The sequence below is a fragment of the Streptomyces similanensis genome (genome assembly GCF_039543625.1).
GTDB classification, from domain to species: domain Bacteria; phylum Actinomycetota; class Actinomycetes; order Streptomycetales; family Streptomycetaceae; genus Streptomyces; species Streptomyces similanensis.
In genome coordinates, this window is the sequence record NZ_BAABKC010000037.1 from 1 (window position 1) to 55,718 (window position 55,718).

The window sequence follows — 55,718 nt, forward strand, 5'->3', positions numbered from 1 at the left end:
TGAGGTGGCCGGCCGGGCGGCGGGCGCGGCGGCGCAGCCCTCCGGGTCCCCGGCCGCCTCGCCGCGCGCCGTCGCGTACGCCGGGCAGATGCTGACCGAGAAGAACTCGCTGGTGTTCAAGGAGCCGGGCACCCGCGCGGACCGCAAGGGCGACATCCGTCTGGTCTGCGGCCAGAGCTGTGCGCTGGAGAGCGACACCAGCGTGATGACCCTCGTCTACGGCAAGCCGGGCGCCACCCTCGACACGTGTCGCATCCTCGCCCGCGGCGACAGCCACCGCCTGTACCTGGCCGCGGCGGCGAGCGGCAGCGAGATCTGCGTCAAACGCTCCTCCGGTGACCTGGCGCTGCTGGTGATCCAGGTGAAGTCGACCGTGCTGCCGGGGAGCGGGGGCAACTTCGTCACCGCGGACATGACGGTCTGGCCGGCCGCCTGAACCGGCGGGCTTCAAATCCTCACCGAAGGCCGGAGGCCGGGGTCTCCTCGCGTGCGCTCAGCTCGTTCGCGCGGTCGACCTCGGCCATGTGCTCCTCGGCCCAGGCCCGCACCACCGCGAGCGCGGCCTCCAGGGACAGGCCGAGACCGGTGAGCCGGTAGTGCACCTGCGGCGGCACCGTCGGCTCGACCCGGCGCGCGACCAGACCGTCCCGCGTCAGACTGCGCAGGGTCACCGAGAGCATCTTCTGCGAGACCCCGGGCATCCGGCGCAGCAGCTCGCTGAAGCGCACCTCCGCCGGAGCGGCCTCCGCCAGCACCTTGACCGCCATGGACGTCCACTTCGTCCCGATCCGGTCCAGCAGCCGGCGCGTCGGGCACGCGGGATCGAACAGGTCGCCGCGCGCCCCGCCGGCGTCGGACGCGCCCGCTGCCTGGGAGGTCACCCGAAGCTCACCACCTGAACGGAAAGTGCGGTCTTGGCCGCCCCATCCTAGTTCCCTACCGTTCCCTTGTCACCATTGGTTACTCAAGGAGCAGAGGAGCGGGCCGCCATGACCGCGACCACCACCACCGTCCCCGTGCCCGACGGCCCCGACCGCGTCGAAGTGGCGCTGCGCGCCCTCACGGTCGACGGCGTCGAACTCAACGTGGCGACGGCCGGAGCGGGCCCGGCCGTCCTGCTGCTGCACGGCTTCCCGCACACCTGGCGGTTGTGGAGCCGGGTGATCGGCGAGCTGGCGCGGCGGTACCGCGTGATCGCACCCGATCTGCGCGGCTTCGGCGACAGCGCCCGCCCGGCCGGCGGCTACGACGCGGGCACCCTCGCGGCCGACGCCGAGGGACTGCTCGCGGCGCTGGGCGAGACCTCCGCCGCCGTGGTGGGCATCGACATCGGCGCCCCGCCCGCGTTCCTGCTGGCCATGCGCCGCCCCGACCTCGTCCGCCGACTGGTGCTGATGGAATCGCTGCTGGGCACGCTGCCCGGCGCCGAGGACTTTCTCGCCGGCGGCCCGCCGTGGTGGTTCGGCTTCCACGCCGAACCCGGCCTCGCGGAGTCCGTCCTCGTCGGCCACGAGGAGCGCTACGTCGAGTGGTTCCTCGACCGCGGCACACTCGGGCGCGGCGTACGGGACGACGACGTGCGCGACCGCATCGTCCGGACCTACACCGGAACCGAGGCGCTGCGCGGCGCCTTCGGCCCGTACCGTGCGCTGGCGGAGACCGGCCGGCAGATCGCGGCGGCCCTGGACCGGGGCCGCCTGACCGTCCCCACGCTCACGATCGGCGCCCACCCGGTGGGCCGCGCACTCGAACGCCAACTCGGCCCGTACGCCGACGACTTGACGGGCCATGTCATACCGGACTGCGGTCACATCATCCCCCTGGACCGCCCCGCGGCCCTGCTGGCCCTCCTCGGACCCCACCTCACCGAGAAACACGAGGTGTGACCCTGCCACCGCCGCCGCTCACACCCGGCCCACCGGTCAGAACGGCGCGCCGTACTCGTCGTCGGCCTCCCCGTCGGCCGCCGCGGTCATCGACACGTGTGCGCGGGCCCGGCCCTCCCGGTCCAGCAGCCGGCCCATCCGCTTCGCGGTGTGCAGCGTGATGCTCCGCTCGCCGATCCGCAGGCCGGGATGGCGGCGCAGGATCCGCTCCTCCAAGGCCACGCAGTCGCCGGCGGAGCGCAGCCACACCGACAGCAGCAGGTTGTCCGTTCCCGTCACGGACGAGCACAGCCGCGTCTCGGGCAGCCCCGCCAGTGCCTTCGCCACGGTCTCCGCACCAGGGCCGGGCACCGCGACGCGGAAGGTGGCCACGACCGGCCAGCCGGCCAGCCGCTGGGTCAGATCGCACCGGAAGTGGATCTCGCCCCCGTCGATCATCCGGCGCAGCCGCCGGCGGACCGTCGTCTCGCTGAGTCCGCACTCGCGCGCCAGTTCGGCGTGGCCGCGCCGGGCGTCGGCGCCGAGCGCCAGCAGCAGCCTGCGATCGCCATCGGCGTACGGCCCGGTCGCCGGCCGGCGGCGGCCCGGCCGCTCCGCTTCCCTGAGGTCCGCGCGCTGGCGTTCGTTGAGGGTGTGCACCAGCCATCCGCTGCCCTCCCGGTGCACCGCGGTGCACACACTCAGCCGGACCGCGCGCACCCCGCTCAGCGAGCCCAGCCGCCGGGTGGCGAAGTCGTCCAGGGCCGGCAGGTCGCGGGCGGCCACGCCCAGGAACAACTGGTGGTCGCCGGTGGTGCGTTCGATGCTGAACACCGGGCCCCAGGACAGCAGGCGCCGGGTCAGGGGCTCCACCGCGGCGGGCGCGCAGGCGAGGTCCACATAGCCCACCACCGAGGCACGGTGCGTCGGGTAGGCCGTCATCCAGGCCGTTCCGCTGCCGGTCAGGCGACGCCAGCGGCGCGCCGCCGTGGTGGCGTCGATGCCGATGACGGTGCCGATCCGGGACCAGGGCGCTCTCGGGTGCAACTGGAGGGCCTCGACCAACGCCAGGTCGGTCTCGGTCAGTTCGGCGACCTCGGCCACGGCTCCACCGGGCGGGACGGAGACAGCCCCCGACGCGACGGGCGAGCGGACAGGGGTGTCGGCAGACGAGTGGACAGGGGCGTCGGCGGGGGAGCGGACAGGGGCGTCGGCGGGCGGCGCGGTGGCGGGGTCGATGGGCGGCACGCGCCTCATCCTGGCACCGCGCACGGCCTTGCCGGCAGCCCGCCCCGCACCTGGCCCCTGCCCCGGCCGCCGACGGCCCGTATCGAGCCGTTGGCGGTGCCGTGGTGGCGGTTTCCGGCGACAGGAAGGGTCGTCCGCCGGTTTCCTGCGATGCGCGGGTCGTGAACGGCGGGCGGTGCAGGGTGTGCGCCAAGCGTCACCTCGCCGAGCGGGAGGCCCCCTGTGCTCAGAACCACCCGGACCACCGCGGTCCTGCTCTTCGTCGCCTGGGCCGTGGACTACATCGACCGGCAGGTCATCAACCTGGCCCTGCCGTCCATCGGTGAGACGTTCGGCCTCACACACGGCGAGCGGGGCCTGCTGCTGTCGGCGTTCTTCGTCACCTACGCGCTCACCCAGATCCCGGGCGGACTGGTCGCCGCCCGCTTCGGCGGGGTCCGGATGATCTGTGTGGCCCTCGTGCTGTGGTCGGTGTTCACCGGTCTCACGGCGGCCGCCTGGTCCTTCGCCGCGCTGCTGGTCCTGCGCTGCCTGTTCGGCGTGGCCCAGGGGCTGTTCCCGGCGGCCGCCATCGACACCCTCAGCCGCCGCAGCGTGCCCGAACAGCGACTCACCGCCAACGGCTGGATCCAGAGCTCCAACGCGGTCGGCGGACTCCTGGCCGCCGTGCTCGGCGGACTGCTGCTCGCACACGGCGGCTGGCGCGTGATGTTCACCGCCACCTCCGTGCTGGGCCTGCTGGTGGTGGCCGCGGTCCGGCGCTGGATGCCGGCGCCGCTGCCCGCCGAGCGGACCGGCCCGCCCCTCCAGCGGACCGGGCGGGCCACGGCCACGCTGCTGAAGTCCCCCGCGATCTGGGGCTTCGCGGTGATGTTCTTCGCCTACGACACGGTCGTGTGGGGCCTCAATAGCTGGAGCGCCTCCTATCTGATGGAGGAGCGCGGCCTGCGGGTGGGCGACGCGGGTCTGGTGTCCCTGGGGCCGACCCTCCTCGCCGCGGTCACCGCCGTCGTCGGCGGCCGGCTGTCCGACCGGTTCGAGGGCAGGCCGCGGCTGATCGTGGTCCCCGCGATGTGCGCCGCCGCCGCCCTGCTGGTCTGGCTGCCCCTGACCACCTCGCTGACCGGCTTCGTCGTGGTCGCCACCCTCATCAGCGCGGTGCTCGGCCTGTGTTACATGCCCTGCTTCTCGGTTCCCCTGCGCAGCCTCCCGCCGGATCTGACGGGCGCGGCCTCCGGCATCGTCCTGTTCGGCGGACAGCTCGCCGGGATCGTGGTGCCGACGCTGTTCGGTCACGTCGTCGACGCCCACTCCTACCGGGCCGCCTTCTGGTCGCTGGTGCTCGGCCCCGCCCTGGCCGTCATCGCCGTGCTGTGCGTGCCCCAGACCTCGTCCCGTTTCCTCGCGCGCCTGCGCGCCGCAGTCAGCGACACCCTCACGAAGGAGGACGACAACGATGCGTCCACAGCTCCCCACTCCACCTGAGACCCCCCTGACCGCCGGTCTCGCGGCGCACCTCCCGCACTGGGAGGACGTCTACCGCGACCTGCACGCCCACCCCGAACTCGCCTTCGCGGAACACCGCACCGCCGCGGCCGTGGTCCGCGAACTGACCGCCGTCGGCGGCTGGGAGGTCGCCGAGAAGGTCGGCGGGACCGGCGTGGTGGCGGTCCTGCGCAACGGCACCGGGCCCGTCGTATGGCTCAGGGCGGACCTGGACGCCCTGCCCGTGCGGGAGGAGACCGGCCTGCCCTACGCCTCCGTGGAGGCGGGCCTCATGCACGCCTGCGGCCACGACGTGCACGTGGCCGCCCTGCTCGGCGCCTGCGGGCAGCTCGCCGCACACCCCGACGCCTGGCGGGGCACCGCGGTGGCCGTCTTCCAGCCCGCCGAGGAGGTGGGCCGCGGCGCGCGGGCCATGCTCGACGACGGCGTCCTCGACCGCTTCCCGCGCCCCGACGTGGTGCTGGGCCAGCACGTGGGCCCGCTCCCCGCCGGAGTGGTGATCACCCGGCCGGGTCCCGTCATGGCGGCGGCGGACAGCGTCCGCGTCACCCTCCACGGGGCCGGCGCGCACGCCTCCGCCCCGCACCTCGCCGTCGACCCCGTGGTGATGGCCGCGTGTGTGATCCTGCGCCTCCAGACGCTCTCCGCCCGGCTCGCGCCGCTGACCCCGTCCCCGCTGCTCACGGTCGGCGCGATGCACGCCGGTACGGTCCCGAACGTCATCCCGCACACCGCCGAACTGCTGTGCAGCCTGCGGACGTTCGACGAGGCGACCCGGCAGCAGGTGCTCACCGACCTGCGGCGCGTCGTCCGCGCGGAGGCCGACGCCCAGGGCGCGCCCCGCACACCCGATGTCGAGACCTACGACTCCTTCCCCCTGACCGTCAACGACCCGGACGCCACCGGACGGGTCCTCGCGGCCCTGGCGGACGCGGGCACGATCGGCCGCGCCCTGCCCGCCCCGCTGCCGGCCAGCGAGGACTTCGGCCGGTTCGCGACCGCCGCCGGCTGCCCCTCGGTCATGTACCACTTCGGCGGCGCCGACCCCACGGACTTCGACGCCGAGGCCGTCGCCGCCCTGGACCGCGGCGCCCTGCCGCCCGGCACCGTCATGAACCACTCCCCGCGCTACGCCCCCTCCGACCGGCACGCCGTCGACGCCGGCGTGCGCCACTTCCTCACCACCGCCGGGTCGTGGCTGTCGCCCGACGACGGCGGGGCGGGCGACACGGCCACGACCTGAGACCGGCCACGCCAACCGCCCGCTCCACGCTTCCGGTTGATCAATCACCGCGTCTCCGGACCCGATTGATCCACCACCCCATCCACGCACCCGGTTGAGCAACCCTCCCTCTCCGAACCCGGTTGAGCACACCGGATCCGACCGATGCCGTAAGGACAGGCCCTTGAGGTACTGGAAGCCCCTCCTCCTCGCCGTCGCTCTCGCCCTCTCGACGGCCGCACCCGCGACCGCCGCGCAGACCGGCTTCGCGCACCCGGCGGACCCCTCCCACTCGCCGACGTCCTCGTCCTCCTCGAAACCCGCGACGCCCGACTGCGCCTGGCACCCCCTGGGCTACCGGACGTCGAACGTCGCCTACCCGGACACCAACTCCCAGTACTGGCTGCTGCACTACACCACGCAGCCCGGCCTCACCATCAGTCTCGACGGCCGCTACCCGGACGCCCGCTACGCGTCGTTCGCCTCCTACGACGCCGCGAACAGCAGCTTCACCGGACCCGACGGCGCGCCCTCGGTCCTGACCGACCACCGGATCGTCCCGGACCGGGGCAGCCGCAACCCCTACCGGCAACCCGCCCGCCCCGGCAGCAGGTTCACCGTCACGGTCACCGGACGAGCGGCCGACAGGGCCAACTCCCTGCCGCTCGCACCCGCGGGCGCCGCCGAAGGCGCCGGAGGAACGGTGATCTACCGCGTCTACCTGCCGCACGGGACGGTACAGCTGCCCGACGTCACCTTCCTGCGCGGCGGCCACCGCGTCCGTGTGGCGACCTGCGCCGACGCCCGCACCGTACCGGCCCCGGCCGACGCGCCGACCGCACCCGCACCCGCACCCGCGCTCACACCCGCACCCGCGCTCACACCCGCACCCGCGCTCACACCCGCACCCGCGCTCACACCCGCACCCGCGCTCACACCCGCACCCGCGCTCACACCCGCGCCCGCGCTCGCATCCACGCCCATCGGTGTCCCGGAGCGGCCGGCCTTCGCCCGGCAGGGCGGTGCGGGGCTCTACCCCAACCCGGACAACGCCTACCTGGCCGCCGGCTTCGACGCCCCGCCCGCCGGTCAGGTCCTCGTCGTGCGCGGCAGGGCGCCCGTCGCCACCGCCGGCGACCGTGCCCGGCCGTGGCCCGACCGCACGGCGCAGGTACGGTACTGGTCGATGTGCGACAACCTGTGGTGGGGACCGGGCGAAGTCGTCGCCAACCCGCTGCCCGACGGCACGGTGGACCCGGGCTGCCGCGCGGACTTCGACACCCGGCTCGGCGCCGACGGCGCCTACACCTACGTCATCGGCACGGAGGAGCAGCGCGCGACCGTCGAGCGCGTCCCCGGCGTCACCTTCCTCCCCCTGTCGTCGGCGACGCCGACCGCCAAGCACCTGCTCATCCTGCGCGACATGCTGACCAGCCCCCGCTTCGCCGAGGCGATCCAGAACGTGCCCGCCGGAAGCGACCCGGCCCGCACCGCGGCGGTGATGGGCGCCTACTACCCGAGGACGGCCTACTGCGACCTGACCGCGCTGACCGCGTCCGGACCGTCCGCCTGCCCGGTGTCCTGAGCCGAAATCCCCCCGGACAGCCGATACTTGTCCGATGGCGACACCGAAACACCTGTGGGTCACCACCACACACGACTGGTCCGCCGCCGTCGACGCGGACCACCCGGACGCCGAACGGCTCCCCGACGGCCGCCCGCGTCGCGGCATGTCCGCCGTGGCGGCCCTGAGCGCGTGGCTCGTCCACACCAAGCCGCGGCTGGACGTGCGGGTGGAGGGCCGACGGGCATGAGGCACGAGGAGCGGGCCGTCGGGGCGGTCGTCGGCTCGGCGGTGGGCGACGCGCTGGGGGCGCCCTTCGAGTTCGGACCGGAAGGCGTGTTCTCCGCCCGCTTCCCGAGCCCGGGCGGCGGCGGGGAGATGTGCGGCGGCGGTGGCTGGGACCCGGGCGAGGCCACGGACGACACCCAGATGGCCGTACTCGTCGCGGAGTCGCTGCTGCGGCACGGCGGACTCGACCTGCCGGACGTCTTCGCCCGCTTCCAGCGGTGGGCGGCGGCCGACCCCAAGGACATCGGTCTCCAGACCGAGGACGTCCTGACCAACGGTCTGCCCTGGGACCGGGCCGCCGCGGAGCACTTCCGGGTCAACCGGCGGGCGGCCGGCAACGGTTCGCTGATGCGGGCGACGCCGTCCGCCGTCTACTTCGCCCGGGCCGGACAGACGGCCACGACGGACGCCGCCCGGCGGATCGCGGCCCTCACCCACGGCGACCGCGCCGCCTGGGAGGGCACCGCCGTCTTCCACGAACTCCTCCGCCGCGCCCTGGCCGGCGCCGACCCCCTCGACGCCCTCCCCGACGTCGTCGCACTCGTCAGCCCCGAGCACCGGCGGCGCTACGCGACCGTCCTCGCCGCCGACTGGCATCCCGGCCTGGCGACCGAGTTCAACGGCGCGGTCTGGCCCTGCCTGGGATCGGCGGTCTGGGCGCTACGGAGCACCGCCGACTTCGAGGGCGCCCTGCGCGCGGCGATCGACCTCGGCGGCGACACGGACACCGTCGCCGCGGTCACCGGCGGCCTCGCGGGCGCCTACTACGGGCCGGACGCGATCCCCGCCCGCTGGATCGAGCCCCTGCACCTGCCCCTGCCGGGATTCGGCGGACGCGTGCTGCGGCCGGCCGACCTGACCGGCCTCGCCCACCGCCTGGCTACCGCCGTATCTGTCAGGCTGGGTTGACACGCCTCGCTTGTCAATCCAAACTGACAGACATGGAAACGCGAGAGCTCTCCGAACGCCTCAGGTCGCACGACCCCGCGGTGGGGCTGCGGGCCGTGGGCGCGCTGCGCAGGCTGGCCGAGCAGGTCGAGGCGGCGGCGGTCGAGCGCGCCCGGGAGCAGGGCTGGTCCTGGGAGCAGATCGGGGACGCCCTCGGCGTCTCCCGGCAGTCCGTGCACGCCAAATACGGGAAGTGAGACGACCATGTTCGAACAGTTCGCGGCCGGCGCCCGCGCCGCCGTCGCGTCGGCGGTCGACGAGGCCGCCCTGCGCGGCGACCGCCGCATCGGCACCGAGCACCTGCTCCTCGGCGTGCTCCACCAGCCCGGCGCGGTCCGCGCCCTCGGCGCCGGCCTGGACAGCGCGCGGGCCGCGCTGGACGACCTCGACCGGACCGCGCTGGCCGCGGTCGGCGTCGACGCCCAGGGAGTCGAGCGGGCGCCGCTCCCCGTCTCCTGCAAGCGCGCGCCCTTCACCTCCGGCGCCCGCGCCGTCCTGCCCCGTGCGCTGGTGGAGACGAGGCGGGCCGGCAGCCGGCGCATCGCGCCGGAACACCTTCTGCTCGCCCTGCTGGACTGCGAGCGGCCGGACCCCGTGGCCGAAGTGATGACACGGCTCGGCACCGACCGCGCGGCCGTCCGCGCACACCTGCGGCGAACGGAGTCCTGAGCCGCGCGTACGGCGGCCCGGCGCGGGCCGCCGGGCCGGGACAGGACACGGCGGGACACGGCGGGACGCGGCGGACCGGCTACCGCCTGCCGAACACCCCCGCGGCCCGCCCGAGCAGTCCCCCGGCGCGCCCACCGCCGGCCGCCGGGGCCGTGTGGACGCGGGTACGGCGGAGGAAGGCGGCCAGCGCGACGAGGGACAGGGCGGCCAGCCAGGCGAGGCTGTTGGCCAGCGGAGCGAGGGTCAGGCGGTCGGTGAAGCCGGCCTGCAACGCGGTCTGCAAGGACCCGTAGCTGGGCAGCCAGGCGATCAGGGGGCTGTTGGCGGTGGTCGCCGCGATGGGGTTCTGCGGGGCGAGGTCGATGATGCTGGTCATGATGATGGCGACCATGCCCTCGACCTCGCCGGGCAGGAACAGCGACAGGAACAGCCCCATCGCGCCGTAGATCAGGGACGCGGCCAGCACGGCGAGGACGAGCAGGCCGGGCTGGCGCGGCCGCCAGTACAGCAGCATCCAGGCGACCGCGTAGGCGCTGACCAGCGCGGCGGTGGCCAGCAGGGCGGTGAGTTTGGCGGCCAGCAGCGCGCCGCGCGGATAGCCGGCCGCGGTCAGGCGCCGGTCGAAGTCGCCGGTGCGGCGCGCGGCGCTGAACATCCAGAACCCGACCAGCAGGGACACCGCGTTCAGGGACCCGCTGATCATCGTGATGTTGTCGCCGCCCGCGTGCAGCACCTGCCCGGTGGCCCGCAGCCGGAACGGGAACAGCTCCGGGGTGGCCACCGTCTTGGCGACCGTGATCCACAGCGGCACGAAGACGGCGAGCAGGATCAGGGCGAGCCGGTTCTTCGCCAGCGCCAGCAGTCCGTACCCGGTGGCGACCCGGTAGGCGGTCATCCAGGTCGCCCCCGCCGCTCTCGCCGTGCCCGTCGTCTCCCTCCGCGCGCTCGACCCGGTCACCCGTGTGCCCCGGTGGTCGGCGCCCGGTGCAGACGGCCGTCGCTGAGGCGGTACAGGGCGTCCAGCCGCTGGGTGTCGTAGGCGAGGTGGGAGACGATCAGCACCGTGCGGCCCGCCGTCCTCAGCTCCTGGGCGATGTCCCAGAACCGCAGATAGGTGTCCCAGTCAAAGCCCTGGTACGGCTCGTCCAGGAGCAGCACCGCCGGGTCGTGCAGCAGGGCCAGGACGAGGTTGAGCTTCTGCCGGGTGCCGCCGCTGAGCGTCCGCACCGGCTGCCGGTCGTAGGCGTCCAGGCCGAGCGCCCGCAGCAGGCTCTCGGCCCGGTCGAGGCCGGGCAGCCGGTGGGCGATCTGGAAGAGCCGCAGGTGCTGACGGGTGGTCAGCTCCTCGTCGAGCACCGGGTACTGCGGGCAGTAGCCCAGCGTCCCGTCCAGCCGTACGGTGCCCGCGTCCGGGCGCAGATCGCCGCTCAGGACACGCAGCAGGGTGGTCTTGCCGGCGCCGTTCTCGCCCACGACGCCGACCAGCTGCCCGCGGCCGGCGCGCAGGCTCGCGTCCCGCAGCACGGGTCGCGAGCCGTACCTCTTGGCGACGTGCTCCACCAACAGGACCATGGCCACGGACCTCCGTAGGGGTGGGCGGAGCGACCGCGCCGTGCGCGCCGGCCGGCCCGCCGCGCGGACACCGCGAAGAGCGGACTCCACAAAGATCCGCCATCACGGCGCCCACCGCTCACGGACACGCGGTCATCCCCCCTCGCGCAACGCGTCAGGGGCAGGACGCCCGCCCGTGGGGCGGCCGGGCCGGCGGCCGCGGCCCGCGCCGACGGGGATGGCCCGCGCCGACGGCGATGGCCCGCGCCGCCCGCGCGCCGATGCGCGTACCGCATCAGAATGGACGAAACGTCCGGCGAGACCAGCGGAGGCTCGGTGATGCGTGACAGCGCCGAGGACGATGAGGGCCCCTTCGAGGAGCACGACGTGCGCGACGGCGGACCCGACGCCGCCGAGGAGACCGGCGCGTACGCCGGGCCGGGGGCGTACGACGAGGAGGAACCGGAGGACGACGAGGGCTCCGAGGGCTACGAGGAGACCCTCGTCCCGGAGGAGGAGGCGGTCACCGGGGCGAGGGCGGCCGACGCGGAGCCCGACGTGTATCTCGATGTCCCGTTGCTCAAGGTCGACGAGATCGACCTGGACGTCGAGAACCTGCGGGCGCACGTCTCGCTCCAGGCCGAGGTGCTGGACCTGCTCAAGCTGAACGTCGGCGCCGACGTCGCGCTGGGCCGGGTGCACCTGGGCATCTCGGGCGTGGAGGCGCAGGCCCAGCTCAAGGTGCGTCTCGACAACGTGGCGCTGATCATCAACCGGGTGCTCACCACGCTCGACCGCAACCCGCAGATCCTGGAGGACCTGACCCGCGGGGTCGGGCTGGCCGTGCAGGACATCGGGGGCGGGGCGCGGCAGGCCGTCGGGGAGCTGGGCGCGGGAACGGGACGGGCGGTCGGCGACATCGGCCAGGGCGCCGGCTCCGCCGTGCGGGACGTGGGACGCGGCGCGGGCGCGGGGGTGCGGGACGTGGGGCGCGGGGTCGGCCGCGGGGTCGAGGGCGTGGGACGCGGTGCCGGTCAGGCGGTGGAGGGCGTGGGACACGGTGCCGGTCAGGCGGTGGAGGGGATGGGGCGTGGTGCCGAGGCGGCGGTGGGGGAGGTCGGACGGGGCGCCGGGGATGCCGTGGGCGAGGTGGGCCGGGACGCGGGGCGCACGGTGGAGGGCGCCGCGGGCGCGGTAGGCGGGGTCGCGGCGGACGCCGGCGAGGTGACCGGCGGCGTTGCCGCGGCGCCCGGCGGCGAGGTGGTGGAGGGTGCGGCGGACCGGGGGGCCGCAGCCGTCGAGGACGTACCGGAGGTTACGGAGGTCACGGACGTGCCCGGCGTCGCAGAGGCCGCGAGGGCGTCTGATGCGCCGGACGCGGTGGACGCGGCGGGCGGCGCCGTGCGCCGGACCGCGCGGCCCGCACGGGGCACGGCGCGAGGACGCGGGGACGAACCCCGGGACCCGGCCACCGCCAGGAGCCGCAGCGCCGCCCGCGCCCGCCGGGTCCGCGGCGAGGACGGGAAGCCGCCGCCCCGGCCCCGCCGCCGCGCGGCCGAGGAGCGGGACGAGCCGCCCTGAACGGCCGCCGAACCCCCGCGGGACCCGCCGGAGCGGGCACCGGAACCGAGCCCGCGCCCGAACCCGCACCCGGCGGAGCAGGCACCGGAACCGCATCCTCGCCGGCCGGCGCGGGCACCGCACCCGCACCCCGACATCGAGTTCCGCGCGACGGTCCGGTCCGACCGGCTCCGCTTCAGGGAGGACCCGCGGACAGCCGTCCGCTTCCCCGGCGCCGGCAGCCGGACGTCGACCTCCCGCAGTGAGCGCACGAACCTCCCGGACGAGGTCGTCGCCGGTGAGGAGTACCGGGACGCCACGGTCGCCTACCGCCTCGCGACCCGGCTCACCGGACGCACCGAGGACGTCCCGGACGGCGGGGGAGGCACGGCCGCGCCCGGCCCGCCGGCACCGGACGGATCACCGTGACCGACCGGCCGCCCGCCCGTCCGCTCCCGCTGCACACCCGTCCGCTCACACCAGTCCGCCCCCGTCTCACACCCGGTGCACGATCGTGCCGCCCGTCATCGTCAACACGACGGGCGCCGAGCCCAGTTCGTCGGCGGGCGCGGTGACGGGGTCGACGGCGAACGCCGTGAGGTCGGCGCGGAAACCCGGCGCGATCCGCCCCGCCACGTCCTGCTCGCCCACCGCGCGCGCCGAGTGCGAGGTGTAGCCCTCCAGGGCCATCAGGCCGGTCAGGGCCTGCCCGGCCGCGACCGGCTCCACCTCCGGCCGTCCGGGCAGCCGGCGCAGCCGGGCGGTGGCGAGCACCTCGCGCGGGTCGTAGTGCGCGATCGGCCAGTCCGAGCCGAGGACCAGGGTCGCGCCCGCGTCCCGCAGATCACGGCAGCGCCAGGCGCGGTCGGCGCGTTCCCCGCCCAGGCGCCGGGACCATTCGTCGCCGTGGTCGGCGCGGGTGTAGGCGAGGTGGGTGGGCTGCATGGAGGCGGCGACCCCGAGCCGGGCGAACCGGGGCAGCTGGGCGTCCGGCACGGTCTCGATGTGCTCGATCCGGTGCAGGGCGCGCTCGTGGGGGTCGGTGAGGAGTTCGACCGTGTCGAGCACGTGCCGTACCGCCGCGTCGCCGATGGCGTGCGTGACCGTGCGCACTCCGGCGCGGGCGAGCCGGTGGACCGCGCGGGTGTAGGCGGCGGGGTCCGGCCAGAACGCCTCGGTGCCCTGACCGTGGCAGTCGGCGTGCTCCAGCCAGGCGGTGCCGCCCTCGACGGTGCCGTCCATGAAGAACTTCACGCCGCCGACCCGCCAGCGCCGCCCGTGCGAGCGCTGCGCCTCGATCAGGTGGTCGAGGCCCGCCTCGTCCGTGCCGGGCATGCACCAGGGGGCGATCCGCAGCCGCATCGGCAGCTCGCCGTCCTCCTCGATACCGGCCAGCAGGCCGAGGACGTCGGGTTCCTGGAGGTCCATGACATGGGCGCCGGTGAGCCCGGTGGCCGCCATGGCGCGCAGCAGGGCGAGCAGGCGCTCCCGGCGCACGGCCGCGCTCTCCCGCGGCAGGACGGGGTCCATCAGGCTCATCGCGGCGAACTCCACGAGGTGCCCGGTGGGCCGTCCGGCTGCGTCGCAGACGACCTGCGCCCGCTGTTCGAAACGGCGCGGCCCGTCGATGCCCGCCGCCGCCAGGGCGGGTCCGCTGGCCAGGCCGGAATGGCCGTCGTAGAGCCGGATGAAGGCCGGTACGCCGCCGAGGGCCGGGTCGATCAGGTCGTGGTGGACAGGGCCGCCGGAGAAGACGTTGTGGTCGAGCCCGTGGGCCAGCACCCAGTCGCCGGGGCCGGCCGCACGGGCCGCCGCGGCCAGCGCGGCCCGCAGCGCCTCCAGGTCGTCGCAGCCGGAGAGGTCGAGCCCGGCGGCCGTGAGCACCCCCAGGTAGGGATGGCTGTGGCCGTCGACCAGTCCGGGTGTGAGGGTGGCGCCCGCCAGGTCGACGACCTCGGTGCGCGCACCGCGCCAGTCGGACACGTGCGCGTCGTCCCCGACGGCGACGATACGGCCGTCCTTGACCGCGACCGCGTGTGCGGACGGCCGGTCCGGATCGAGGGTGCGGACCCGGGCGCCGGTCAGGATCGTGTCGGCGGCATAGGAGGAGGCGGCAGAGGAGGAGGCGGCAGAGAGGGAGGTGGCGGGGTGTGACACGGGCGGGGTTCCTTGCGGTGGGCGCGGACGGGAGGGGAGAGATACGTGTGAGCGGGGCCGGGTGTGCGCCGGCCCCGGGAGCGGAGCGGACCGGCGGCCGCCGGACGCGGGCCGGACTCGGCCGGCGACGGCCGCCGGCCGAGGACAAGGGTCAGCGCGCGGCCGTGTCGGGCCCGCCCGACGCGCCCGCCCCGGAGCCCTCGCCACCCGCCCCGGAGCCCGCGCCGCCCGCGCCGAGGTCGTCGGCCTCGTCCGGTTCGGCGGCGAAACCGGCGTACACCTCGGGCCGGGTGCGGCGGACGCGCAGCGAGAACAGGGTGCCGAGGGCGAAGGCGGCGGGGACCAGCAGCACGAGGACGGTGTCGGTGGTGAACGACGCTCCGGTCATCAGGCCGATCTTGCTGATGACCAGCCACATCGCACCGGCCATCAGCACGGCGGCGGCCAGCGGGGCGATCACGCCGCGCCAGCGGCCCTCCTGGTGCCGGGTGCGGCGGAAGTAGCGGAACACGGCGACGGCGGTGACCGCCTGGAGCGCCAGCAGACCGAGGCTGCCAGGAGTGTTGACCCAGAGCAGGAGTTGCCGGTAGGGGTCGGCGCCGGCCACGGCGAAGCCCGTGACGACCACCAGCGCGAGGACGCTCTGCGCGGCGCCGGCGACGTACGGCGAACGGTGCTCGGGATGGACCCGGCCCAGCGCCCCGGGCAGCACGCCCTCCTGGGCGAGGGAGAGCCCGTAGCGGTTGATCGCGTTGTGGAAGGCCAACTGCGAGGCGAGGATGCTGGTGACGATGAAGAGGTGCATGAGGTCGGTCGCCCAGCCGCCGACGTAGTGCGTGGTCGCGGTGAAGAACAGGCCGGTCGGGTCGGCGGCGACGGCCTGCGCGATCCGCGAGCCGCCGAAGGCCTGGATGACGATCCAGACGCTGAACGCGTAGAACAGGCCGAGGAAGGCGACGGCGATGTAGGTGGCCCGGGGGATGGTGCGGCGGGGGTCGCGGGCCTCGCGGCGGTAGATGGCGGTGGACTCGAAGCCGGTGAAGGCGGCGAACGCGAAGGTGAGCACGGCGCCGGTGCCCGGCACCAGCACGTTGCCCGGCGTGAAGGAGTCCAGCGCGAGCCCTTCGGCGCCGCCGTCGAGGAGTACTCCGCCCGCCAGCAGGACGAGGATGCCGGTCTCCGCGACCAGCAGCACACCGAGGACCTTCGCACCGAACTCGATGCTGCGGTGGCCGAGGAACCAGATGACGAAGACACCCGCCACCGCGATCGCCGGCCAGGGCACCCGGACGCCCCACAGGGCCTGGAGGGTGTCCTGCGTGCTGGTGGCGAGCAGTCCGTAGACACCGATCTGCATGCCGTTGTAGGCGAGCAGGGCGAGGGCGGCGGCGCCGAATCCGGCGGGCCGGCCCAGGCCCCGGGTGATGAAGGCGTAGAAGCCGCCGCCGTGGCGGACGTGCCGGGTCATCGCGGTGAATCCGGCGGCGAAGAGGGCGAGTGTGGCGCCGGCGAGGAGGTATCCGACGGGGGCGCCGACGCCGCCGATGCCGATGGCCAGCGGTGCCACACCGGCCATGACGGTCAGCGGCGCGGCGGCGGAGACCACGAAGAACGCGATGTCGGCGACGCCGAGACTGGCCCGGCGCAGTCCCGGCGAGCCGTCCGAGCCGTGCCTGCCGTCTTCGGCCCCTGTGCTCCGGCGCTGCGGCGCGGCGCCCTCCGGTACTCCCTCGCGGGATGCTGACTCAACGGCCATGACGCGCTCGGCCCTTCTGAACAGAGGATCGGGACAGCGGCGGCCCGGAGCGTCCGGAGAGAGGTGTGGTGCCGGCGGGGCCGCGGCGAAAACTAAACCGTGTCGGTTTAGGTAATGTAGACGGCCGCCTACGATCGGGGAAGACCTCACGTCAGGAGAACGAAATATGGGGCGGCCGCGAAAGGCTCTGCTCGACCGGGGGCGCATCGGTCGTACGGCCCTCGAACTCGTCGACGAGACGGGCGACTTCACCGTCCCCGAGATCGCGCGCAGGCTCGGGGTGCAGACCGCGTCCGTGTATCACCACGTGGAGGGCCGGGCCGGGGTGATCGAGCTGCTGCGGGAGCGGGTGGTCGACGACCTGGACCCCGCCGCGCTCGGCGTGCGCCCCTGGGACGCCGCCCTTGAGGCCTGGGCGCACTCCTACCGCTCGGCCTTCGCCGCCCACCCGCGGGCCGTCTCCATGCTGATGACCTCGCCGGTGCGGGCGCCGCGGGTGATCGAGCAGTACGAGCGGGTGGCCGGCCTGCTGCTGGAGGCGGGGTTCGCTCCGGAGACGGTCATGCCGGTCATCACCGGGCTGGACAACATCGTCCTCGGCTCGGCCCTGGACATGTCGGCCCCCGAGGTGATGTGGGTGGTGGGGGAGGAGTCCCAGGCCCCGCGACTCGCCCTGGCGCAGGCCGCCACGGGGCCGGCCCGGGCCGACCGCGCCTTCGAACTGACCCTGGCGGGCTTCCTGGCCCACTGTCGGGGCCTCCTGGGCGCCTGATCCCGGGCGCCTCGGCACGAGCCAGGCGTCCGGTCAGCCGGCCTCCGGATCTCCGGCCGCCCGGCGCAGGAGGTCCAGGAACTGCTCGCGTTCCCCGGGGGTGAACGGGGCGAGCATGTGCTCGCTCACCTCCGCGACCGCGGGGGCGAGGCGGTGGACCAGCTCCGCGCCCTCCTCGGTGACGCGCACCAGCTTGCGCCTGCGGTCGCTCTCGTCCCGGGCGATCTCCAACAGCCCCCGGCGGCGCAGCCGTTCGAGCAGGGGCGCGGCGGTCGACTTGTCGAGCCGGGCCCGTGCGCCGAGGGTGCCCTGGTCCATGTCGCCATGGGCGTCCAGCAGGCTCAGCACGGTGAACTGCGGCCCGGTGAGGTCCTGGTGGACCCGCTCGTACCAGAGCCGGTTGTGCGTCTGGTTCAACTGCCTTGCCAGCGGGCCGACTCCGGCCAGCGCGTCCAGGGGAGTGGGCCGGGCCGCCTTCTCGCGCGCCATCGTCTCCGCCTCCGCCTCGGTTGATCAGGACGTACACGTACTATAACGTGCGGCATATAGGACGCGTACGTCATAACTGTGTGTGACTTCGCTCCGGCACGACGGTTCCGCGCCCGGCCGCGCGGTCCGCCCCTCGCCCACCGGAAAGGCACCGCCATGACCCAACGCGGCAGCGCGCTCAACTTCCGCGACTTCGTCACCGAGCTGCTCGCCACCGGTGACGCGGTCGACATCCGGGTGCCGGTCAGCCCCACCCTGGAGGTCGGAGCCGTCACCAGGCGGGTCTACGACACCAGGGACCCCGCCCCGCTCTTCGGCGACCTGACCGAGGGCGCACCCGGGCTCCGGATCCTCGGCGCCCCCGCCGGACTGAGCGGGGTGCCGGGGGAGCCCTACGGCCGGCTCGCCGCGCACTTCGGCCTCCCGCGCGACACCACACCGCGCGACCTGCTGGAAAAGCTCGTCTCCGCCATGAAGGCCCGCCCCGTGCCGCCGCGGATCGTGCCGACCGGCCCCTGCAAGGAGAACGTCCTCACCGGCGCCGACGTCGACCTGACGCGGTTCCCGGTGCCGCTGCTGCACGAGCAGGACGGCGGGCGCTACTTCGGGACGTACGGCTTCCACGTGGTGCGCACCCCGGACGGGCGCTGGACGAGCTGGTCGGTCAGCCGCACCATGCTGCACGGCCGCGACACGCTGGTCGGCCCGGCCATGCCGCAGCAGCACCTCGGCATGATCCACCGCATGTGGGCCGACCGGGGCGAGCGCACCCCCTGGGCCATGGTCCTGGGCGCCCCGCCGGCCGCCCTGGCCGCCGCCGGGATGCCGCTGCCCGCCGAGGTCGACGAGAGCGGCTACGTCGGCGCCCTGACCGGCAGCCCGGTCGACGTGGTCCGCACCGAGACCAACGGCCTGTACGTGCCCGCCAACTCCGAGATCGTGCTGGAGGGGTACATCAGCCCCGACGAGACCGCGCCCGAGGGGCCGATGGGGGAGTACCACGGGTACGCCTTCGCGGAGAGCAAGCCGCAGCCCGTCTTCCACGTCGAGGCCGTGACGCACCGCGACCGGGCCGTCCTGCCCGTCTGCGTGGCCGGTCTGCCGCCGGAGGAGAACCACACCATCTGGGGCACGATGATCTCCGCCACCGGCCTGGACCTGCTGCGCTCCAGCGGCCTGCCCGTCTCGTTCGCCTGGTGCTCCTACGAGGCCGCCACCTGCTGGATGGTGGTGGCCGTCGACATCCGGCGGCTGGCGCGCACACGGATGACGGAACGGGAACTGGCCGACGCGGTCGCCGAGGTGCTCTTCGGCTCGCACACCGGGTGGCTGGTGCCCAAGGTCCTGCTGGTGGCCGACGACATCGACATCACCGACATCGACCAGGTGGTGTGGGCCATGGCCACCCGCAGCCACCCCGTCACCGGCCACCACGTCTACCCGGACGCCCCCGGCATCCCGATGGTCCCCTACCTCACCGAGGAGGAGGTGCGCGCCGGCCGCGGCGGGAAGTGTGTCGTCAGCTGTCTGCTGCCCGAGCAGTTCGACGGCGTGACCCGGGGCGTCACGGCGTCGTTCGACAACTCCTTCCCCGAGGACGTACGCCGGCACGTCACCGCGCACTGGGCCGACTACGGCTTCCCGGCGGCGGACCGGCGCGGTCACCGGCCCTGAGGCGGCCGTCCGGCTTCAGCGGTCCTGAGGGGGCCGTCCGGTTTCACCGGTCCTGAGGCGGCCGTCCGGCTGCCTCGGCGTCCGGTCCGTACAGCGCGGCGATGTCCTCGGACCCCGGCCACCGGCTGTAGGTGGGGGACTGCGGCCACCCCTCGGGCACCTCCTGCCACTCCTCCTGCCGTCCGTAGGGCAGCAGGTCGATGAGCGCGAAGGTGTGGGTGAGCTGCTCGATGCCCCGGCCGCCGGTGTGCCAGGTGCGGTACACGGTGTCCCCGTCGCGCAGGAACACGTTCATCCCGAACACTCCCCCGGGCGGTGCGCCGACGTCGGCCCCGAAGGAGCTGCCGGCGGTGGAGCACCAGGGCAGCCGGTTGCCGACCCGCCGCCGGTAGGCGAGCGCCTCGTCGATCGGGCCCTGGGTGACGACGACGAAACGCGCGTCGTAGGCGTCCAGGAAGTCCGGCCGGGTGAACTGCGCGGTGAAGCCCGTGCACCCCGGGCACTGCCACTCCTCGCCGGGGAACCACATGTGGTGGTAGACGATCAGCTGCCTCTTGCCGTCGAAGACGTCCACCAGCCGGATCGGGCCGTCCTCGCCTTCGAGGGTGTAGTCGGGCAGCTCCACCATCGGCAGGCGACGGCGCTCGGCGGCGATGGCGTCCAGCTCCCGGGTCGCGGCCTTCTCCCGGGCGCGCAGTTCCTGGAGCCGGCGCTCCCAGGTGGCGGTGTCGACGACGGGTGGCAGTGCGTGGCTGGTCATGATCGCCTCACGGAGTTCGGGCGCGGCTGTCACGGACACGGGGGTGGACCCGGCCGGGCCCCGGAACTCATCATTCACCGATCCGCGGCGGCCCGCCGCGCGGCGGCGGCAGGGGCGGCCGGCGCGCCCTCCCCGGTCCTGGGCGGCTCGCGCAGGACGGCCGCGGCGACCACCGCGGCCGCGAGGACGAAGCAGGCGCCGACCCGGAAGGCGAGCCGGTAGCCGTCGGTGAGGGCGTCGGCCCGGGCGGCCCCGCCGCCCGGCAGGGCGCCGGTGTGCGACGCGGCCAGGGTGCTCAGCACCGCGAGACCGAGCGAGGCGCCGACCTGCTGCACCGTGTTGAACATGCCGGACGCCAGCCCCGAGTCCCGCGGTGTGGCGCCCGACATGGCCAGTCCGGCCAGGGCCGGCATCGCCAGACCGAAGCCGACGCCGAGCAGCACGGTCGCCGGGAAGACGTCGGTGAGGTAGGCGCCGTCCGCCGAGACCAGACCGAGCAGGCCGAGCCCGCCGGCGATGAGGAGGAGAGCCGCCAGCAGCACCGAGCGGGAACCGGACCTCGCGACGAGCCGGGGCGCGAGGAACAGCGACATCGCGCCGATGAGCAGGGAGACGGGAAGCACGCCCAGACCGGTGCGCACCTCGTCGAAGCCGAGCACCTTCCGCAGGTACAGCACGACCAGGAACTGGAAGCCGAACATGCCGGCGACCAGCAGGGCGTGCGTGGCGAGGGCGCCGGAGACGTTGCGGAAGCGGAACATCCGGGGCGGCAGCAGCGGATCGGCCGCCCTGGCCTGGCGCACCCCGAACGCCGCGAGCAGCACGAGGGCGCCGAGGCCGCAGCCGAGGGTGTGCGCGGAGCCGAGACCGTGGTCCGACACCGAGACCACGGTGTAGACGGCCAGCATGAGCGCGGCCGTGATCAGACCGGCGCCGGGCACGTCGGTGCTCCTGCCCCGGCCCGTGCCCCGCTCCGGACGCAGCCCGCGCCGGGCCGCGAGGACGGCCGCGGCGCCGATCGGCACGTTGACGAAGAAGATCCAGTGCCAGCTGAGGGCCTGCGTCAGCACCCCGCCCAGCAGCAGGCCGAGCGTGCCGCCCGCGGACTGCACGAAGCTGTAGACGCCGATCGCCTTCGCCCGCTCGACCGGCTCGGTGAACAGGGTGACGGCCATGGCGAGGGTGACGGAGGACGTCACCGCGCCGCCCGCGCCCTGCACGAAGCGGGCGACGAGCAGCGTGCCCGCGTCCGGAGCCAGGCCGCACAGCAGGGAGGCGGCGGTGAAGACGGCCAGACCGGTGACGAAGACGCGCTTGCGGCCGAGGAGATCACCGAACCGGCCCGCGAGCAGCAGCAGTCCGCCGAACGGGATCAGATACGCGTTGACCACCCAGCCGAGCCCGGCCGGGGAGAAGCCCAGACTCTCCTGAACGGCCGGCAGCGCGACGTTCACGACGGTGCCGTCCAGGATCACCATCAGCTGGCCGACGCAGAGGATGGCCAGCGCGCGCCAGCGGGACGCCTGACCTGCCGGGGGATACACGGCGTGAGCGGACATGGAAGTGCCTTCCTTGAGGGGCCGCTTTGTTACGGAGTCCATCGTGTGTAACCATGCCGACGCGCGGAAGGAGGCACTTTTATGTCTCGCAGTCACACGGATGTGACCGACCAGGTGGAGAACCCGGCGTGTCCGGTCAGCGAGGTCCTGGACCGGGTGGCGGGGAAGTGGGCCATCGGCATCCTCGTCGCCGCGGCGAAGGGCCCGGTGCGCTTCAGCGAGCTGGAGCGCACCATCGACGGCATCAGCCGCCGGATGCTCACCCTGAACCTGCGCAAACTGGAGCGCGAGGGCCTGCTGACGCGGACCGTCTACCCGACGGTGCCGCCCAAGGTCGAGTACGCGTGCACCGAGATGGCGCTCGAACTCTACGAAACCCTCCTCTCCCTGGTCGACTGGGCCACCCGCCACAGCGGCGACATCGCCCGCGCCCATGCGGTCTACGACACCGCGCACACCGTCGCCCCGGCACCCTGACCCGGGGACTCGCCCCCGTCGCCGCGGACGCGAGTTGACCCTCCCCCCGCGTCAGGCCCGAGGCTGGAGGCCGACGGAAGGACGGGAGATGAACTACTCCGTGGGGCAGGTCTCGGCGTTCGCCGGGGTGACGGTGCGCACCCTGCATCACTACGACAAGGCGGGACTGCTCTCGCCCAGCGGGCGCAGCGACGCCGGCTACCGGCTCTACGACGACGCCGACCTGGTCCGGCTCCAGCAGATCCTCTTCTACCGCGAACTCGGCTTCCCGCTCGACGAGATCGCCGCGATCCTCAGCGACCCGCAGGCCAACGCGGTGGATCACCTGCGGGCCCGGCAACGGCAGTTGAGCGAGGAGATCGCCAGGCTGCGACGGCTGGCCGAGGTGGCGCAGCGGGCGATCGAGGTCCAGCAGACCGGGGTGTCACTGACCCCCGAAGAACGCTTCGAGGTGTTCGGCGAGATCACCTTCGACCTGAGCTACGCCACCGAGGCCGAGCTGAAGTGGGCGCACTCGCACGGGCAGCGCCAGGCGATGGCGCGCGCCGCCGCCCACACCAAGGAGGACTGGGCGCACCTCATGCGCGAGGCCGGCGCCTGGCGGGCGGAGCTGCTCGCGGCCTGGGACGAGGGCGAACCGAGCGACGGCGAACGGGCCATGGACCTGGCCGAGGAGCACCGGCTGCACATCTCCCGCTGGTTCACCTCCTGCCCGCCCGACATGCACCGGCGCATCGCGGACGACTTCGCCGCCGACCCGCGCGCCTTCGCCCTGGTCGTACCGCCCTCGCAGCAACGGCCGGGCCTGGCCGCCTACTTGTGCAAGGCGGTCCACGCCAACGCCGCCCGCCGCGCAGACGGCCGTACCCCCCTGGAGGGGGACCGATGAGGATCCTGATCGCCGCGGCCGGATCGCGCGGCGACATCGCGCCGTACACGGGCCTGGGCGCCGCACTGCACCGGGCCGGACACGACGTCGCCCTCGCCACCACCGACGCCTTCGCGCCCCTGGTGCGCGCGGCGGGACTGGAGTTCCGCGCGCTGCCCGCCGACCCCGCGGTGCGCGGCGGCGGCACCGGCCGGCGGGAACTGATGCGCGACGCCGCCGCGTTCGTCACCGAGCTGGGCCAGGGGTTCGCCGACGCGATGGCCGACGGCACGGATCTGCTCCTGCTCTCGGCCACCACGGCCCCGCTCGGCTGGCACCTCGCCGAGGCCACCGGCACGCCCAGCCTCGGCGTCTACCTCCAGCCCACCGCCCCGACCGGCGACTTCCCGCCCGTCGTCACGGGCGCCCGCTCCCTGGGCCGCCCCGCCAACCGCCTGGCCGGCCGCTTCGCGCTGCGCATGGCCGACCGCCTCTACACCCAGGCGGTGGCGGAGCTGCGCCACCGCCTGCGCCTGCCCCCGCTCTCCCCGGCCGCGACGCGCCGCCGGCAGGAGCGGGCCGACTGGCCGGTCCTGCACGGCTTCAGCACGGCACTGGTGCCGCGCCCCGCCGACTGGCGTCCCGGCCTGGACGTGGTGGGCAACTGGTGGCCCCACCACGATCCGGCCGCGCGACTGCCCGCCCGCCTGGAGGACTTCCTGCGCGCCGGCCCCCGGCCCGTCCTGATCACCTTCGGCAGCATGGCGGCCGGGGACGGCGAACGGCTGAGCGGGATCGCCGTGGCGGCCCTGCGCCGCGCCGGGCTGCGCGGCGTCCTCCAGGCCGGCCGCGCCCAACTCGCCGCCGACGGCGACGACGTCCTCACCCTCGGGGACGTACCGCACGCCGTGCTCTTCCCCCGGCTGGCCGCGGTGGTCCACCACGCCGGGGCCGGCACCTCGGCCGCCGCGCTGCGCGCCGGGGTGCCCGCGGTCACCGTGCCGGTCACCGCCGACCAGCCGTTCTGGGCACGCCGCCTGGCAGCGATCGGCGCGGCGCCGGACCCGATCCCCTTCGCGTCGCTCACCGCCCGGCGGCTGGCCGACGCACTCGGGGAGACCGTGCGGCAGTCGGCGTACACCCGGGCCGCCGCGCACGGCGCCCGGCACATGGCGACCGAGGACGCGGCCGGTCACACCCTCAAGGCCATCGCGCGACTGGGGGGCGGATGAGGCCGGTGCGGTGCGGCGTCGCCGGCGGAGTTCACCGGGCGGTCGCGGCGCGGACCAGGGCCGCGACCGCCGTCGAGCGGCTGTGCGGGGGCCAGGCGATGACCGTGGTGACGCGAGGTGCGTCGAGGACCGGTACGGCGGTGAGGTCGTCGCCCAGCCCGACGCGGCCCGCCTCCGGGACGACCGCGCAGGCGCGGCCGAGCGCGATGAGCTGGAAGAGCTGGGTGTGGTCGCGCACCTGCGGGCCGGGACCGTGCGGGAAGGTGCCGTCGGGGCGCGGCCAGCGGGGCAGCGGCAGGTCGGGCAGGCCGGTGACCTCGGCGAGCAGCAGGTGCGGACGGGTGCTGAGCGGGTGGCCGGCCGGGAGGACGGCGACCTGGCCCTCGGTGTGCAGGTCCTCGGTGTCGAAGCCGGCCGTGTCGTCGAAGGGCCGGTGCAGCAGCGCAACGTCGGCCCGGCCGTCGCGCAGCACCGGCGCCTGCTCGCCCGGCCCGCACAGCACGACGTCCACGGCGACCGCGTCGGGCTCGGCGGCGTAGGCGGCGAGGAGTTTCGCCAGCAGTTCGCTGGAGGCGCCCGCCTTCGCCGCCAGGACCAGGGCGGGCCGGCCGGCCGCGGCGAGCGCGGCCCGGCGGGTGCGCCGCTCGGCCGCCTCGACGGCGTCCAGCGCGGCCCGCGCCTCCCGCAGCAGCACCGCCCCGGCCCCGGTCAGGGCGATGCCCCGGCCGCCGCGCTCCAGGAGGGCGGCGTCCAGACGCCGCTCAAGACCGGCGATCGCCCGCGACAGCGGGGGCTGGGCGATCCCGAGCCGCCGGGCGGCCCGGCCGAAGTGCAACTCCTCGGCGACCGCGACGAAGTACCGCAGCTCACGTGTCTCCACCCGGCCAGCGTAACCCCGCCGATCAGCGGCGATACCCGGCCGGTATCGTCGCCCACCCGATCGGTCTTGGACGCGCTGCCGGGCGCGGGGGAACCATCGGGTCCATGAGCGAAACGAACGACGTGAGCGAACCGAAGGTCGCGCTGGTGACCGGGGCCAACAAGGGCATCGGCTACGAGATCGCCGCCGGGCTCGGCGCCCTCGGCTGGACCGTCGCGGTCGGCGCGCGCGACGAGGAACGGCGCGAGGCCGCCGTGGCGAAGCTGCGCGCGGCCGGGGCCGACGCCTTCGGGGTGCCGCTGGACGTGACCGACGACACGAGCGTGACCGCGGCGGCCCGCCTGGTCGAGGAGCGGGCCGGGCGCCTCGACGCGCTCGTCAACAACGCGGGGATCACCGGCGGCGGCCCCCAGGAGCCCACCGTGGTCGACCCGGACCGGGTGCGGGCGGCGGTGGAGACCAACGTCATCGGCGTCATCCGGGTCACCAACGCCCTGCTGCCGCTGCTGCGCCGCGCGCCGTCCCCGCGGATCGTGAACGTCTCCAGCAGCGTCGGCTCCCTCACCCTCCAGACCACCCCCGGCGCCGAGACGGGCCCGATCTCCGCCGCCTACTCGCCGTCGAAGACGTTCCTCAACGCCGTCACCGTGCAGTACGCCAAGGAACTGGCCGGCACGAACATCCTGATCAACGCCGTCTGCCCCGGCTTCACGGCCACCGACCTCAACGAGTTCCGCGGGACGCGCACCCCGCGGCAGGGCGCGGTCTCCGCGATCCGGCTGGCCACCGTGCCGGACGACGGACCGACGGGCCGCTTCTTCTCCGACGAGGGGGAGATCCCCTGGTGAGGCCCCGTGTCAGACGTGGCCGCCCTGCCGGGCCCGGTCCGGCAGGGCGGCCTCGATCCCGGTCAGGATGAGGTCGATGCCGGCGAGGAACTGCTCGCGGTCGTCGTGGTCGGCGAGCCGGCCCGCGAGCCGGCGCACGAACGGGTACCGCGCGGCGTCGAGCCGCTCCCACTGCTCGGCGATCGCCCCGAGGAAGGCCGCCCGGTCGGTTCCCGGCCCGTGCAGGCGGGCGTTGGCGGCGTTCTGCCCGGCGACGCCGAGGACGTAGTTCACCAGCGCGGAGGTCGAGTCGAACCACGCCTCCTCGGGCACGCCGAGCGCCTGGAGCCGGCTGCCGATGCCCTCGAAGATCCGCGGCATCGCGGTCAGCCACGGCGCGCGCGAGAGCTGCGCGCCCACCCAGGGATGGACGTCGATCGCGTCGAACATGCCGAGGGCGATGGCCCGGACGGCCTCCCGCGGTCCGGTGCCGTCGCCCGCGTCCGTCATGACGCGGGCGATGACGTCGTCGGTGGCCGCCGCCAGCAGCTCGTCCTTGTTGGCCACGTGCCAGTAGATCGCCCCGCTCCCCGTGGCCAGGCGCGCGGCCAGCGCGCGGAAGGTCAGCGCGCGCTCCCCCTCCGCGTCGAGGATCGCGATCGCGGCCTCCACGATCCGCCGCTTCGAGAGCGCGTCCGCGCGTCGCTCGCCCCGCTGTGTCCCGCTCGCCATGCGCACCAGTTTGACATGACTGGAACGGTGTTCCAACATGACCGACTGGAACGCCGTTCCAGATCTGATGTGGAACGGCGTTCCAGACAGGTCACGTACGAAAGGGAACACAACGATGACGACACCGGTCACGATCGTCGGCGCGGGCCTCGGCGGTCTCACCCTCGCCCGCGTCCTGCACGTCCACGGCATCCCCGCCACGGTCTACGAGGCCGACCCCTCGGCCGAGTCCCGCACCCAGGGCGGCCAGCTCGACATCCACGAGAACGACGGGCAGCGCGCGCTCGCCGACGCCGGCCTCACCGACGCGTTCCGCGCGATCATCCACGAGGGCGCCGAGGCGCTGCGCATGCTCGACCCGCACGGCACGGCGCTGCTGGAGGTCCCCGACGACGGCACGGCCCGGCGCCCCGAGGTGCTCCGCGGCGCGCTGCGCCGGATCCTGCTCGACTCGCTGCCCGACGGCACGGTCCGCTGGGGACACAAGGTCGCCGGGGTGCGCTCCCTCGGCGGCGGCCGGCACGAGCTGACCTTCGCCGACGGCTCGACCGTGACCAGCGACCTCCTCGTCGGCGCGGACGGCGCCTGGTCCAGAATCAGGCCGCTGCTCTCCGACGCCACACCCGAGTACATCGGCACGACGTTCGTGGAGACCTACCTGTACGACGTCGACGCCCGCCACCCCGCGACGGCCGAGGCGGTCGGCGCGGGCGCCATGTACGCGCTCACCCCCGGAAAGGGCATCGTCGCCCACCGCGAGGCCGGCGGCATCCTGCACACGTATGTCGAACTGAACCGCTCCGCCGAGTGGTTCGCGGCCGTCGACTTCACCGACCCGGCCGCCGCGAGCGCCCGGGTCGCGGCCGAGTTCAAGGGCTGGGCGCCGCACCTCACCGCGCTGATCACCGACGGCGAGACCCCTCCGGTCGCCCGCATGATCCACACGCTCCCGGACGGCCACCGCTGGGAGCGGGTGCCCGGGGTGACGCTCATCGGCGACGCCGCGCACCTGATGCCGCCGTCCGGCGACGGAGCCAACCTGGCGATGTTCGACGGCGCCGAACTCGCCAAGGCCATCGCCGCGCACCCCGGCGACGCCGAAGCGGCCCTCACCGCCTACGAGGAGGCGCTGTTCCCGCGCACCGAGGGCTTCTACGCCGACGCGCGAGAGATCCTGGACCTCTGCCTCGGCGACAGCGCGCCGCACGGCTTCATCGACTTCTTCCGCGGCGCCGCGCAGGAGTAGCGGGCGACGCGGGGGACGAACTCCCTCGCGCGGGCGGCGCGTCGGCGTCGCGGTCAGCGCAGCAGGGGGAGGAAGACCGTGTCGACGATCTCTTCGAGGACGTGGTCGGGCACGGGGGCATAGGTCGTGAGGATCTCGTGGCGCAGCAGGTCGAAGGGGAGGGACTTGACGCGCTCGGTGAGGCGCCGCGGGTCGATCTCGCCGCGCTCGACGGCACGGTCGAAGAGCACGTCGCCGGTGTCCTCGCCCCCCGTCGTGAACAGGTCGCCCAGGCTGTTGCCGGTCTCCTGGTAGTAGCCGGCCAGGTGCACGTTCATGACGGTGATGAACCGGACCCGGGTGGCGTTGATCTCCCGCATGAGGGTGAGGACGTCCTCCCGCAGGCTGCCCGTGTCGGGCGTGGGGACGCGCTGCTCCTCCAGGGCGTGGACGATGGCCGCCCGGACGAGTTCGTCGCGGTCGGACCAGCGGCGGTAGAGGACGGGAGGGCTGGTGCCCGCGCGCCGGCCGACGGCGTCCATGGTGAATCTCGCGTAGCCGCCCGCGGCGAGTTCCTCCCAGGCCGCGTCGAGGAGCGCCTTCTCCAGTGCCGCCCCGCGGCGCCGCTCGGCCATGTGCGTCTCCCTTGGATAGACTTGCCTATCTTATCTTAGCGCCCTACGCTGACCGCCGTAAGATAGACCTCTGTATCTTAAGGTGGCCGTCCATGAACACCCCCAGCGGATCCGCACCAGCCCTGTCCGATCCCGCCCGGGCCGCCCCGTCCTCCGGCCCGCCCCAGTCGCTGCGCGAAGCCTGGGTGGCCCTGGCCGGACTCTCCGCGGTGTTCCTCTTCGAGATGCTGGACAACTCGATCCTGAACGTCGCACTGCCCACCCTCGGACGGGAGTTGCACGCGTCCGCCGTCGCGCTCCAGTGGGTGACGGGCGCGTACGCGGTCGTCTTCGGCGGGCTGATGCTCCTGTTCGGCGCGGTGGCCGACCGGTTCGGCCGGCGCCGGGTCATGCTCGTCGGCCTCGCGCTGCTCGGCGCCTCCAGCCTGGCGACCGCCTTCGTCACCAGCGCGGAACAGCTGATCGCGGTTCGCGCGGTGACGGGCGTCGCGGCCGCCATGACGACCCCGGGGTCGATGGCGCTGGCCTTCCGGCTGTTCGACGACGACGCGCTGCGCGTCCGCGCGAGCACCCTCATCTCGACCGTGGGCCTGATCGGCCTCGCGATCGGCCCGACGGCGGGCGGCTTCGTGCTCGCGATCGCCCCCTGGCAGGTCCTGCTGCTGGTCAACGTGCCGATCGCCGCACTGGCCGCCCTCGGGATACGCAGGGGCATCGCCGAGGACGAGGCGGCCGACCTGCACCGCGATCCGGTGGACATCGCCGGCGCGGTGCTGGCCACCGCGACGATCGTGCCGGCGCTCGCCGCGCCCACCCTGTTCCTGGACCGGGGCGCCGGGTCATGGCTGCCGTGGCTGGTCACGGCGGCGGCCGGCGCGGGGGCGGTCCTCTTCGTCCTCCGTGAGCGTGCGGCCCGCCATCCGCTGCTCGACCTGCGGCTCGTCGCGCACCCGCTCGTCGCCGCCGGCCTGGCCTACAAGGCGGCCGCCGGACTGGCCACCGCCGGGCTCGGCTACCTGGTGACGCTCCAACTCCAGCTGGACTGGGGGTGGTCGCCCGCGCTCGCCGCCGTCGGGATGCTGCCCCAGGTCGTCGTCCTCGTCGCGGGCGGCGCGCTCATCGGCCCGTTCGTGCGACGGGCCGGACTCGACCGGGCCGCCTGGCTCAGCGCCGCGGCGGTCGTGTCCGGGCTCGCCGTCTACGCCTCGCTGGGCCGGTTCGGATACGGGTGGGTCGCGCTCGCCCTCGTGCTCGTGGCCGCCGGGATGCGCGTGGTCGGCGTCGTCGCCGGGGTCAACGTGCTGCGCGGTCTGCCGGAGAACCGGACCACCATCGGCGCGGCGCTCACCGACACCGCGACCGAGGTCGCCTCCGGCGCCGGCCTCGCCGTCACCGGCACCGTGCTGGCCGGGCTGTTCACCGGTGACATCGCCGCGGCGCACTGGAGCGCGCGGCAGACGGCGCGGTTCCACGAGGCGGCCACCCTCTCCGGCCTCGCGCTCACCGTCGTGGCCGCGGCACTGGTCGGCTGGGCGATCCGGCACACCCGCGGCGCGGCGAACGGCCGGCCGGACACACCCGGCGCCGACGCGCCCGGAGGTTCACCGGAGAAACCCGCGCCGTCCGCCAGCATCTAGGGAGCGCGGGTGCGCGCCCGCCCACCCGCGCGCCCACCGCACTCCCCGGCCGCCCGAAGGACACCGATGGCGCAGAAGCCGTACACCAACCGGAATCCCTACGAGCCGCGGCTCGGGGGAAGCCGAGGAGGAGACCGGCCGTACGACACCCACCGCCCGTACGTCCCGCGTGACCCGCACGACACCTACGCCCCCGGAGGCGTCCCGCCGCACCCGGGACTGGCCGGCGGACCGGTCTACCTCGACTACAACGCCACCACCCCGGTCGACCCGCGCGTCGCCGAGGCGATGGCGCCGTACCTCACCGCGTTCTTCGGCAACCCGTCCAGCGGCCACTCCTACGCCGAGGTCCCGCGCCGGGCCCTCGCCGGGGCCCGTGCCGAGGTGGCCGGTCTGATCGGCGCGCGGGCCGACGAGATCGTGTTCACCGCCTCCGGCTCCGAGGCCGACCTCCTCGCCCTGCGCGGCGCGGTCCTCGCGTCGGACCGCCGGCGCCCGCATCTGATCACGCAGGCCACCGAGCACCCGGCCGTGCTGGAGACCGCCCGCGCGCTGGAGCGGCTGCACGGCACGCGTGTGACGGTCCTGCCCGTCGACGGCGCCGGACGCGTGGACCCGGCCGCCCTGGCCGCCGCCTGCACCGAGGACACCGTCCTGGTGTCGGTGATGGCGGCGAACAACGAGACCGGCGCTCTCCAGCCGGTCGCCGAACTCGCCGCCCTCGCGCACGCGCACGGAGCGCTGTTCCACTGCGACGCCGCGCAGGCCGCGGGACGGATCCCGCTCGACGTCCGCGCCCTGGGCGCCGACCTGGTCACCGTCGTGGGGCACAAGATGTACGCGCCGAAGGGCACGGCCGCCCTGTACGTACGCGACGGGGTGCGGCTGGAGCCGGTCGTCCACGGCGGTGGCCAGGAGCGCGGCCTGCGCGCCGGGACCGAGAACGTCGCCCTGGCCGTCGCGCTCGGCGCCGCCGCCCGGATCGCGGCCGCCGAACTCGCCGACGGAACCCCGGCCCGGACCGCGGCCCTGCGCGACGACCTCCACCGGCGGCTCGCCGAGGGACTGCCCGGCCGGGTACGCCTGCACGGCCCGCGCGAGGACCGCCTGCCCAACACCCTCAACGTCGGCGTCGAGGGCGCCCTCGGCCACGAACTCCTCGCCGCCGCCGGCCGGGTCGCGGCCGCCACCGGATCGGCCTGCCACAGTGGCGCCCACACCCCCTCGCCCGTGCTGAGCGCCATGGGCGTCGAACCGGCCCGAGCCCTCGGCGCGCTGCGGCTGTCCCTGGGCCGCTGGACCACACCCGCGGACGTCGGGACGGCGGCCACGGCCCTCGTCGCGGCGGCCGCCCCACGCTGACCGGACCGGTGCGCGGGCAGTTTTGGGACATGCTTTACACGACGCGTGCAACTCGATTCCCGGTCGAACCGTCTGACAGGAAGTCGGGCTCGCCGAGGGCGACGCGTGGAGAAAGTGGGGCAGGTCATGGGACGGCGCAAGGGCGGCATAGGGATCGCACTGGTGACGGTGACGATGCTGATGGGCTCGAGTGCCTGCGGCGGGGGCGGCAGCGGCAGCGGCAGTTCGGGCGGGGACGACGCGAAGGCGCCGGGCAAGCCGAGCGCCAGCGCCTCCCCGTCCCCGACGAAGCCCGCGGGCCCGCCCATGCTGCTGGAGACGATCACCCCGCAGTCGGGCACCACGGTCGGCGTGGCCATGCCGATCTCGGTGGTCTTCACCAACCCGGTGGCGGCCAAGGCACGGGCCACCGTGGAGAAGCACATGAAGGTCAGCGCCTCGCAGCCGGTGGCCGGCGCCTGGCACTGGTTCGGCGACAAACGCGCCGACTGGCGGCCGAAGGAGTACTGGCCCTCCGGCACGAAGGTGAAGGTCGACGTCGACGTGCGGGGGGTGAGCAACGGCAACGGGCGCTACGGCGTACGCGCGTACACGCACTCCTTCCAGGTCGGCGACGACGTGCGCGCGGACGTCTCGGTGACCGGCCACACCATGAAGGTGACCCGCGACGGCAAGCCGGTGCGCACCCTGTCCATCAACGCGGGCAGCTCCCAGTACCCGACGTGGAACGGCACGATGGCCGTCATCGACAAGGAGAAGGAGGTCCACATGACCTCCTGCAGCGTCGGCATCAGCTGCACCAAGGGCGACCCGAACTACTACGACCTGAAGCTGCCCTGGGACGTCCACCTCACCCAGTCCGGCACCTACGTGCACTACTCGACCGGCGACCCGAACCCGGGCAGCGGCAGCGCCCGCGGCTCCCACGGCTGCGTCCACCTGTCCAAGCCGGACGCCGAGTGGTTCTACGGCCAGGTCAAGCAGGGCGACCCGGTCACCATCACCGGATCGCCCCGCGCCAAGGCCCCGGCCGACAACGGCTACGCCTCCTTCAACCTGAGCTGGTCGCAGTGGCTCGCGGGCAGCTCCACCGGGGAGTCCACGACCGCCGCGCTGTAGTCAGCCGAGGCCGGCGATCCAGGCGTCGACCGCGGTGACCTCGCCCTGGTGCGGGAAGACCTTCTCGGTCAGCACCCGGTGCACCTCCGCGTCGCGGTCGGCGCAGCCGTCGGCCAGGACGGTGAGGCGGTAGTCGAGGTCGGCCGCCTGGCGCACCGTGGACAGCACGACGCCGCTGGTGGCCAGGCCGGCCAGGACCAGGTGGTCGACGCCCTCGCCGCGCAGCACGAGTTCGAGGTCGCTGCCGGCGAAGGCGCTGACCCGCTTCTTGGTGACGACGGCCTCGCCGGGGCGGGGCGCGACATCGGGGTGGATCTCCGCGCCGGGGTCGCCGTCGGTGAACGCGCCTTCGGGCAGGGCGCCGAAGAGCGGGCTGGACTTGGCCTCGGGGCGGCCCGGCCGGAAACCGACGACGACGTGCACCACGGGCACTCCCGCGGTCCGGGCCGCGGCGACGGCACGGGCGAGACGGGGAGTGAAGTCGGCGTCGAGACCGGGAACGCGGCCCACGATGGCCTGCTGGAGGTCCATCACGAGCAGGGCGGTGCGGGTCACGTTCGTTCCTTGCCGGTGTCGGCGGGTTTGTCGGTGTCCGGGGTGTTCTCGGGGTCGTCTGCGTTGTCTGGGTTGTCGCGGATGCGCCGCAGCGAGCGGTCGGTGACGGTCACCGCCAGGAACAGCACGCTGGCGGCGAGCATGAACCAGGCCAGGTGGTGCAGGCCGCCGGTGTCGGCGCGCTGCCCGAAGAAGGCGCCGTCGGCGGCGGAGGCGGTGATGGCGCCGAGGTAGCCGAAGGTCCGCAGCAGTCCGGCGGAGGAGCCGATGCGGTCGGCGTCGGCCTGGTGGTAGACGGCGTTCTGCAGGGCGAGGCCGTTGAGGCCCTGCGGAACCCCGAGGACGACCACGACCGCCAGCAGCATCCATACGGGACTGTCGGCGTGCAGCGGGAGCAGCAGCGCGCACGCGAGGATCTGCCCGACCGCGCCGGCCAGCAGCTTGCCGCGCACGGCCTGGCGCCGTCCGGTGAGGGCGGAGACGACGATCGCCGTGGCGAACAGCGGCAGTTGGACCAGTCCGGCCTGCGAGGCGGACAGTCCGCGGCCCTCCTCGGTCCACTGCGTGTAGCCGTACAGGAAGGCGTAGGTGACGACGTAGCAGAGCAGGGCCCTGCCGTAGGTGGCGACGAGCGGCAGGTTGCCGCCGAGGACGCGTACGTCGATGAAGGGCTGCCGGGCGCGCAGTTCGCGCCGGATGAATCCGGCGCCCGTCGCGAGGGTCAGCACCGGCAGGTACCAGGCGCCGCCGCCGAGGTCCATCAGGAACAGCAGCAGGCACACCAGCGCCACGGCGAACAGGCCCATCCCCGGCAGGTCCAGGTCCCGCACCGGATGGCGGCCGTCCGTACGGCGCGGTACCGGGGTCGCCGGCAGGCGGCGGAGGCCGAGATACAGGCCGAAGAGCGCGAGCGGGATGTTGACGGCCAGGGTGGCGCGCCAGCCGCCGACGGCGATCAGCAGACCGCCGAGGCTCGGACCGACGACGGCGATGGTCTGGGTGGTGACGGCCAGCGCGGTCAGCACCCCGGCCGGACTCTCCCGGCCGGTGCGCCGGGCCTCGCTGCGGATGAGGTACATGGCGGCCGGATAGCCGGAGCAGGTGCCGAAGCCGAGCAGCACCCGGGCGGCGATGAGCACGCCGAGGTTCGGGGCGAGCATGCCGACGACGCCGGCGACGCCGGTCAGCGCCGTGCCGGTCAGGAACAGGCGGCGCGGCCCGAAGAGGTCGATCAGCCGGCCCATGACCGGCTGGCCTATGGCGGTGGCCAGGTACAGGGCGGAGATGAGCCACGCCGTCCGGGCGGGCGGGGCGCCGAAGGCGGCGCCGATGGGGACCAGGGAGACGGAGATGATGGAGGAGTTGACCGGATTGAGGGCGGCGCCCGTCATCATCGGGGCCAGCAGCCGCCGGTCGAAGCCGTCCGCCGGCCTCCCGCCCCGCCCGGGACGCCACCGCTGGAGGACGCGGGTGAGGCTCGCGCTCACGACCGGACGATCCGTTCCAGCACGGCCGCGGCCGCCAGCAGGGTACGGCGCTCCTCCTCCGTGCACTGGTCCTGCACGGCGCGGGCGAGCCAGCCCTCCCCGGCGCGCCGGCGGTCCTCCAGGAAGGTGTGTCCGCCGTCGGTGACGAACACCAGCTGGCGGCGGCCGTCCTCGGGGTCCGGTCGGCGGGCGACCAGGCCGCGTTCGACGAGGATGCCGACGATGCTGGCCACCGACTGGTGGCGGACGCCCTCGGCGGCGGCCAGATCGCTGACCGACGCCTCGCCGTCCTTGTCGAGCCGGCTGAGGACGGAGGTCTGGGAGGGGGTGAGGTCGCCGCGGTCGTAGGTCTCCCGCAGCCGGCGGCGCAGCCGGCTGTACACCACGCGGACCTCGTGGGCCGCGCGCGCGGCCGTCTCGGAGACGCCCTCCGCGGGCTGCTCGATCTCGTTCATATGCGCAGACTAATCTGCGCAGTCTTACCTGCGCAATACGGCTTGTGGACATACCCGTGCCGTGCCGGGGCCCGCCGGCGCCGCCCGTACGCCCTCCGATGGGGTGACGTGGGGGCGCTCCGAGGCGTGCCGCGCCGCCGCGGCCCGGACCGGCTTCTTTACTTGCCGATCGGATCATCTTCCCGCCGTCCACCGCAGCCTTCGAGGACACGCATGACTGACGACTTCATCGTTGACGTGAGCAGGATTCGTGCCGACGCCCGGGCCAAGATGGAGGGCGGCCCGGTCACGGAGACGTACGGGGCGGACCGGGACCGGGTCGTGGCCGTCCTGAACGACGTCGTGGCCACCGAGGTGGTGTGCTGGATGCGGTACACCCGGCATGCCATCTCCGCCACCGGCATCGACCGCGCCCAGGTCTCGGCGGAGTTCAGCGAACACGCGAAAGAGGAGTGGGACCACGCGCTGCGCGCCGCTGAGCGCATCTCCCAGCTGGGCGGGGACCCGGACTTCGACCCGGCCACGATCGTCGAGCGCTCGCACACCGAGTACACGGCGATCCCGGACAACGAACTGAAGCAGATGCTGCGCAGCAACCTGGAGGCCGAGCGCATCGTCATCGGCGTCTACCAGGAGATCATCCGCTGGCTGGGCGACAAGGACCCGACCACCCGGCGCCTCATGGAGAGCATCCTGGAGGAAGAGGAGGAGCACGCCGACGACCTGCTCGACCTGCTCGGAGACTGAACCGACCCGGCCTGATCCGTCCAGATACGGACTGATCCGTTCTGATCTGTCGTGCTCCGTCCCGTCCCGGCCCGGAGCCCGGCGTCGGGTCCCGCGGCCGGCCGGCCGGTGTCGCTGTCGGCGCGAGAGGAGTCGAGGCGCGGTGACGCTTCCCCTGGTGGTCGGCGCGGACGGGTCCGAGGCGAGTCTGGAGGCGGTGGACTGGGCCGCCGCCGAGGCGGTGCGGCGCGGCGCTCCGCTGCACGTCCTGCACGCGGCGGCCGGTGACCGGGAGGCGTCCGGCGTGCTCCGCGCCGCGGTGGAACGGGCCGGAGCGGCGGCCCCCGCCGTACGGCTGTCGAGCGAGGTCGTGCACGAGGACGCGATCTCCGCACTGGTCGCGGGGGACCGCGCCGCGCTCGCGCTGGTGCTCGGCTCCCGGGGACTCGGCGGGGAGCTGCCCGGCCTCCTGCTGGGCTCGGTCGCCCTGGCCGTGGCGGCCCGGTTGCACTGCCCGGTCGTCGTGGTGCGCGGCGAGGCACGGCACCGGGGGACCCGTTTCGGGAGCGTCGTCGTCGGCGTCGAGGCGGGGGAGGGCAGTGACACGGCCGTGGAGTTCGCGTTCCGCGAGGCCCGGGCGCGGCGCTGCCGCCTGGTGGCCGTGCACGCCTGGAACCCGCGGTTCGGCGGCCCTGCCGCTCCCGGGATCCCGCCGTGGTACGTCGCGGAAGCACACCGGCGGCCGCCGGCGCAGGTGCTCGACGACGAGCTGGGCGCACCGGCGGAGCGGTACCGCGACGTGCCGGCGCACCGCTCGGTGATCGACGGGCCGGCCCGGCAGGCGCTGGTCGCGGCCGCGTCGGAGGCGGACCTCCTGGTCGTCGGCGCGCGCCGGCGCCAGGCGGTCGTCGGCCTCCAACTGGGCCTGATCAACCACGCGTTGCTGCACCACGCCCCGTGCCCCGTCGCGGTCGTCCCCCGGGCGTGACGCCGGGCGGCGCCGGACGACAGCGGACGGTGCCGGGCGACACCGGACGGTGCCGGGCGCGTGGCGGGTCGTCGCCGTGTCCTTCCGGCTCATTGCGGTGACCGGTACGGCGAATCAATCATGGCGGTCATGGACCGACCGAGTGAGACCATCGCGTGCGGGGACGTCGTCCTGCGGCGCTGGCGTGAACAGAGCGACTTCGCAGCGGCGTTGCGGCTGATCGAGGAGTCCCGGGAACATCTGCGCCCCTGGATGCCGTGGTTCGAGGGGCCCGCCGAGGAACGCACCCGGGACTTCCTGGCGAAGGCCGAGGCGAGGTGGGCGAGCGGCGAGGTGTTCAACTACGCCGTGGTCGAGGGCGGCACACTCGTCGGCATGTGCCAGGCCTACCGCGGAGCCGTGCCCCGGGGCTGGGGAATGGGGTACTGGCTGCACCCGGCGGCCGTCGGCCGGGGCATCGCCACGAGGGCGACGGCGGCCCTGGCCGACGAGATGTTCGCCCTGCCGGAGGTGGCGTACCTGGAGATCACCCACGACCTGGCCAACACCGCCAGCAGCGCCGTACCGCGCCGCCTGGGCTTCACCGAGGTCGGACGCGAGCGGGCGGAACCGCCCACGCCGCCCTCCTGCGTCGGCACCGACGCGGTCTGGCGCCTGCACCGCCCGACACCGCCGGCCGCCCACCGCCGACGCGTCAAGTCCGTTACGGACGGCAGACCTTGACGCCCGGCTGCCCGTCCGGCCCGGCCGGCCCGCCGCCGGAACGGCGGACCTCGGCGTTCCGGCCGCTCAGCCGCCCGAGCGGCCCAGGGCGACCACGAGCAGGGTACGGGCGGCGGTGGCGCCGACGAGGCGGCAGCGGTGCGGTACGTCGCCGCGGTGATGGGCGCTCTGGCCCGCCCGGAGCCGGATGGTCTCCTCGCCGCGCAGTTCGAGGGCGACCTCGCCCTCCAGCACGTGGATGAAATCCTCCCCGGTGTGCTCGAACCAGCCGCGCTCGCCCTGCCCGGGTGTGAAGTGCTGCTCGTACGCCTCCATGACGTCGCTCTGACCACCGGGGATCAGCACGTGGGCGAACTGCCCGGTGCCTTCGGTGACCCGGATGACCTGCGGGTCCGCCTCGTGCGCGACCGTCTCTGAGGTGCTGGCCGGACGCAGGAAGATGCCCGGCGGCAGCGCCAGCGCGTCGGCGATCTTGTAGATGGAGGCGAGGCTCGGCGTCGTCAGGCCGCGTTCCAGCTGGCTGAGGAACGGCTGGGACAGGCCCGAGCGGGAGGCGAGTTCGGCCATCGGGACACCGAGTCGTCGTCGGTGCCCCCGGATCACGGATCCGACGGCCAGGGCCTCGGGGGAGGGATCGGGTCGGCGCACGTGCTCGACGGTAGCGCACCCCGCAAGCGCGCGGACGGCGGCCGCAGAACCGGGGACATGGTCCGGATGAAGCTTCATGACGCCGACACGCTGCTGCAATAAGCGAGGCGAATTATTGACGTCGTCAATCTCGCTGTCGGCTCAGGAACTGGACGACCATGGCCCGCACTTCACCGCCCGGCTCTCCGGCAGGGCCCCCGCACGACGCCGTCGACGACCACCGCCCCCGCCCACCCGGCCCCGGCCCCGCACACCCGCCCGGCACCTCGGCGGCGGACCGTTCCGAGACCAAGGCGGCGGACGCGCCCGGGCCTTGGCGGCCGGGAGTCGTGAAGGTGCTCGCCCGCGCCGGAGCCCCCCTGGCCTCCGCATGCGTCGTGCTCGCCCTGTGGTGGGCGGCCGCCCGCGCCGGCGTACTCGGCGAGGGCCTCGTCCCCACCCCCTGGCAGACCCTGCGGGCGGCCCACGCCATGTGGGCCGACGGCACGATGACCGCCGACCTGCGGGCCAGCCTGGCACGCGCCGGCCAGGGCTTCGCGGCCGGCGCCGCGGCCGGGACCGCCCTCGGCTTCCTCACCGGCAACCAGCGCCGCGTCGCCGCGCTCGTCAGCCCGATGATGTCGTTCCTGCGGCCGATCCCCGCCATCGCGCTGGTGCCCCTGGTCACCGCCTGGTTCGGGATCGGCGAGCAGGCCAAACACCTGCTCATCGCCTACGCCGTCTTCCTGGCCGTCTGGCTGTACGTCCACGACGGCGTCGCCCGTGTGCCCGCCGACTACCTGCGGGCGGCCCGCGCCCTCGGGGTGCCGCGCCGGCGCCGGCTGACCGAGGTCCTGCTGCCCGCGGCGGCTCCCTCGGTCGTGGCGGCGCTCCGCTACGGCGCGGGACTCGCCTTCCTGGCCCTGGTGGCCGCCGAGCTGGGCGGCGCGCAGAGCGGCATCGCCTACCGCCTCCAGGTCGACGGCCAGTTCCTGCGCACCGACCACATGTTCGTCGGCCTGATCGAACTCGGCCTGCTCGGCCTCCTCGCGGACGCGCTGATCAGCGCGGTCGGCCACCGCCTCGTCCACTGGAGCAGCGGCTCATGAACCACACCGACACCACCGCGCCCAGGAGGAGTTCATGACCGCCCTCGTCCGACTGGAGGGCGTCGAGGTCCGCTACGGCCGCTCCCTCGCCCTGACCGCCACCGAACTCGACTTCGCCCAGGGCTCGTTCACCTCCCTGCTCGGCCCGACCGGCTGCGGCAAGTCGACACTGCTGAACGCCGTCGCCGGGTTCGTGCCGCCGAGTTCGGGGCGCGTCCTGATGGACGGCGTCCCGGTGACCGGACCCGGCCCGGACCGGGGCGTGGTCTTCCAGCACTACGCGCTGCTGCCCTGGTTCACCGCCCGCGGCAACGTCGAGTTCGCCCTCAAACGCTTCGGCCTGTCCCGCACCGAGCGCAGGGCGCGCGCCCTGGAGGCACTCGCGGAGGTCGGCCTCGCCGACGCCGCCGAGAAGCACCCGGCCCAGCTGTCCGGCGGCATGCGTCAACGCGTCGCCCTGGCACGGGCGTTGGCGGCCCAGCCGCGCGTCCTGCTGATGGACGAGCCGTTCGGCGCGCTCGACGCGATCACCCGCGCGCGGATGCAGCGACTGCTGACCCGGCTGTGGGAACACACCCGTACCACCGTCGTCTTCGTCACCCACGACGTGGACGAGGCGCTCGCCCTCTCCCAGCGGGTGATCGTCATGGCGGCGGGCCCGGGACGCGTCATCGCGGACCACCGCGTGGGCGACGGCCCGAAGTCCGACCTCCACCACCGCATCGTCACCCAACTCGACACCGAATGAACCCGGTCGTGACCCACCAGGAGTTCCCCGTGCCCACCACCCCGCCGCCGGTCTCCCCGCGCGGAACACGGGCGGCCGCCGCCCTCGCCGCCGTACTCGCGCTGATGACGCTGCTGACCGCCTGCGGCGCGGACACCGGCTCCGCGTCCACGTCCGCCGGGACGACCCGCGTCACCATCGCGGGCAGCGACTACCTCGGCGGCGCTCCCGTCTACACCGCCACCGAGAACGGCCAGTGGGCCGCCAACGGCCTGACCCCCCAGGTCCAGTCCTTCGCCACCGGCCGCGACGCGCTCAACGCCGTCCTCGGCGGGCAGGCCCAGTACGCGGTGGTCGGCGACCTGCCCGCCGTGTCGGCCGTCCTCGCCGGCCGGAAGATCGAGATCGTCGCCGCCCTGTCCGGTTTCGCGGACTGGCGGCTGTTCACCACCGCCGCCGCCTCCGTCACCCGCTTCGCCGACCTCAAGGGCAAGAAGATCGGTCTGCCCGAGGGCACCAACGTGCAGTACGCGCTCGACGGCATGCTCACCGCGGCCGGACTGAAGCCGGGCGACGTCACCCTCGTCAACCTCGCCCCGAACCAGGTGACCGCGGCCCTGGCCCGCGGCGACATCGACGCGGGCCTCACCTTCCCCAGCTTCTACGACGCCACCAAGGCCGCTCTCGGCGCCGAGTACCGCGAGCTGCGCTACACCGGCTACACCTACCGCACCCTGCTGGTCGCCGCCCCCGGTACGGCCGCCCGCACCTCGACCGCCGTGCTGCGCACCCTCACCACCGCGGCCAGGACCGCGGCCAAGGACCCCGCGGCGGCCCGCAAGGCCGTCGTCGCCCAGGCCAAGGGCGCGCTTCAGCCGGGCTTCGTCGACGCCTACTACGCCTCGTACCACTACGCCGTGACCCTTGATGAGCCCCTGCTGAAGCTGCTCGTCGCCGAGGGCGCCTGGGTCAAGTCGACGCAGAAGCCGGCGGGAACCCCGGACCGGGCCACCTTCCTCCAGCACATCGACCCCGCCCCGCTCAAGTCCGCGGCCCCCCAGGCCGTGACCCTCTCCTGACACCCCGACACACCCACCCGCTCACACCCGCCCGTACGCACCCGCACACCCGAAGGACACCCGGACACGTCATGACCACCACCCCCGTCGACCAGAACACCCTGCGCCGCCGCGGCACCGGCCTGCGCGCCCACGACCCCGCCCGCAGCTACGGCGGCCACACCCTCTACACCCCCATCGCCGGCGACGGCGAGGTCTATCTGATCGACAGCGACGGCGAGATCGCCCACGAATGGAAGCTCGCCCACCCGCCGGGCCGGCACGCCCACCTCCTGCCCGACGGCACCCTCTTCTACCAGGGCAAGCAGACGGACACGGAGCCGCTCTTCCCGATCTGGGACGTCTACCACGGCGGCATCCTCCAACTCGTCGCCCCCGACGGCTCGGTGCTGCGCGAGGCCCGCCACCCGTACCACCACCACGACGCGAGCCTGCTCGCCAACGGCAACCTGATCATCCTCGCCGTGGAACCGGTGCCCCCGGCCTTCGCCGCCCGCATCCCCGGCGGAATCCCGGGCTCGGAGGCCCCCGACGGACGGATCTGGGGCGACGTCGTCTACGAGATGACGTGGTCCGGCGAGATCGTCTGGCGCTGGGCGTCCTTCGAGCACCTGACGCCCGAGGAGACCCCGCTGAACCGCCACTTCGCCCGCGAGCACTGGCCGATGGCCAACACCGTCAACGAACTGCGCGACGGCAGCGTCATGGTCGGCTTCCGCAGCGCCTCGACCGCCGTCGTGATCGACCGTGCCACCTCCCGCGTCACCTGGCGCCTCGGCCCCGACGTGCTGGCCCAGCAGCACTACCCCCACGAACTCGACGGCGGGACCGTCCTGGTCTTCGACAACGGCTCCTACCGCGACGACACCTCGGTGCCGTACTCCAGGGTGATCGAGATCGACCGCGCGACGCGGGAGATCGTCTGGTCGTACGAGGACAACCCGCCGCAGAACTTCTACAGCCCGTACATGTCCAGCGCCCAGCGCCTGCCGAACGGCAACACCTTCGTCGCCGAGGGCTCCTTCGGCCGTCTCTTCGAGGTCACCCCCGACGGCGACGTGGTCTGGGAGTACGTCGTCCCGCAGTTCGGGGCCTTCGCGAACGGCACCGGCATGGAGTCCTCCCGGGGCGCCCAGAACGCGGTCTTCCGCGCCTACCGCTACGGCCCCGAGCACACCTCCTGGCTGGCCTCCGCCCGCAAGCGGTGATTCGAGAGGCCGGCGGGGCCGCCCCCGCCGGCACACCTCAACGGGACTGGCAGTCGCGGAGGAAGTCGAGGAGCGCCGCGGTCACCTCGGCCGGGCGCTCCTGCTGGGTCCAGTGCCCGCAGCCCGCGAGTTCGAGCGGCGGACGCCGCAGACCGGGCATGAGGCCGGGAAGCCGCTCGATGAGTTCGGGTGTGCCGGGGAAGGCGGGCACGAGATCGCGCTCGCCGTAGACGTACAGGGCCGGCGAGGTGACGACCGCGCCGGCCCACGGCGCGGTCAGCTCCCAGTTGCGGTCGAGGTTGCGGTACCAGTTGAGCGCGCCGGTGAAGCCGCCGGAGAAGCTCTCGGTGAGCGCGTCGAGATCGTCCTCGGTGAACCACTCCGGCAGCGTCTCGGGGTCGCGCATGGCCGCCAGCCAGCCCCGCTCCGGGTCGACCAGCGGCTGCTTGACCGGACCGGGGGCGTCGCCGGACGCCGCGTAGACGAACTTGCGCAGCCCGGTGCGCGGGTCCCGCGCGAACTCGGCGTCGGCGACCCCGGGACGGTTGAAGTAGTTCCAGTAGAAACGCCCGCCGAACGCCTTGTCCATGGCGGCCAGCGGCGGCTCCTTCCCCCGGAACGGCGGCGGCACGCTCAGTCCGGCCACTCCGAGCACCAGGTCCGGGCGCAGCAGCGCGGTGTGCCAGGCGACCGGCGCCCCCCAGTCGTGCCCGACGACGTACGCCTGCTCCTCGCCCAGGGCCCGGATCAGCCCGACGACGTCACCGACCAGGTGCAGGATGCTGTACGCCTCGACGTCGGCGGGATGGTCGCTGCGCCCGTAGCCCCGCTGGTCCGGGGCGACCACCCGGAACCCCGCCTCGGCCAGCGGACCGAACTGGTGGCGCCAGGAGCGCCAGGACTCGGGGAAGCCGTGCAGGAGCACGACCAGCGGGCCCTCGCCCTGCTCGGCGAGGTGCAACCGGACCCCGTTCACGTTGACCATGCGATGCTCGACCATGCACCGAGCGTACGCGCCGTCCGCGCCCGGCCCGGCCCACCCGCGGCGCCCTGTCCGGGAGCGGTCGCGGGCGGGCCGGGCGTCCGGCGGCGGTCAGCGGGCGAAGGTGAACCAGTTGACGTTGACGAACTCGGTGCCGCTCTCGGCGAAGGTCAGATACACGTCGTGCACGCCGGTCACCGACCGGGTGACGTTGGCCGGCACGGTGCGCCAGGTCTGCCAGCCGCCGGTGGAGCCGAGGTCGATCTCGGCGATCTGCGGTCCGGTGGCGCTGTCCACCCGTACCCGGATCGCGCCGCTGACACCGGCCGCCACCCCGGAGGCGACCCGGGCCGAGAACGTCGCCGGCGAGGTGCTGCCGAAGTCGACCGACGCGTACTTCAGCCAGTCCCCGGCGGCGAGGTAGCCCACGTCGCTGCCGCCGCCGGTGTCGGAGCACGCCTCGGTCTGCGTACCGCTCTGCGCGCTGTAGCTCTCCGCCTGGATGGTGGAGTACGCGCTCGTGCCGCCGCTCGGCGGTGGGGTCGTGCCGCCGCTGCCGGGGCCGAGGGTGATGGTCCAGGAGGCGGGAGTGGGGTCCTGGAGGTGCCCGTCGACCGGTGCGCTGCCGGTGGGGCCGACGTCGTCGTAGGGGAAGGCGTAGCCGATGGTCGCGTACTTGTGCACCAGCCGGGCGTAGTGGTTGGTGATCGACTCGGTGTAGTACTGGGCGGGTGTGACCCCGTTCGGCTGGTTGCCGCCGCCGGCGACCAGGAGGCTGGAGCGGTTGAGGGCGGCGGCCAGGCGTGCGGCGACGGCGGAACGGGCGTCGGCGCCGGAGTTGTACAGCGGTCCGCTCGCGCAGCCGAAGATGTCGGCGGCGGACGGCTTGGTGAAGGGCACCCCGTTGGTGTTGAGCCCGGCGAAGGTGAGCACGTCGCCGCTGACCGTCCCGGAGTACGCGCCGATCGAGCCCTGGCCGTCCACGGTGAGGGTGTGGGTGCGGTAGTAGTCCCACACCCGGTCCAGGTACGGCCGCCAGTACGAGCCGAAGTCCGCCGGCGCGTGCGAGGGCGCCAGCACGCGCAGCACCGTGCCCGCGGAGTCGGTCGCCACCAGCTGGTCCCAGGGCGCGCCGTCCGCCGCGTGCTGGGAGCGCAGCCCCGAGGCGATGGAGGCCAGCGCCCCGGAGGGCAGGGCCGGCACCGACTGGTTGCCGGCGGCGCCGGTGGTGGCCATCGAGACCGGCAGCGCCACCATGTCGACGTAGCTGATGTTGGCGTACAGGTTCGCCGCGTTGTAGGTGAACTCGCAGAACGTCCAGCTGGTGGTCCAGTTGGGGTCGGTGCTGGTGAAGCCGGGCTGCACCAGGCCGGGCACCCCGCCGTTGCCGCCCGGCGGGTTGACGAAGAACTGGATCTTGCGCCCGGTCGAGAACCAGACGCGTCCGCCGATCACGTAGCTGCTGAGCGGCACCCGCGTGGCCGCGGAACCCGAACCGCCCAGCGGGATCGCGTAGTCGGGCGCGGGTGTCAGCACCGAGGACGGACTCGGCAGCCGGTGGAAGACCCCGTCCGCCGTGACGAAGCCGGGCCAGCCGGAGGTGTCGGCGCCGGAGATGTAGGCGTAGACCGGCGCGGAGCCACCGGAGTTGTTGGCGAGCGAGATCGGGAGCGACGCGGCGGCGGCCAGGGCACTCGTCCGGGAGCGGGCGGTGGCGGTGCCGGCGGCGGTCAGGGGGAGGGCGGCGGCAGCGGTGGCCGCCGCGGTGGCGAGAAGGGCACGACGGGAGAGCACGACGGGCTCCTGGGGGTGTGGGGGCGGTGCGGGGGAGAGGGGGAGGGGCAGAGGGGGAGGGGGGACACCACTATTGGACTGCACCAATGAGCGGGTCAAGAGGTGTGCGTAAGGCGGGAGTTGACGCCCGACCGGCGGGATGCCCGGATCGCGTCGGCCGTCCTGGGAGTGACGGCCGGCGCGAGCGGGAGTCCGTGCGGTCACCTCATGCGGTGTGCAGGGTGAGGCCGTAGCGGCTCAGGATCTCGTTGATCGGCTGGTACCAGGTCTCGCCTCCGCTGCTGCAATTGCCCCAGCCGCCGGAGGTGACGCCCTGCGCCTGGTCGCCGCTGATGAACGAGCCGCCGGAGTCGCCGGGTTCGGCGCAGACGTTGGTCTTCGTCATCTGGTGGACGGCGCCCTGGCTGTAGTTGACGGTCTCGTTCTTGGCGAGGACGGTGCCGCAGTGCCAGTGCGAGGTCGAGCCCGAGCGGCAGATGGAGGCGCCGACGGGCGCCTCGGCCGAGCCGCGCACCAGTTGGTCGGAGACGGTTCCCCAGCCGAGTACGACGGGCACGGTCCACCAGCCGCTGCCGACGTTGACCCAGGCGTAGTCGTTATCTGGAAACGACGACCCCTGGAAGTTGCCGATGTACGTGTGGTCCCAGCCGCTGACGGCGGCGCCGGGCTGGGCGCAGTGGCCGGCGGTGACGAAGCCGCCGTACACGGAGAAGCCTATGGAGCAGCGCACGTTGCCCGTGTAGTAGGGGTCGCCGCCGACCGTGCCGGCCGAGAGGGTGCGAGGGGTGGCGTCGGTCCGGCCCACGGTGACCGGGCCCGCCTCGAGGGCGCGGTCCACGAAGGCTTTGACATCGTTGTCGTCCTGGTGGGCGGCGACCACGTCGACGGTGACGGAGTTGGACCGGGCGTCCACGTGCCAGCCGGCCACTCCGGCGGGCGCGCGCAGGGCGTCGACGCGTCGCATGGCCGCGTTCAGCTCCTGCTCGCTGTGCCGGACGAGGCTGACGCGGGCGCCGGTCGCCTCGACGGCCTTCCGGTCGCCGGTGCGGGTGAGGGCCACGACGAGCTTTCCGCTCGACGCGTCGAACCACGAACCGCCGTACGCGTCGCCGGCCGCGCGCTCGGCGCGGGTCTCCACCGTGCGGGCCGTCGTCTCGGCGGCGAGCCGGTCGACCGCCTCGCTCCGGGTGAGGCCGAAGTCGCGCTGCATGGCCGTCAGCAGACCGTCGGACGCTGCGGCCTGACGGGTGGAGGCGGCGGACGATGTGGACGCGTCGTCGGCGGACGCCTGGGCGAGCCCGGCGGACGCGGCGGTCAGGAGCAGGCCGGCGGACAGCACCGCGCGGAGAACCGTTCTGTGTCTCAAGGGAGTTGCCTCTCGTCGATCCGGAGGTCGGTGGGGGTGCGAAGGCAGGGGCTGAGAGCGCTCTCACGGTCTGGCGCGTTTCACGGTAGCGCCGTCGTGTTGGCAGGTCCATACCAAGCTCCAAGTGGTCTCGTTCCCCGGCCCATTGACGCGCCTCCGCCCCCTCACTAACTTCGACGCGAGCGCTCTCCCCCTTGGCCCGCCGTGCCGACAACGTTGTCAAGCGCGGTCCTGCCACACCCCCCTGAAGGAGAGAAGGCCATGCGCCTGTCCGTGTCCGCCCTGCCCACGCGAGCCAGACCCTTACGTGGCCGGAGCCGTTCCCGCCGCACCCGGAGCCGCGCCCTCATCACGGCCGTCGGCACCGTCACCGCACTCGCCTGCCTCACCACCCTGCCGGCCCAGGCCACCCCCGCCACGCCCGCGCTCACACCCGCCGCGAGGACGTCCGCCGCCCCGGTCGCCGATCCGGCCTCCCTCGTCAACCCCTTCATCGGCACCTCGAACGCCGCCGACGACTTCCCCGGCGCCGACGTGCCGTTCGGCATGGTCCAGTGGAGCCCGGACACCCCCTCGCGGCCCGACGGCGGCGGCTACGAGTACAAGGACTCCTCGATCACCGGGTTCAGCCTGACCCACATCGCGGGACCCGGCTGCGGCGCGGCCGGGGACGTGCCCGTCCTGCCCACGGTCGGCGCGGTGGACACCGGGGCCGCCGACGCGTTCGCGCACAGCTCCGAGTCCGCGACGGCCGGCTCCTACAAGGTCGGCCTCGCCAACGGCGTGACCACCGAGCTGACCGCGACGACCCGCAGCGGCATGGCCCGCTTCACCTTCCCGGCGAGCACCCGCTCCAACCTGGTGTTCAAGCTCACCGGCAGCCAGAGCACGGCGAGCGCCACCACGTTCACCAAGGTGTCGGCCACCGAGGTGAGCGGCCAGGTCACCAGCGGGCACTTCTGCGGCGCGGGCAACACCTACACCGTCTACTTCGACATGGTCTTCGACCGCCCCTTCACCGGCCAGGGCACCGCCGCCGCCCCCGCCGCCAAGGCCCCGTCCACGACGCCGCGCGCCTCCAAGAACGCCGCCGAACCGCCCAACTCCCCCCGCCTGCACGGCGCGGCGCCCAAGTCCTCCACGCCCAAGACCCGTACAAGCGATACCCGTACGCCCAAGAAGGCCGCCGCACCGCAGGCCGCGGCCTCCAGCGGCTACGTCACCTTCGACACCACGGCCAACCCGGTCGTCCAGGCCAAGGTCGGCGTCTCCTACGTGTCCCAGGCCGGCGCGGTCGCCAACCGCACCGCCGAGAACGCCGGCTGGGACTTCGCCGCCACCCGTGACGCAGCCAAGAGCGCCTGGAACACGCTGCTGGGCCGGGCCCGCGTCTCGGGCGGCACGGCCGACCAGCAGACGCAGTTCTACACCGCGCTCTACCACTCCCTGCTGCACCCGAACGTCATCAGCGACACCGACGGCCGCTACCCCGGCTTCGACGGCGCCGTCCACACCGTGGACGCGGGCCACAAGGCGGTCTACGCCAACTACTCGGGCTGGGACGTCTACCGCACCCAGTCGCAGCTGGAAGCGCTGATCGCCCCGCAGGCCGCCTCCGACACCGCCCAGTCGATGCTGGACGACTACGCGCAGACCGGCCGGTTCCCCAAGTGGTCGGAGAACAACGGGGAGTCGTACGTCATGGTCGGCGACCCGGGCGCCGCGATGATCGCCGACTTCTACGCGTTCGGCGCGCGCGACTTCGACACCGCCACCGCCCTGAAGGACATGATCGCCGAGGCGAGCAAGGCCAACAACAACCGCCCCGGACTGCCCTACCTGAACGCGCCGGGCTACCTGCCGCACGACGGCAGCTACGGCTGCTGCAACTTCTACGGCCCCGTCGCCACCACCCTGGAGTACGACACCGCCGACTTCGCGCTCTCCGCGTTCGCCGGCGCGCTCGGCGACGGCGCCACCCAGCGCACCTACGCCCACCGCGCGCAGGACTGGCGCAACGTGCTGAACCCGGCCTCCGGGTTCGTCCAGCCGCGTAACGCCGACGGCGGCTGGACCGGCGGCTTCGACCCGACCAGCGGCACCGACATGGTCGAGGCCGACTCGTGGATCTACACCGGCATGGTGCCCTTCGACGTGGCCGGACTCGCCGCCGCCAAGGGCGGCAACACGGCCATGAACCACTACCTGGACACCGTGCTGCGCAGCTACACCGGCGACAAGGGGTACGCCTGGGTCGGCAACGAGCCCAGCATCGAACTGCCCTGGGAGTACGACTACACCGGCCAGCCCTACAAGACGCAGGCGACCGTGCGGCACATCCAGGACCAGATCTGGGCGAACACACCCGGCGGCCTTGCCGACGGCAACGACGACCTCGGCGCGATGAGCGCCTGGTACGTGTGGTCCGCGCTCGGCATGTACCCGATGACACCGGGAACCTCCGACCTGGCCCTGGGCTCCCCGCTGTTCCCGCAGGCCGCCCTGACCCTGCCGTCCGGCAAGACGCTGACCGTAGTCGGCGACGGCGCCGCCGACAACGCCCCCTACGTGCAGTCCGCGACGTTCAACGGCTCGCCCTGGAACAACGCCTACGCCCCCGCCGCCGCCCTCACCGCGGGCGGCACCCTCGGCTACACGCTGGGCGCCACCGCCAACACGAGCTGGGCCACCGGCCCCGACCAGGCACCGCCCTCCTACGGCGGCGACCTCGGCACACCCGTCCGGCCGCGCGTCGGCCCCGTCACCTCCGGGGTCTCGGCCGCCCTGTGCGTCGACGCCGCCGACTCCGGCACCGCCGACGGCACCCACGCCCAGATCTGGAGCTGCAACGGCAGCTACGCCCAGGACTGGGTGATCGCCGCCGACGGCACGATCCGCACCCTCGGCAAGTGCCTGGACGCCGCCGACAGCGGCACCGCCAACGGCACGCACGTGCAGTTGTGGACGTGCAACGGCAGCGGAGCCCAGCAGTGGACGCCCGGCGCGGGCGGCTCACTCGTCAACCCGCACTCCACGCTGTGCCTGGACGACCCGGCCGGCTCCACCACGAACGGCGCCCAACTCCAGCTCTACACCTGCAACGGGTCCGCGGCGCAGACGTGGAAGCTCCCGGCCGCGCCGCCCGCCCGCACCGGCGTCGTCACCTCGGGTGTCTCCTCCTCCCTGTGCCTGGACGACCAGTCCTCGGGAACCGGCAACGGCAACCCGGTCCAGCTGTGGGGCTGCGACGGCACACCCGCCCAGAGCTGGACGCTCGCGGCGGACGGCACGTTCCGGGTGCTGGGCGCCTGCCTGGACGCCGCCAACAGCGGCACCGCCGACGGCACACCCGTCCAGCTCTACGCCTGCAACGGCACCGGCGCCCAGCAGTGGCAGGCCACTGCCTCCGGCCAACTGATCAACACCCACTCCGGCCTGTGCCTGGACGACCCGAACTCCAGCACGGTGGAGGGCACCCGGGTGCAGCTGTACACCTGCAACGGGAGCAGCGCCCAGAAGTGGCAACTGCCCTCCTGAACCACCCGGTCACGGCACCGGCGGACCCCTCGCACACGGGTGGGTCCGCCGGTGCGGCCGGTCAGCCGGGCAGGGCCAGTTCGGCCCAGATGGTCTTGCCCGAGTGGCCGTAGCGGCTGCCCCACCGGGTGCTGAGCTGGGCGACGAGGAACAGGCCGCGGCCGCCCTCGTCGGCCACGGAGGCGCGGCGCAGCCGGGGCTGGGTGTTGCTCGGGTCGCTGACCTCGCACACCAGGACGTCGCCGCGGATCAGCCGGAGACCGATCGGCCCGCCCGCGTAACGGATCGCGTTGGTGACCAGTTCGCTGACGATCAGCTCGACGGTGAAGTCGAGGTCCGCGAGCCCCCACCGGGCGAGCCGGCCGGCGGCAGCGGCCCGGGCCTCGGCGACGGTCTCGGGGTCGGCCGGGAACTCCCACTGGGCGATGGCGTCCGGCGGCAGCGGCCGGACGCGGGCCAGCAGCAGCGCCGTGTCGTCGGCCGCCGGAACACCCACCTGCTCGGTCAGGGCGCGGCCGGCCGCCGCCAAGGAGCACCCGGACCGGCGGAGGGCGGTGATGCGGTCGGCCAGGTGGAGCACGGCCGCGTCGATGTCGTCGTCCGGCCGGCTGAGCAGGCCGTCGGTGTAGAGGGCGAGCCAGCTGTCGGCGGGCACGCGGACGGTGACCGGTTCGAAGGGCAGCCCGCCGACGCCCAGCGGCGGACCGGGCAGGACCGGCAGGGGGCGGCCGACGCCGTCCGGGCCGGTCATGATGGGCGGCGGATGTCCGGCGCTGGCCACCGTGCACTGCTCCGTGACCGGGTCGTAGAGCGCGACCAGGCAGGTGGCGCCCACCGCGTCGCGATCCGCCGGCGCGGCCTCCGCGGCGAGCCGGGCGACCAACTCGTCCAGGCGGGTGAGCAGTTCGTCCGGGGACAGCTCCAGGTCGGCGAGCGTCTGCACGGCGGTGCGCAGCCGTCCCATGGTGGCCGCGGCGTGCAGGCCGTGTCCGATCACGTCCCCGACGACCATGGCCACCCGCAGCGAGGGCAGCGGGACGGCGTCGAACCAGTCCCCGCCGATCTCCGCGCCGCCGGCCGCCGGCAGGTACCCGCCGACGGTCTCCAGGGCCGGGCCGCGCGTGTTCGCCGCGGGCAGCAGCCGGTGTTGCAGGGCCACGGCGGCGCGGTGCTCGCGGGTGTAGCGGCGCGCGTTGTCCATGCTGAGCGCGGAGTGCGCGGCGATCTCGGTGAGCAGGTCGGCGTCCTGCTGGTCGAAGGGGTCCGCGCCGTCGGTGCGCCAGGCGGTGATGAAGCCGAGGATGAGACCGCGGGCGAACATGGGCGCGATGACGAAGGAGTGGCCGCCCTCGGGGATGAGGTCCGCGCTCATCAGCGGGACGCCCGCCACGCCCCGGTCGACCGTGGCGCGGTCGATGATGACCGTGCGCCCTTCCTGGAGGAGGCGCAGTTGCGGCTGGTCCGGGAACGGCGGGATCGCGGACCCGGGCCGCACCATCCCCGCCGCGCGGTCGCCGGTCGCCTGAAGGGCCAGCCGGCACAAGTGGAGGTCGCCGCCGCCGACGGCCTTGGGCGGCTCGTCGCCGGTCAGGACGGCTTCGGCGAGGTCGACCGCCGCCACGTCCGCGAGACCGGGCACCAGCACCTCGGCGATGTCCTCGGCGGCGTCCCGCACCGCCAGGGAGCGGCCGATGCAGACGGCGGCCCGGTGCCGCAGTCGCAGCCGGCGGGCGGCGAGCCACTGCGCGGTGGCGTCCGTCAGCAGCGCGACGACCCCGCGGGGCCGGCCGGCGCGGTCGGTGAGGCGGAGGGCGGTCACCGAGAGCGAGCGTTCCCGCACCGGGGGCAGCACGGTGCGCACATGCTGTTCGGCGGCCACCTGCGGCACCCCCGTCTCCAGCACGGTACGCAGTCTCGCCTCGGCGGCGGCCGCGTCCGGGGCCTCCATCACCTCGGCCAGCCGGGTGCCCAGGGGCGGCGCCGGGACGTCCTCCGAGGGCAGGTTGGTGCGCAGCAGGGTCAGGTCCGCGTCGCGCAGGACGAGCCCGACCTGGTCCTGGGCCAGCAGGGCGCGCAGCAGCGCCGCTCCCTGCTCGGCCTCCTGCGCGCGGTCGGCGGGGACGACGAGCAGCAGCCGCAGCGCGGCGCCCTCCAGGGGCAGGACGCGGCAGTGGACGGGGACGGTGTGACCGCGGGCGTGCCGCATCAGGGCCGGCCACTCGGGCGTGGGGGAGCCCGGGGCGAGCGAGCCGTCCGGCGTCTGGGCGAACAGCCGTTCCACGGGGTGGCCGCGGACCTCCTCGAAGGACCGGCCCAGCAGCTCCGCCGCGGCGCGGGACCAGTGGACGACCGCGCCCCGGTCGTCGATCAGGGCGACCGCGACGTCCGTCAGGACGCCGTCGGCGTCGTCCCGCGTGCGGCGACTGGTCATATGCGTCCCTACTGCCCGAACAAGGCAATGAATGACCCCATTATGTGCTCCGGTGCGGATTCATGACGGTTGCCGGGGCGCGTCCTGCGCGAAGTGTCGCGTGCGAAGGCGCCCGCCTCGGCCGTGCGGCGAACGCCCGGACGCCGCCCGGACGTCGCGTCGGGCTGCGTACTAAGGATTGCTTATCAGCTCATCTTTCCTTATGGTGATCGTCATCGCATAGGAAAGGCGGACGTCGAACGTGAGCAAGCTGGAAATCATCGTCGCGAGCACCCGGCCCGGACGCATAGGCCCGAGCGTGGCGCGGTGGATCGAGGCGGAGGCCGTGGCGCACGCGGGATTCGCCGAGGTCGAGGTGGTGGACCTCGCGGAGGTGGACCTCCCCTTCATGAACGAACCCCACCACCCGCGGCTCGGCCGCTACACCCACCAGCACACCCGGGACTGGAGCGCCAAGGTCGCCGAGGCGGACGCCTTCGTGTTCGTCATGCCGGAGTACAACTACGGCTACAACGCCGAACTCAAGAACGCGATCGACTACCTCCACAACGAGTGGAAGTACAAGCCGGTGGGCCTGGTCAGCTACGGCGGCGTGTCCGCGGGGACGCGCGCGGCCCAGATGATCAAGCAGGTGGTCACCACGCTGAAGATGACCCCCGTCTTCGAGGCCGTCTCCATCCCCTTCGTGCAGCAGTTCCTCGACGACGACAAGCGGCTGACGCCCAACGACGTCATGACCGGCTCGGCCAAGGCGATGCTGGACGAACTGGCGCGCGTCACCGACGCCCTGCGCTCGCTGCGCGCACCGGCCGGTACGTGACCCCCGCCCCGCCGCCCCGGGACGGGGACGTCCCGACGCCGCCGGACGGGGACGTCCACCCGGTGTGCACGCGCTTCCACACCGCGATCGAGATGATCGGCACCCGGTGGACCGGCGCCATCCTGCGCGCCCTGTTCACGGACCAGCACCGGTACGCGCAGATCAAGGCCGCCATCCCCGGGATGAGCGACACGATGCTGGCCCAGCGGCTGCGCGAACTCCAGCGCGACGGCCTGGTCGAGCGCCACGTGCTGCCCACCACGCCTGTCCAGGTGGAGTACCGCCTGACCCGCAAGGGACGCGAGCTGGAACCGGTCCTGGACGCGATCATCGCCTGGTCGCACACCTGGGTCCCGCTGCCGGGCGCGGACCGGGACGGCTGACACCGGCGGCGGAGGCGCGGGCACCGGCGGTCAGAGCCGTTCCGGTCCGGCCTGGGCCACCGCGTCCACGGCCCGGCCGGCCGTCCAGACGGCGCGGACGCGGCGGGTCGCGTGGACGCGGGACAGCGGATCGCCGGTGACGAGCAGCAGATCGGCGCGCAGACCGGGCCGGATACGCCCGCGGTCGGACAGGCCGAACGCGTCGGCCGCCGCGCCGGTCGCCGACCGCAGCGCCTCGGCCGGACTCAGCCCGGCCTCGACCAGCAGACCCAGCTCGTCGTGCAGGCTGCTGCCGTGCGGCACGGCGGCGGGCACCCCGGGTGCGTCGTTGGCGTCGGTCCCGGCCACGACGACGGCGCCGGCGCGACGCAGCGCCGTGACCGTGTCGCGGGCGTGGTCGTAGGAGAGGGCGGGGACCGCGAGGTTGTGCGCGGTGCCGCGCATCATGGTCAGCGTCGGCACGACGACGATGCCGGCGTCGGCCACGGACCGTACGAGATCCGGGTCGGGCACCGCGTCGAGCGGGGCGTGGGTGAGGACGTCCACACCGGCCCGTACCCCGAGTGCGAAGGCGCCGGTGGAACTGGCGTGCGCCACCACCCGCAGCCCGGCGGCGTGCGCCGCCTCGACCGCGGCGGCGGCCGTCTCGGGCGAGGGCCCGCCGGCCCCCGGCCGTTCGAGGATCAGCTTGACGTAGTCCGCGCCCTCGGCGACCCGGGCGGCGACGCGCCGACGGGCCTGCTCCGGCGTCTCGATCAGGTCCGCGGCGGGAAAACCCGGGATCCGGGCGTGCGTTCCGCCGGTGCCGGCGAGCGGGGTGCCGGCGCTGCGGAGGTCCGCGCCGTGGCCGGCCGCGCGCAGCTCCGCGACGAACCGCGGCGGCCAGGTCCCCATGTGGAGCGCGGTGGTCACCCCGAACCGGGCGAGCGTCGACAGTTCCTCGGGGTCGAGGAAGTGCACGTGCGCGTCGATCAGTCCGGGCAGCAGCGTGCCGCCGGCGCCGTCGACGCGCACCCCGGCCGGCCGGGCGGCGCCCGTCGGGAGGACGCCGGTGATCCCGGACGCGTCGAAGGACACGTCGAACCGGCCGGCCGGAGCGTCGGTCCCGTCGAACACGGCGACGTCGGTGACGGTGGTCGCGGTGGTGGCGGCGGCGGTCGTCATGCGTCGCCCCGCCCGTCCTGTCCGCCCCGCCTGTCCTGTCCGCCTCGCGCGTCCTGTCCGCCTCGCGCGTCCTGTCCGCCCCGCGCGTCCTGTCCGTCCAGCCAGGCGAAGGCCGAGCGCTTGATCTCCCGCTCCAGGTCGTCGCCCCGGGTGGCGAAGACCCGGCGTACGGGGAAGCCGCTCTTGTCGAGCAGGTACGCCAGGGCGCCGTACTCGCGCGGGTGCGCGGCCAGCGTCTCCTGGTCGATCGGCACGACGCCGGCCGGGAAGGTGAAGGAGGCGAAGTCGTACACGCTCTTGCGGTCCAGGATGCGCCAGACGCCGTCGCGCCGTTCGAGCCGGTCGATGAACCGGTTGTGCCCGGTGCAGCCGAGCCCGAGCCGGGTGTTCTCGCCGACGATCACGGCGTTGGTCTCGGCGACCGCGCGGGCGCCGTCGGCGGCGAAGGCGACGACGGGCGCCGTGATCAGGTGCTTGGTGCGGAAGTCGGAGCCGCCCATCCGCGCCGAGGCGTCGACGAATTCATGGGCCGGGCCCTCGAACCAGGTGATCTCGACGCGCGCGTCGGGATGGAACAGCTCGCGGAGCCGGTCCCACTGGCCGAGGTCGCGGTGGATCCATCCGGTCATCAGGTCGGCGATGTCCTGGCGGTCCTGCGGGGTGGGCGTCGTCGTGTGCGGTGGGGTCATGCCACCCAGTCTCCGCCGGAGCCATCGATAGATCCAATGGATTGATACGATGAATCGATCGCTTCCACCGATCGGAGCAGTATGGAACTGCGGCATCTGCGCTACTTCACGGCGGTCGCCGAGGAGCGCCACTTCGGGCGCGCGGCGGCGCGGCTGCACGTCACGCAGTCGACGCTGAGCACCCAGGTGCAGGCGCTGGAACGGGAGGTCGGCGGCCCGGTGTTCGTCCGGACCAGCCGCCGGGTCGAGCTGACCGAGGCGGGCGAACTGCTGCTGGCCGAGGCGC

The 55,718-nt window shown here is 74.0% G+C and carries 52 protein-coding genes and 1 pseudogene (1 of these 53 running past the window's edge); 31 read left to right on the forward strand and 22 right to left on the reverse strand.

Annotation, left to right across the window (positions count from 1 at the left end; all coding sequences use genetic code 11):
* Positions 1-436: pseudogene (locus tag ABEB07_RS11370) on the forward strand (serine/threonine-protein kinase); the annotation flags it as partial.
* 19 nt (positions 437-455) lie between these two features.
* On the opposite strand, the gene ABEB07_RS11375 reads toward ABEB07_RS11370, so the two are convergent.
* Positions 456-881, reverse strand: a complete 426-nt coding sequence (locus ABEB07_RS11375) for a winged helix-turn-helix transcriptional regulator (RefSeq protein ID WP_176147375.1) — start codon at positions 879-881, stop codon at positions 456-458.
* A 108-nt stretch (positions 882-989) separates the two neighbouring features.
* Here ABEB07_RS11375 and ABEB07_RS11380 point away from each other — a divergent pair, with 108 nt between their 5' ends.
* Positions 990-1,886 carry an alpha/beta fold hydrolase gene (locus ABEB07_RS11380; RefSeq protein ID WP_345668171.1) on the forward strand — a complete coding sequence of 299 codons (897 nt, stop codon included), beginning with the start codon at positions 990-992 and terminating at the stop codon, positions 1,884-1,886.
* A 36-nt stretch (positions 1,887-1,922) separates the two neighbouring features.
* Here ABEB07_RS11380 and ABEB07_RS11385 read toward each other — a convergent pair whose 3' ends face one another.
* A complete protein-coding gene (locus ABEB07_RS11385) occupies positions 1,923-2,969 on the reverse strand; it encodes an Lrp/AsnC family transcriptional regulator (RefSeq protein ID WP_345668172.1) in 1,047 nt (348 codons plus the stop codon).
* A 366-nt stretch (positions 2,970-3,335) separates the two neighbouring features.
* On the opposite strand from ABEB07_RS11385, the gene ABEB07_RS11390 reads away from it, so the two are divergent.
* The 7 genes from ABEB07_RS11390 (at position 3,336) to ABEB07_RS11420 (ending at position 9,310) form a co-directional block, all read left to right on the forward strand.
* Positions 3,336-4,598 (forward strand): MFS transporter, encoded by a 1,263-nt coding sequence (locus ABEB07_RS11390; protein WP_345668173.1) that lies wholly within the window; start codon positions 3,336-3,338, stop codon positions 4,596-4,598.
* Entirely contained in the window at positions 4,570-5,862 is a 1,293-nt protein-coding gene (locus tag ABEB07_RS11395) for an amidohydrolase (RefSeq protein ID WP_345668174.1), read from the forward strand. Before ABEB07_RS11390 ends, ABEB07_RS11395 begins: the two co-directional genes overlap by 29 nt.
* A gap of 163 nt (positions 5,863-6,025) precedes the next feature.
* Positions 6,026-7,426: a hypothetical protein gene (locus tag ABEB07_RS11400; protein ID WP_345668176.1), complete on the forward strand. Its 1,401-nt coding sequence runs from the start codon at positions 6,026-6,028 to the stop codon at positions 7,424-7,426.
* Positions 7,427-7,460: 34 nt separating this feature from the next.
* Positions 7,461-7,655 (forward strand): hypothetical protein, encoded by a 195-nt coding sequence (locus ABEB07_RS11405; RefSeq protein ID WP_345668177.1) that lies wholly within the window; start codon positions 7,461-7,463, stop codon positions 7,653-7,655.
* The gene (locus ABEB07_RS11410; RefSeq protein WP_345668178.1) at positions 7,652-8,602 is read left to right on the forward strand and encodes an ADP-ribosylglycohydrolase family protein; all 951 of its coding nucleotides are present in this window, start codon (positions 7,652-7,654) and stop codon (positions 8,600-8,602) included. Before ABEB07_RS11405 ends, ABEB07_RS11410 begins: the two co-directional genes overlap by 4 nt.
* A 32-nt stretch (positions 8,603-8,634) precedes the next feature.
* Positions 8,635-8,838, forward strand: coding sequence for a helix-turn-helix domain-containing protein (locus ABEB07_RS11415; RefSeq protein WP_164584454.1), 204 nt, complete (start codon positions 8,635-8,637; stop codon positions 8,836-8,838).
* A 7-nt stretch (positions 8,839-8,845) separates the two neighbouring features.
* The gene (locus tag ABEB07_RS11420; protein WP_345668179.1) at positions 8,846-9,310 is read left to right on the forward strand and encodes a Clp protease N-terminal domain-containing protein; all 465 of its coding nucleotides are present in this window, start codon (positions 8,846-8,848) and stop codon (positions 9,308-9,310) included.
* A 79-nt stretch (positions 9,311-9,389) separates the two neighbouring features.
* Here the strand turns inward: ABEB07_RS11420 and ABEB07_RS11425 are convergent, their stop codons facing one another.
* Both ABEB07_RS11425 and ABEB07_RS11430 read right to left on the reverse strand, forming a co-directional pair.
* Positions 9,390-10,205: a hypothetical protein gene (locus ABEB07_RS11425; RefSeq protein ID WP_176147382.1), complete on the reverse strand. Its 816-nt coding sequence runs from the start codon at positions 10,203-10,205 to the stop codon at positions 9,390-9,392.
* A 59-nt stretch (positions 10,206-10,264) separates the two neighbouring features.
* On the reverse strand, positions 10,265-10,882 hold the full coding sequence (locus tag ABEB07_RS11430; RefSeq protein ID WP_345668180.1) for an ABC transporter ATP-binding protein: 618 nt from the start codon (positions 10,880-10,882) through the stop codon (positions 10,265-10,267).
* A 279-nt stretch (positions 10,883-11,161) separates the two neighbouring features.
* On the opposite strand from ABEB07_RS11430, the gene ABEB07_RS11435 reads away from it, so the two are divergent.
* Positions 11,162-12,442 carry a TrbL/VirB6 family protein gene (locus tag ABEB07_RS11435; RefSeq protein ID WP_345668182.1) on the forward strand — a complete coding sequence of 427 codons (1,281 nt, stop codon included), beginning with the start codon at positions 11,162-11,164 and terminating at the stop codon, positions 12,440-12,442.
* Positions 12,443-12,916: 474 nt separating this feature from the next.
* Here ABEB07_RS11435 and ABEB07_RS11440 read toward each other — a convergent pair whose 3' ends face one another.
* On the reverse strand, positions 12,917-14,578 hold the full coding sequence (locus ABEB07_RS11440; protein WP_345668183.1) for an amidohydrolase: 1,662 nt from the start codon (positions 14,576-14,578) through the stop codon (positions 12,917-12,919).
* A 151-nt stretch (positions 14,579-14,729) separates the two neighbouring features.
* On the reverse strand, positions 14,730-16,334 hold the full coding sequence (locus ABEB07_RS11445; protein ID WP_345668184.1) for an APC family permease: 1,605 nt from the start codon (positions 16,332-16,334) through the stop codon (positions 14,730-14,732).
* 166 nt (positions 16,335-16,500) lie between these two features.
* Here ABEB07_RS11445 and ABEB07_RS11450 point away from each other — a divergent pair, with 166 nt between their 5' ends.
* Positions 16,501-17,106, forward strand: coding sequence for a TetR/AcrR family transcriptional regulator (locus ABEB07_RS11450; protein WP_345668185.1), 606 nt, complete (start codon positions 16,501-16,503; stop codon positions 17,104-17,106).
* A gap of 33 nt (positions 17,107-17,139) precedes the next feature.
* Here ABEB07_RS11450 and ABEB07_RS11455 read toward each other — a convergent pair whose 3' ends face one another.
* Positions 17,140-17,595, reverse strand: a complete 456-nt coding sequence (locus ABEB07_RS11455) for a MarR family winged helix-turn-helix transcriptional regulator (protein WP_345668187.1) — start codon at positions 17,593-17,595, stop codon at positions 17,140-17,142.
* A gap of 156 nt (positions 17,596-17,751) precedes the next feature.
* On the opposite strand from ABEB07_RS11455, the gene ABEB07_RS11460 reads away from it, so the two are divergent.
* Positions 17,752-19,269, forward strand: a complete 1,518-nt coding sequence (locus ABEB07_RS11460; RefSeq protein ID WP_345668188.1) for a UbiD family decarboxylase — start codon at positions 17,752-17,754, stop codon at positions 19,267-19,269.
* 43 nt (positions 19,270-19,312) lie between these two features.
* Here ABEB07_RS11460 and ABEB07_RS11465 read toward each other — a convergent pair whose 3' ends face one another.
* Entirely contained in the window at positions 19,313-20,029 is a 717-nt protein-coding gene (locus ABEB07_RS11465) for a DUF899 domain-containing protein (RefSeq protein ID WP_345668189.1), read from the reverse strand.
* Positions 20,030-20,103: 74 nt separating this feature from the next.
* Entirely contained in the window at positions 20,104-21,588 is a 1,485-nt protein-coding gene (locus ABEB07_RS11470; protein ID WP_345668190.1) for an MFS transporter, read from the reverse strand.
* Positions 21,589-21,669: 81 nt separating this feature from the next.
* On the opposite strand from ABEB07_RS11470, the gene ABEB07_RS11475 reads away from it, so the two are divergent.
* From ABEB07_RS11475 to ABEB07_RS11485, 3 genes are all read left to right on the forward strand, one after another.
* Complete coding sequence (locus tag ABEB07_RS11475) at positions 21,670-22,065, forward strand: winged helix-turn-helix transcriptional regulator (RefSeq protein WP_176147389.1); 396 nt, start codon at positions 21,670-21,672, stop codon at positions 22,063-22,065.
* An 88-nt stretch (positions 22,066-22,153) separates the two neighbouring features.
* On the forward strand, positions 22,154-22,954 hold the full coding sequence (locus ABEB07_RS11480) for a MerR family transcriptional regulator (RefSeq protein WP_345668191.1): 801 nt from the start codon (positions 22,154-22,156) through the stop codon (positions 22,952-22,954).
* Positions 22,951-24,165, forward strand: coding sequence for a glycosyltransferase (locus ABEB07_RS11485; protein ID WP_345668192.1), 1,215 nt, complete (start codon positions 22,951-22,953; stop codon positions 24,163-24,165). Before ABEB07_RS11480 ends, ABEB07_RS11485 begins: the two co-directional genes overlap by 4 nt.
* Positions 24,166-24,196: 31 nt before the next feature.
* On the opposite strand, the gene ABEB07_RS11490 is transcribed toward ABEB07_RS11485, so the two are convergent.
* Entirely contained in the window at positions 24,197-25,045 is an 849-nt protein-coding gene (locus ABEB07_RS11490) for a LysR family transcriptional regulator (protein ID WP_345668193.1), read from the reverse strand.
* Between the two features lie 104 nt (positions 25,046-25,149).
* Between ABEB07_RS11490 and ABEB07_RS11495 the strand changes: the two genes are divergently transcribed.
* Entirely contained in the window at positions 25,150-25,893 is a 744-nt protein-coding gene (locus ABEB07_RS11495) for an SDR family oxidoreductase (protein WP_176147393.1), read from the forward strand.
* A gap of 9 nt (positions 25,894-25,902) precedes the next feature.
* Here the strand turns inward: ABEB07_RS11495 and ABEB07_RS11500 are convergent, their stop codons facing one another.
* Positions 25,903-26,604, reverse strand: a complete 702-nt coding sequence (locus tag ABEB07_RS11500; RefSeq protein WP_345668195.1) for a TetR/AcrR family transcriptional regulator — start codon at positions 26,602-26,604, stop codon at positions 25,903-25,905.
* 115 nt (positions 26,605-26,719) lie between these two features.
* Here ABEB07_RS11500 and ABEB07_RS11505 point away from each other — a divergent pair, with 115 nt between their 5' ends.
* A complete protein-coding gene (locus ABEB07_RS11505; RefSeq protein WP_345668197.1) occupies positions 26,720-27,850 on the forward strand; it encodes an FAD-dependent oxidoreductase in 1,131 nt (376 codons plus the stop codon).
* A gap of 53 nt (positions 27,851-27,903) precedes the next feature.
* On the opposite strand, the gene ABEB07_RS11510 is transcribed toward ABEB07_RS11505, so the two are convergent.
* Positions 27,904-28,464 carry a TetR/AcrR family transcriptional regulator gene (locus ABEB07_RS11510; protein WP_345668199.1) on the reverse strand — a complete coding sequence of 187 codons (561 nt, stop codon included), beginning with the start codon at positions 28,462-28,464 and terminating at the stop codon, positions 27,904-27,906.
* Positions 28,465-28,556: 92 nt separating this feature from the next.
* On the opposite strand from ABEB07_RS11510, the gene ABEB07_RS11515 reads away from it, so the two are divergent.
* From ABEB07_RS11515 to ABEB07_RS11525, 3 genes are all read left to right on the forward strand, one after another.
* Positions 28,557-30,101 carry an MFS transporter gene (locus ABEB07_RS11515; RefSeq protein WP_345668201.1) on the forward strand — a complete coding sequence of 515 codons (1,545 nt, stop codon included), beginning with the start codon at positions 28,557-28,559 and terminating at the stop codon, positions 30,099-30,101.
* A gap of 66 nt (positions 30,102-30,167) precedes the next feature.
* Positions 30,168-31,463, forward strand: a complete 1,296-nt coding sequence (locus tag ABEB07_RS11520) for a cysteine desulfurase family protein (RefSeq protein WP_345668203.1) — start codon at positions 30,168-30,170, stop codon at positions 31,461-31,463.
* A gap of 126 nt (positions 31,464-31,589) precedes the next feature.
* Positions 31,590-32,582, forward strand: a complete 993-nt coding sequence (locus ABEB07_RS11525; RefSeq protein WP_345668205.1) for a L,D-transpeptidase — start codon at positions 31,590-31,592, stop codon at positions 32,580-32,582.
* On the opposite strand, the gene ABEB07_RS11530 is transcribed toward ABEB07_RS11525, so the two are convergent.
* Genes ABEB07_RS11530 through ABEB07_RS11540 form a run of 3 tightly spaced genes read right to left on the reverse strand, consistent with a single transcriptional unit; the run spans position 32,583 to position 35,079 of the window.
* Complete coding sequence (locus tag ABEB07_RS11530; protein WP_176147400.1) at positions 32,583-33,137, reverse strand: cysteine hydrolase family protein; 555 nt, start codon at positions 33,135-33,137, stop codon at positions 32,583-32,585. It abuts the gene before it with no gap.
* A complete protein-coding gene (locus ABEB07_RS11535; RefSeq protein ID WP_345668208.1) occupies positions 33,134-34,624 on the reverse strand; it encodes an MFS transporter in 1,491 nt (496 codons plus the stop codon). Before ABEB07_RS11535 ends, ABEB07_RS11530 begins: the two co-directional genes overlap by 4 nt.
* Entirely contained in the window at positions 34,621-35,079 is a 459-nt protein-coding gene (locus ABEB07_RS11540) for a MarR family winged helix-turn-helix transcriptional regulator (protein WP_345668210.1), read from the reverse strand. Before ABEB07_RS11540 ends, ABEB07_RS11535 begins: the two co-directional genes overlap by 4 nt.
* A gap of 213 nt (positions 35,080-35,292) precedes the next feature.
* Between ABEB07_RS11540 and ABEB07_RS11545 the strand changes: the two genes are divergently transcribed.
* The 3 genes from ABEB07_RS11545 (at position 35,293) to ABEB07_RS11555 (ending at position 37,516) form a co-directional block, all read left to right on the forward strand.
* Entirely contained in the window at positions 35,293-35,826 is a 534-nt protein-coding gene (locus ABEB07_RS11545) for a ferritin-like domain-containing protein (RefSeq protein ID WP_345668212.1), read from the forward strand.
* Positions 35,827-35,968: 142 nt separating this feature from the next.
* Positions 35,969-36,793: a universal stress protein gene (locus ABEB07_RS11550; RefSeq protein WP_345668214.1), complete on the forward strand. Its 825-nt coding sequence runs from the start codon at positions 35,969-35,971 to the stop codon at positions 36,791-36,793.
* 129 nt (positions 36,794-36,922) lie between these two features.
* A complete protein-coding gene (locus ABEB07_RS11555) occupies positions 36,923-37,516 on the forward strand; it encodes a GNAT family N-acetyltransferase (protein WP_345668216.1) in 594 nt (197 codons plus the stop codon).
* 66 nt (positions 37,517-37,582) lie between these two features.
* Here ABEB07_RS11555 and ABEB07_RS11560 read toward each other — a convergent pair whose 3' ends face one another.
* Positions 37,583-38,164 (reverse strand): helix-turn-helix domain-containing protein, encoded by a 582-nt coding sequence (locus ABEB07_RS11560; protein ID WP_345668218.1) that lies wholly within the window; start codon positions 38,162-38,164, stop codon positions 37,583-37,585.
* A gap of 158 nt (positions 38,165-38,322) precedes the next feature.
* Here ABEB07_RS11560 and ABEB07_RS11565 point away from each other — a divergent pair, with 158 nt between their 5' ends.
* The 4 genes from ABEB07_RS11565 (at position 38,323) to ABEB07_RS11580 (ending at position 42,266) form a co-directional block, all read left to right on the forward strand.
* Complete coding sequence (locus ABEB07_RS11565) at positions 38,323-39,252, forward strand: ABC transporter permease (RefSeq protein ID WP_345668220.1); 930 nt, start codon at positions 38,323-38,325, stop codon at positions 39,250-39,252.
* A gap of 34 nt (positions 39,253-39,286) precedes the next feature.
* A complete protein-coding gene (locus tag ABEB07_RS11570) occupies positions 39,287-40,000 on the forward strand; it encodes an ABC transporter ATP-binding protein (RefSeq protein WP_345668222.1) in 714 nt (237 codons plus the stop codon).
* Positions 40,001-40,008: 8 nt separating this feature from the next.
* Entirely contained in the window at positions 40,009-41,058 is a 1,050-nt protein-coding gene (locus ABEB07_RS11575) for an ABC transporter substrate-binding protein (protein WP_345668224.1), read from the forward strand.
* Positions 41,059-41,129: 71 nt separating this feature from the next.
* Positions 41,130-42,266 carry an aryl-sulfate sulfotransferase gene (locus ABEB07_RS11580; protein ID WP_176147408.1) on the forward strand — a complete coding sequence of 379 codons (1,137 nt, stop codon included), beginning with the start codon at positions 41,130-41,132 and terminating at the stop codon, positions 42,264-42,266.
* Between the two features lie 37 nt (positions 42,267-42,303).
* Here ABEB07_RS11580 and ABEB07_RS11585 read toward each other — a convergent pair whose 3' ends face one another.
* The 3 genes from ABEB07_RS11585 to ABEB07_RS11595 form a co-directional block, all read right to left on the reverse strand.
* A complete protein-coding gene (locus tag ABEB07_RS11585; protein ID WP_345668227.1) occupies positions 42,304-43,266 on the reverse strand; it encodes an alpha/beta fold hydrolase in 963 nt (320 codons plus the stop codon).
* 93 nt (positions 43,267-43,359) lie between these two features.
* Positions 43,360-45,042, reverse strand: coding sequence for a beta-1,3-glucanase family protein (locus tag ABEB07_RS11590; RefSeq protein WP_345668228.1), 1,683 nt, complete (start codon positions 45,040-45,042; stop codon positions 43,360-43,362).
* 205 nt (positions 45,043-45,247) lie between these two features.
* A complete protein-coding gene (locus ABEB07_RS11595) occupies positions 45,248-46,408 on the reverse strand; it encodes a S1 family peptidase (protein ID WP_345668230.1) in 1,161 nt (386 codons plus the stop codon).
* A 261-nt stretch (positions 46,409-46,669) separates the two neighbouring features.
* Between ABEB07_RS11595 and ABEB07_RS11600 the strand changes: the two genes are divergently transcribed.
* Positions 46,670-49,945 (forward strand): lectin, encoded by a 3,276-nt coding sequence (locus ABEB07_RS11600; protein ID WP_345668232.1) that lies wholly within the window; start codon positions 46,670-46,672, stop codon positions 49,943-49,945.
* A 61-nt stretch (positions 49,946-50,006) separates the two neighbouring features.
* Here ABEB07_RS11600 and ABEB07_RS11605 read toward each other — a convergent pair whose 3' ends face one another.
* Entirely contained in the window at positions 50,007-52,376 is a 2,370-nt protein-coding gene (locus ABEB07_RS11605) for a SpoIIE family protein phosphatase (RefSeq protein WP_345668234.1), read from the reverse strand.
* Positions 52,377-52,617: 241 nt separating this feature from the next.
* Between ABEB07_RS11605 and ABEB07_RS11610 the strand changes: the two genes are divergently transcribed.
* Entirely contained in the window at positions 52,618-53,196 is a 579-nt protein-coding gene (locus ABEB07_RS11610) for an NADPH-dependent FMN reductase (protein ID WP_345668236.1), read from the forward strand.
* Positions 53,193-53,579 (forward strand): winged helix-turn-helix transcriptional regulator, encoded by a 387-nt coding sequence (locus tag ABEB07_RS11615; protein ID WP_345668238.1) that lies wholly within the window; start codon positions 53,193-53,195, stop codon positions 53,577-53,579. The genes ABEB07_RS11610 and ABEB07_RS11615 overlap by 4 nt, the downstream gene beginning before the upstream one ends.
* A 30-nt stretch (positions 53,580-53,609) precedes the next feature.
* Here ABEB07_RS11615 and ABEB07_RS11620 read toward each other — a convergent pair whose 3' ends face one another.
* Positions 53,610-54,743: an amidohydrolase family protein gene (locus ABEB07_RS11620; RefSeq protein ID WP_345668240.1), complete on the reverse strand. Its 1,134-nt coding sequence runs from the start codon at positions 54,741-54,743 to the stop codon at positions 53,610-53,612.
* Positions 54,740-55,432 carry a nuclear transport factor 2 family protein gene (locus ABEB07_RS11625; RefSeq protein ID WP_345668242.1) on the reverse strand — a complete coding sequence of 231 codons (693 nt, stop codon included), beginning with the start codon at positions 55,430-55,432 and terminating at the stop codon, positions 54,740-54,742. Before ABEB07_RS11625 ends, ABEB07_RS11620 begins: the two co-directional genes overlap by 4 nt.
* Positions 55,433-55,513: 81 nt before the next feature.
* Between ABEB07_RS11625 and ABEB07_RS11630 the strand changes: the two genes are divergently transcribed.
* Positions 55,514-55,718: the beginning of a LysR substrate-binding domain-containing protein gene (locus ABEB07_RS11630; RefSeq protein ID WP_345668244.1), read on the forward strand. 668 nt of this gene lie beyond the right edge of the window; the window shows 205 of its 873 coding nt (coding positions 1-205); its start codon is at positions 55,514-55,516; its stop codon lies off the right edge, out of view.

What these genes read in the sequence shown, in the direction of transcription:
- ABEB07_RS11380 (WP_345668171.1), top strand. Translation starts at nt 990, where the DNA reads ATGACCGCGACCACCACCACCGTCCCCGTGCCCGACGGCCCCGACCGC.
- ABEB07_RS11395 (WP_345668174.1), top strand. Translation starts at nt 4,570, where the DNA reads ATGCGTCCACAGCTCCCCACTCCACCTGAGACCCCCCTGACCGCCGGT.
- ABEB07_RS11405 (WP_345668177.1), top strand. Translation starts at nt 7,461, where the DNA reads ATGGCGACACCGAAACACCTGTGGGTCACCACCACACACGACTGGTCC.
- ABEB07_RS11410 (WP_345668178.1), top strand. Translation starts at nt 7,652, where the DNA reads ATGAGGCACGAGGAGCGGGCCGTCGGGGCGGTCGTCGGCTCGGCGGTG.
- ABEB07_RS11415 (WP_164584454.1), top strand. Translation starts at nt 8,635, where the DNA reads ATGGAAACGCGAGAGCTCTCCGAACGCCTCAGGTCGCACGACCCCGCG.
- ABEB07_RS11420 (WP_345668179.1), top strand. Translation starts at nt 8,846, where the DNA reads ATGTTCGAACAGTTCGCGGCCGGCGCCCGCGCCGCCGTCGCGTCGGCG.
- ABEB07_RS11425 (WP_176147382.1), bottom strand. Translation starts at nt 10,205, where the DNA reads ATGACCGCCTACCGGGTCGCCACCGGGTACGGACTGCTGGCGCTGGCG.
- ABEB07_RS11430 (WP_345668180.1), bottom strand. Translation starts at nt 10,882, where the DNA reads ATGGTCCTGTTGGTGGAGCACGTCGCCAAGAGGTACGGCTCGCGACCC.
- ABEB07_RS11435 (WP_345668182.1), top strand. Translation starts at nt 11,162, where the DNA reads ATGGACGAAACGTCCGGCGAGACCAGCGGAGGCTCGGTGATGCGTGAC.
- ABEB07_RS11445 (WP_345668184.1), bottom strand. Translation starts at nt 16,334, where the DNA reads ATGGCCGTTGAGTCAGCATCCCGCGAGGGAGTACCGGAGGGCGCCGCG.
- ABEB07_RS11450 (WP_345668185.1), top strand. Translation starts at nt 16,501, where the DNA reads ATGGGGCGGCCGCGAAAGGCTCTGCTCGACCGGGGGCGCATCGGTCGT.
- ABEB07_RS11455 (WP_345668187.1), bottom strand. Translation starts at nt 17,595, where the DNA reads ATGGCGCGCGAGAAGGCGGCCCGGCCCACTCCCCTGGACGCGCTGGCC.
- ABEB07_RS11460 (WP_345668188.1), top strand. Translation starts at nt 17,752, where the DNA reads ATGACCCAACGCGGCAGCGCGCTCAACTTCCGCGACTTCGTCACCGAG.
- ABEB07_RS11465 (WP_345668189.1), bottom strand. Translation starts at nt 20,029, where the DNA reads ATGACCAGCCACGCACTGCCACCCGTCGTCGACACCGCCACCTGGGAG.
- ABEB07_RS11470 (WP_345668190.1), bottom strand. Translation starts at nt 21,588, where the DNA reads ATGTCCGCTCACGCCGTGTATCCCCCGGCAGGTCAGGCGTCCCGCTGG.
- ABEB07_RS11475 (WP_176147389.1), top strand. Translation starts at nt 21,670, where the DNA reads ATGTCTCGCAGTCACACGGATGTGACCGACCAGGTGGAGAACCCGGCG.
- ABEB07_RS11480 (WP_345668191.1), top strand. Translation starts at nt 22,154, where the DNA reads ATGAACTACTCCGTGGGGCAGGTCTCGGCGTTCGCCGGGGTGACGGTG.
- ABEB07_RS11485 (WP_345668192.1), top strand. Translation starts at nt 22,951, where the DNA reads ATGAGGATCCTGATCGCCGCGGCCGGATCGCGCGGCGACATCGCGCCG.
- ABEB07_RS11495 (WP_176147393.1), top strand. Translation starts at nt 25,150, where the DNA reads ATGAGCGAAACGAACGACGTGAGCGAACCGAAGGTCGCGCTGGTGACC.
- ABEB07_RS11500 (WP_345668195.1), bottom strand. Translation starts at nt 26,604, where the DNA reads ATGGCGAGCGGGACACAGCGGGGCGAGCGACGCGCGGACGCGCTCTCG.
- ABEB07_RS11505 (WP_345668197.1), top strand. Translation starts at nt 26,720, where the DNA reads ATGACGACACCGGTCACGATCGTCGGCGCGGGCCTCGGCGGTCTCACC.
- ABEB07_RS11510 (WP_345668199.1), bottom strand. Translation starts at nt 28,464, where the DNA reads ATGGCCGAGCGGCGCCGCGGGGCGGCACTGGAGAAGGCGCTCCTCGAC.
- ABEB07_RS11515 (WP_345668201.1), top strand. Translation starts at nt 28,557, where the DNA reads ATGAACACCCCCAGCGGATCCGCACCAGCCCTGTCCGATCCCGCCCGG.
- ABEB07_RS11520 (WP_345668203.1), top strand. Translation starts at nt 30,168, where the DNA reads ATGGCGCAGAAGCCGTACACCAACCGGAATCCCTACGAGCCGCGGCTC.
- ABEB07_RS11525 (WP_345668205.1), top strand. Translation starts at nt 31,590, where the DNA reads ATGGGACGGCGCAAGGGCGGCATAGGGATCGCACTGGTGACGGTGACG.
- ABEB07_RS11540 (WP_345668210.1), bottom strand. Translation starts at nt 35,079, where the DNA reads ATGAACGAGATCGAGCAGCCCGCGGAGGGCGTCTCCGAGACGGCCGCG.
- ABEB07_RS11545 (WP_345668212.1), top strand. Translation starts at nt 35,293, where the DNA reads ATGACTGACGACTTCATCGTTGACGTGAGCAGGATTCGTGCCGACGCC.
- ABEB07_RS11555 (WP_345668216.1), top strand. Translation starts at nt 36,923, where the DNA reads ATGGACCGACCGAGTGAGACCATCGCGTGCGGGGACGTCGTCCTGCGG.
- ABEB07_RS11565 (WP_345668220.1), top strand. Translation starts at nt 38,323, where the DNA reads ATGGCCCGCACTTCACCGCCCGGCTCTCCGGCAGGGCCCCCGCACGAC.
- ABEB07_RS11570 (WP_345668222.1), top strand. Translation starts at nt 39,287, where the DNA reads ATGACCGCCCTCGTCCGACTGGAGGGCGTCGAGGTCCGCTACGGCCGC.
- ABEB07_RS11580 (WP_176147408.1), top strand. Translation starts at nt 41,130, where the DNA reads ATGACCACCACCCCCGTCGACCAGAACACCCTGCGCCGCCGCGGCACC.
- ABEB07_RS11585 (WP_345668227.1), bottom strand. Translation starts at nt 43,266, where the DNA reads ATGGTCGAGCATCGCATGGTCAACGTGAACGGGGTCCGGTTGCACCTC.
- ABEB07_RS11600 (WP_345668232.1), top strand. Translation starts at nt 46,670, where the DNA reads ATGCGCCTGTCCGTGTCCGCCCTGCCCACGCGAGCCAGACCCTTACGT.
- ABEB07_RS11605 (WP_345668234.1), bottom strand. Translation starts at nt 52,376, where the DNA reads ATGACCAGTCGCCGCACGCGGGACGACGCCGACGGCGTCCTGACGGAC.
- ABEB07_RS11620 (WP_345668240.1), bottom strand. Translation starts at nt 54,743, where the DNA reads ATGACGACCGCCGCCGCCACCACCGCGACCACCGTCACCGACGTCGCC.
- ABEB07_RS11625 (WP_345668242.1), bottom strand. Translation starts at nt 55,432, where the DNA reads ATGACCCCACCGCACACGACGACGCCCACCCCGCAGGACCGCCAGGAC.